Here is a 57,671-nt window from a genome sequence, read left to right on the forward strand (position 1 = left end):
CAAAAAACGAAAGGATAATTATTTTAAATTAATTATCCTTTCGTTCTTTATTGTTTCTTCATTACATTTGTCTCCGTCTCTTAATCATACTTTATTTTTTCGATTATGCCTGAACAGTAGATGCTTTTTGCAATCGAAGAACAATGCCTGTAATAATTAGGACTATACATGCTGGGATTAGCCAGCCAAGACCTTCATTATATAACGGCAAAACTGTTTCGTAGAACGAAACAATGGGAATCATCCAGTTAAAGTAAGGAATACCTAATGATTCACAGAGCGATTTTAGTCCATCAATGCTACTGATTAAAAATGTTACTGCAATTACCGAAATGTAGACAGATCTTCCATGGTAAAACAAAGGTGACAAGAATGCTAATAACATTAAGACGATCGCTAATGGATATAGGAACATCAGTACAGGTATGGAATAAGTAATAATATTAGTAAGACCAAAATTAGCTATTACAAAAGTTATCACTGCAAAGAATACAACAAACTTTTTATAGCTTATCCTTGGAAATAATGAATGAAAATATTCTGAACAAGCAGTTGTTAACCCAATGCTTGTCGTTAAACAAGCTAATGTAATAACAAGCGCTAATAGAATCAATCCAAATGTTCCAAAATAATGTGTTGATGCACTACTCAATACAGGTCCACCATTATCAAATATTCCGTATATCTCTGTACTTGTAGCTCCTAAATAAGCAATTCCAACATATATCGCTCCTAATAAAACAATAGCAACAGAACCAGACCTGGCCGTAGCTCTCAATATTTCTCGTTTAGATGTAATTCCCAATGAACGAATAGCCTTAATCACGATAATTCCAAACACCAAGGAAGCAAGTGCATCCATTGTATTATAGCCCTCCAAAAATCCATTCAAAAAGGCACCATCTGCATATGCCTCCTGAGGAGTCTGTAAAGAACCCATTGGTTTGAAAATAACCATAGCAAGTAAAATCACAAGTAGTACCACAATGCCTGGCGCTAAAATCTTACCAACATAATCGACGATTTTTGCAGGATAAAGCGAAAAAAATAGGGTTATTGCAAAGAAAACGAGTGTAAAAATCATTAAACCACCTTGCTGGAATCCCTCGCTGATAAATGGTGAAATGCCAACATCAAATGCTACCGTTCCAGTTCTTGGTGCTGCAAAAAATGGTCCTATCGTTAGATATAATAGTGCGGTAAACATAACACCATAGATAGGATGAATTCTACCGGCCAAATCCTGAAGATTTTTGCTACCAGAAAAGCTCATAGCTAATATACCTAATAATGGTAAACCTACTCCAGTTATTAAAAACCCGATGACCGCTTGCCAAACATTAGCTCCAGCAAGTTGTCCAAGCTGAGCAGGAAATATTAAATTACCAGCTCCAAAGAATAATGCAAATAACATTACACCTATGGCGGCATAGTTTGAAAATGATAATTTTTCCCTCATATATATGTCCTCTCCTATATATGTCCTCTCCTAGAAGCAAATTTTAATGTAAATGCCTTCCATCTATATGCAATATATCAATGGTGTTAATCATACTATTTTTTTCTCTAACATGCAATATATTACCTGGAATTTTTTCATAATTTAGATATATAATGTACTCAAAGATTGAAATTGCTTGACTACATCGTATTTTGTAATCTTCGCAGTAGTAGCGTTTAACTTTTCACCATACTCTCGCACTAGCATTTTTAAATCTATGCTGGTTCAGATAGCCAAAACATAGCAATCTTAGAACAAAAGAACAAACGCCGGATTAGAAGCGTAGCGACTGGAGCGAGTCAACCGAGATAAAGGAATCACGGTGAGTTTGCTTGTAGATGATGACTTAGATTAGGGCGATTCGTGAAGTCGCCTGTTTCTGGGCGCTGGATCTGGACGCGGCTTAGACACGCCCATATTTACCCACATGGGCTAATTTTCTAATTTCCTAGACTATAAAAAAAGAGAGCGATGTTTTCGCTCTCCACGCTTAACGATCAGCTAATTGCTGTTCGGCAAACTCTCTATATAAGGCATGTTGCTCCATAAGCTCCTGATGATTACCTATGCCAGTTATTTTTCCTTTTTCAATGAATACAATTTTATCTGCATCAACAATTGTTGATAAGCGATGGGCAATAACAAAAGTCGTACGTCCCTTCATTAATCGCGTTAAAGCCTGTTGAACAATTCTTTCAGATTGGCTATCAAGACTTGCAGTAGCCTCATCCATCATTAATATCTTTGGATCTCTTAAAAAGGCACGGGCAATATTAATTCGTTGCCTCTGTCCACCTGATAGTTTTATTCCTCGTTCTCCTACTTTTGTATCTAACTGCTCGGGAAAATCAGCAATAAACTGATCTGCGTAAGCCATCGCAGTAACCGCCCAGAGCTGTCCATCCGATATATCTGATGCATTACTTAGGCCATAGGTTAAATTTTCTCTAATCGTTCCAGCCATCATTGCACTTTCCTGTGAGACATATCCGATCTGGCTACGCCAAGCTTCTAAGGATAAGTCCTGAATCGATGTATTACCAATTATTATTTCTCCTTCAGATGGCTGATAAAATCGTTCCAATAGCCCAAATAAAGTTGTCTTTCCTCCTCCACTAGGACCCGCAAAAGCTATCATTTCTCCAGGCTTTGCGGTGAAAGATATATTCTCTAACACCTGCTCGTTGTCATCATAGGCAAAGGTAACATTGTTTACATGAATCGTTTCATGTGTAATCTGCTTGTCAATCCCATTTTGACCAGCTTCTACCGATAGATCTAATATATCTATAATCCGTTCTGTCGCACCTTTTGCTTTTTGCAATTGAGTAAAGAACATAGCGAATGTCGTAATAGGCATTATAATTTGAAATAAATATAATAAAAACGCTACCAGCGACCCCGTTGACATCGTTCCATTTGCTACTCTTATCCCACCATAACCGATAATAATGACAACTACAGCCATAATAATTAAGTACATTAATGGACCAATTAGGGCAAATATTTTTGATTCTCTTAAGCCATATGAAAATAATTTGCCGATTCCCTGCACGCCTTTTTGTTCTTCAAAGGATTCAGCAGTAGACGACTTCATTAAGCGAATCTCACTTAGAGTTTGTTGGATATTTCCTGTAAACATTGCTGTTTCATCTTGTAGACTACGGGAAATCTTCGCCATTTTACTGCCCAAAGGCATCATAAGTAAGATGGTAATTGGAACAGCAATTAACATCATGAGTGTCATTTTCCAATCCATAATTAGTAGAATAGCAACTGCACCAATAATAGATATCAATCCACTAATAAATTGTGGAAAATGCTGTGAAATCAAATCTTTTACTATACCTGTATCATTAACAACGCGACTTACCGATTCTCCACTATTCGTCTTATCAAAATAGCTAACTGGCATCCGAATCAGCTTCATCCACATTTGTTCCCTTAGACGAGCAACAATTCGCTGTCCTACTGCTGTAAGTAAATACGTTGATATGCCATCAATGACTGCTTGTAAAATAAATACAAGCCCAATAGCCACAATCAATAGCATACTCATTGATTCGATAGAGAACCCATCCACTAGTTCTCTAGTTAGCAAAGGAATACTCAATCCGACAAGTGTAGTAATTATACTTCCGATTAAGCCTATTGTAAGTGCAAGTCTTGGAATATTCGTAGATATAATTAAAGATATAAATGGCTTTATCCCGTTTCGCTGTTTACCCATTACCTTGACCCCTATCATAAATACATTCCATATATTCTTTTATTATAAAGGAAAACAGGAATTAATACACCGTCCACCCACGAATAAAGTGAAACTTCTGCGTGGAATGTATCGCTGCTTAGGCATTCCTTATCCGGCTGGAACAACACGAGTCCGAAGATCCCTTGGTAACGTATGTTTCTTTACTAAGTTAGCTGAGGCAATGGACGCGGAAAAAAGTATATGTTCATGTTTCTGCGATAATACTCCTATTGATACTTCGCTTTCCGTGGAGAAGGCTTCGGCAACGATACATCACACAACGTATCCACATTTTTTTTATCTTTCGGCTTTTAATTAACCCTCTATATCCCGTTTCTGATAGCCTATAAAACCAATGGTGGTGCATGCAAAAGCTATTACCGTCAATATGAAAATGGCCATTATATTCATGTCCTCTACTGGTATTTGTGGTACATGACCAAATGGGGAAAGGTTGCTCATCCAATCGGGAAATTGCATTAAATTACCTAAATAAACTACAATAAACGAATAAATTAAGTAACCCCATATCCAACTACTCCCATTAGGGAACAGTCCAATAAGCAATACTGTAAAACCAATCATTACCCACATGGCAGGTAGATAGACCATTGCTGCACGATAAACAACTCCTAAATCGATTCCTCCATCAATGGAGGCTGTTGCTAAAGACCATAGTCCAATTGCCGCTAATGAAAGCATCCCAAATGAAACAAGCATCGCTATCACCCATGAACTACCTATTAAACGAGTACGCGAAATAGCCCGACTTAATAAATGCTCCGTGCGCCCCTTCTTCTCTTCCCCCATTAACTTTAGTATTGCCATTAACGTTGGAATGGTACTCATCATAGCAAGGACACTCATCAGCATGGTAATAAACTGTTCCGTAAGCGAAAATCCCTCCACTGGGGTTAACATTTGCTTCATCATTTCCACATCCTCAAAGAACGTATCTAAATCCCCCAGAACAGAACCATATGATGCTCCAATTACAAACATACCAATTGCCCATGCGATTAAGCCAGTACGTTGAAGTCGAAATATTAATCCGAATGGACTTTGTAAAAAGAAGGATGCACGCCTCTTTCCTGGTTTAGCAGGAAGAAAACCAGAGTCTAAGTCCCTTATCGCATTTAAATAAAGTGCCAATATACATAGTATAAACGATACACCAACTGTCAATAGAATGGGCCACCAATAATTATTAACATAAACCTGTGTACCTAAAATCCACCCTAACGGTGAGACCCATGATAATGCTTCACTACTAACGTCACCAATAGCACGTAGCATATAGGAAGTTCCTAATACGAAAAAAGAAAAACCAATTACACCACGAGAGTTTTCGGACAGTTGTGCAAAAACTGCTGTTATGGCTGTGAAAAAGAAACCAGCTGCTCCTAAGCCAGCTCCATATAACAAAGACCCTGCTAAGTCCATACTTTCTATTCCCAATGATGCTAGACCAAAGCCAATAATAAGCGCTAGTAAAAAATTCGTCATAAAAACTACACTAAGTGTGGCAAGCAAATTAGATAACCGTCCAGTCGGAAGGGAACGGACCATCTCTATGCGGCCTTCTTCCTCATCTGCTCGAGTATGTCGTGCTACCAAAAGAATGCTCATAATTGCTACTGTTATCGCTGTAAATAAAAGCATCTGATGTGCCATCATAGCTCCAAATGTATAATCTTCTAACCCATATCCTTTTCCCACCATGGCTGTCATTGCTGGATTTAACATTGTTTCAGCTATTGCTTGACGATCTGCCTTTGTTGCGTATAGATCAGTAAAAGAAATGGCAATCATCAACGTTACAGTTACTAATGAAAGCATCCAGACAGAGATACGCAACCGATCACGACGGAGGAGAAAGCGTAACAGTCTTCCTGTATTTTTTGTGAATTGGCCAGCCATTACACCGCACCTCCTGCTCCTATATTCGATTTACCTTCATAATGTCTCATAAATAAATCTTCTAATGTCGGTGGAGCACTTTCTAATTTTACAATGCCAAATTGACTAATATAACGAATAACGGCATCCAACTCCTCCGTATCAACTTGAAAGGATATTTCACTCCCTTGCTCTTCAATGGCATGAACACCCTTTACTTCATCAAGGGAAGCAATGGACTGTTTGGTAGCAACTAACAAATTGGTACGTGTTAAATGGCGCATTTCACTTAGTGAGCCAGATTCTATAATTTCTCCTTGTCGAATAATACCAACACGATCACAAAGCCTTTCCACCTCAGATAAAATATGGCTAGAAAGCAGAACACTCTTCCCTGCATGCTTTTCTTCTAATATACAAGATTGAAATACCTGTTCCATTAATGGATCAAGCCCCGATGTCGGCTCATCTAAAATATATAAGTCTGCATCAGAAGAAAATGCGGCAACCAAAGCAACCTTTTGCCTATTCCCTTTTGAATACGTACGACATTTTTTAGTTGGGTCCAATTCAAACCGCTTAATTAGTTCTTCTCTACGATTTTTATTATTGCCACCGCGAAGTTTAACAAACAGATCAATAACCTCTCCACCCGTTAAGTTTGGCCACAAGTTCACATCACCTGGAACATAAGCAATTCGCTTATGGATTTCTACAGCCTCTGACCATGCATCCTTCCCAAAAATCTGTACGTTGCCTTTCGTTGCCTTTAATATTCCTAATAATATGCGAATCGTTGTTGACTTCCCAGCTCCATTCGGCCCAATAAATCCGTAGACTTCTCCTTCATTAACTTCTATATTTACACCATCTAGCGCCATAAACTTACCAAATTTCTTTGTTAAATTCGATGTTTTCAATACAGGCATTCTTCTTCCTCCCTTACCCTTCTCTCGAATTATGAAATATTTTAACTTATATATTTCATAATATATATTTAAAACCTCTTTTGCAATAACTTATGAAATATATTTATTGTTTTATTACATATTTTTTATTAAACTTAAAATGAGGTGAGATTAGTTGGACGGTTTTAAACGAAGACGGGAGTTAAAAAAATCACATATTTTAGAGGCGGCCTTAAGTTTATTTATGGATTTCGGTGTACAAAAAGTCGCTATTAAGGAAATAGCTACAAAAGCAAATGTATCTCAGGTAACGATTTATAATTATTTTGGCAGCAAGGATAACCTTGTCCAAGAAGTAATTAAACATTATATAAATAAAGCATGGTGGGAATTTGAAGAATTATTTAACAGCGATTTACCTTTCCATGAAAAAATAAAGGGGATTATTTTTGCGAAAAAGGAAACAGCCCAGCATATACATTCTAATTTCTATGACGTCATTATGAAAGAATATGCAGCTGGAACTAGTTATGTTGAAGAGTTGTATCAAAAAAAGGCACTGCCTAAAATGATGGCTTTATTTGATGAAGGAAGGCGTGACGGATTTATCGATCCTAACCTATCAAATGAGTCACTTCTAATGTATTTACAAATATTTAAAGAAGCTATGCAGCGTGAGGATATCTATAAACAAATACTGCCGATGACCGAGGATATTGTAAAAATCTTGTTTTATGGAATTGTTGGAAAAGGGGAATCTTGATTTTTTTGAGATGCAGCCAGAGCTAAGGCAGCCCTGTGCACTAAATAGATTATACTCACATATAAAGTGAAACTTCAATCAGTGGGGGTTTTGTTTATCCCCCCAAATATTCACTTTATTACTTGAAGTGTGGGACTTACTGTCAGTTATATGCGGGAGAACTAGAAAGAAAAAGATGTTTGAAACGTATAGAATAAAAAGGATGGTCCGTCTACTCTTACGGAAAAAGTGACGGATCCTTTTCTAAATTTCAGTAATAATTCTTGAGAAACGTTTTTTGACAACCTGAAGGAAATCCATTCTTTCCTACTACCTCCAATAATATTCTTAAAAAGAGAAGGTTTACGAAGTCCCATACTGCAGCTTAAATCCCTCAACGAAATATGAAATTACTTTCATTATTTCATCCAACGAACCCTCGTGCTCTGGCATTTGAGCAATCCATAATGCAGATTCATTTAATGCACCTGATAAAGAGTGGGTCATCGCTTCCACTGAAACTGGCTTGAAGCAATTACTTCTTTGCATAAGGTCAAGTTGTTCATGTAACAATCGCATCGAGCTTTGTCTATCCATCGATCGCCAAACTTCCCAACCTACAACTGCCGGACCATCAATGAGTAATATTCGTTTATTTTGAAGTTCAACAGCAGCTGTTACAAATGCTTTACACCCTAATAATAGTTGCTCCCACAAATCATCACTTTTTCTAGCATCTCGTTCGATTTGATCAGCAACCTCTTTTTGTACTGTAATTAATACTGCTTCAAACAGACCTTGCTTATTTTTAAAGTGATGATATAAAGCACCACGAGTTAGATTTGCTTCCTTTGCAATTTCCTCTAAAGAAGCACCTTCATATCCATGCTTAGTAAAGTGTTTTCTCCCAACTTCGATCAAGTTGTGTATTGTGTTCATTGCTTCTTCTTTATTTCTTCTCATTCGTTATTTACTCCCATCCTTCTCCGTTCAATCTGTATTTTCTCTTTCTCAACAAGCATGATAGCCTGTTGATCATTTTGTTTTCTTAATAAAACGTAATCCATGTTATAAAAACCACTTAAAATGAGCTTTATTTCTACCTTTTCTTCTTGAGCTTGAAGCCAATCCATACCATCTATTTTTCTTTTGTTAAATCATTAATATTTGCCACAGACTTTCTAACATATAAAGAAGGATCGTTAATCAGAAGTTCCAATAAACATAAATTATTCAATGGATTACCAATATTGGTTTCAATTTAATGGTTGAAGTGAGGGTCTTACTACCAGTTATATGCGGGATAAATAACTGTTCTTCAAATAATGGGGAGTACGGTTTGATCAAATCAGTCAGACGCTTGGCTAAATCACTGGAAAATGAATATTTTAAAGCAATTGTATGAACATCCTTTCACTCTTCATTCCATATCTGTTGCTTATACAGTTTCGTCTCTTCTGCAGAAGGAGGAATGACTGTTATTACATCAATTAATATACCATTTGGGTCTTCTGTAATAAAATGTCTTTGCCCAAATTCTTCGTCACGGAGTTCCTGTATCAATGGAAGTTTTAACTCAGTAATAAGCCTGTCATAAATAATATCTACATCCACTACCTCAAAATTTAAAATTATTCCCTGTACAGATTTTCGATATTCCTCTGGAATTGTTGTGTGGGTAGCATTTAATATGGCTAATTCATACGTTAGTGAATTCGAAACCCGTTTTAAACTAGTATACCAATCTGCTTCGTACACCACCTCAAAATTAAAATAGTTTTGGTAATAGGTGGAACTTATCTCCACTTGATCTGTCATGATAACTGGATAAAAACTCGATACCCGCATAAACATCCTCCTATATCATTTTTTTACATCTTAACATACATACAGTATGTATGTAAACGAGAAATAAAGTGAACCTTCAAAATTAATAAAATACTATTTTTATCCCAATCGGAAGAAAATATAGTACATACTATATGTTAGTAACAGGTCTAACGTATTAATAAACGACGTGCTTTACCTCCGTATCGTTTATCTGATCTAGGTTCTCCTATACCAAGTAAATTTCTCAAATATACTGGATAACATTAAAAGAACGAAAAATTGATGATATCCGTTTTTTTCATTATACTTAGTGGAAATGAAAGGAGATTACAAAATGGAACAAATAAAGCTTAAATCTGACGTTTTTTCTATTTTGAAGGATAAAATTCAACTCATACAAAAGAATGAACGTGCTATATATTTAGTTGGACCAATTCAACTACCTGTAAATCTAGATGGAGAGACAACTGTATTCCAGTGGTATTGCTGGCTAAATTATGATCAAATTACAGAGGACTATGAAGAAATCATTAAAAAATTAGCTTCCTCTAATTTGGCTGACTTCCAACAATCCAGTGTTTTAGTATATGGGGATTTCGCTAATGCTGAAAATGCCTTAATTCGTATGCATTCCATCTGTCATACTGGCGATATTTTTGGAAGCAAACGCTGTGATTGTGGCTTTCAATTAAAGGAATCCATGAAGCGAATTAAAGAAAATGGTGCAGGCGCACTATTCTACTTATCGAACCATGAAGGAAGAGGAATTGGCTTATTTAGTAAAGCAATGGCTTACCTCCTTCAAGAAAACGGCTATGATACCGTTGAAGCCAATGAAGCTCTTGGTTTTGTTAATGACTCTAGAGATTATGATGACGCTATTCTAGTCTTGAAAAAATTACGTAACAAATCAGTTACCTTAATTACAAATAACCCGAAAAAGCTTGAAGCGTTAGAAAAAGCTGGGCTACCAGTCTCAGGGAGAACCCCATTATGGGGTGATGTTTCTGAATACAACCGTAAATACTTACAAACGAAAGTGACAAAGTCAGGGCATTTGCAAGCAGAGGGGAATTGCTTCAATGACTAATCATGAATTTTATATGGATATTGCATTAAACAACGCCCGAGCTACGAAAGGACAAACGGACCCAAACCCTCTAGTGGGGTCCGTCATTGTTAATCATAATCGAATAGTTGGCCTAGGCACGCATTTGCAAGCTGGGGAGCCACATGCGGAAATTCATGCATTGCGAATGGCTGGAGAGCAGGCAAGGGGTGGAACGATTTATGTTACACTTGAACCATGCTCACACCATGGTCGAACAGGTCCTTGTGCCGAAGCAATTGTACAAGCAGGGATTAAAAAGGTTGTTATTGCAACCCTAGATCCAAATCCAATTGTTTCTGGAAATGGAGTTTCTATTTTAAAAAAAGCAGGTATCGAAGTGGAAATCGGTATTCGTGAAGCAGAAGCAATTAAAATGAACGAAGTATTTAATACGTATATTGTACAAAAGAGACCTTTTATTACTTTGAAAACTGGAATCACTTTAGATGGAAAAGTTGCTAGTCATACGCTTAGCAGTAAATGGATTACATCTGAAGAAGCCAGGAAGGATGTTCATCAACTACGAACCGAACATATGGCGATTCTTACAGGAATAAATACCGTATTAAAGGATAATCCCGCGCTAACAGCAAGGATTCCAAATGGTCGTAACCCTCTAAGAATTGTTATGGATTCTTCCTTGAGAATTCCTTTAGATTATCAGATTGTTCAGGATAAGCAGGCAAACACTTGGATTTTTACAACCAAAAATCATGATAGACATAAGCGAAAAGAATTAGAAGGATTTGGTGTTACTGTTATTAACACAGGCGATTCAACCGTTGTTGATCCAGGGAAAGTCATAACATATCTAGGGGAACATGGTATATCATCATTACTAATTGAAGCTGGAGGAGTAATCAATGCCTCCTTTATTGAAAATAGATTGGTAGATAAAACGATTATTTATATGGCTCCAAAATTAATCGGTGGAAAACATGCTCCAACTTTTCTTGAAGGGACTGGCATAGATAAGATGGAACATGCAATTGAACTGAAGGATATAGAAATAACACAGATTGGTAAAGACTTTAAATGGACGGGATATCCTGCCTACAGGGATATGAGGGATGTATAATGAACTTTGGATTTGATATTGATGATACGTTACTTAATTTACGAGAACATGCCTTTAACTTGTATAGAGAGAAATTAAATAAACATGTACCTATTAAGGAATTCTATCGTTTAACCAGGGTAGAAATTCACGAACCTTTTGGACTTACAGATAAAGAAGGAAAAGAATTGTGGAGAAGCTCGTTAGAATCTATTTATTATACGGATTGTCCTATCTTTCCAGGAGCATTAGAAACAGTAAAATGGCTTAAGCGTGAGGGACATGATATATATTATATTACCGCCCGTCCTTCTCAACATGGCGAACGAACAAAAAAATGGTTAAGCGAACGTGATTTCCCTATCGATGATGGTAACTTTTATTATGGAATGAAGGATCATGAAAAAATAACCATCATTAACGAATTAAATCTCGATTACTACGTAGATGACAAGCCAACTGTCCTTAAGACATTGTTAGATAGTGACACAACGCTTCTATTAAAAGATCAGTCCTATAATAGGAATTTTACAGAGGCTATTCGACTATATGATTGGTACGAATTGAAGGAGTTATTGGATACACTACCGTAAATTTATACGAGGTACACTCACTGTCGCTATAACGCTTTTTTACATTGATCGTGATGAAAAAAAATGATAAAATTCATTTAGAAGATTGATCAATAATTAATTATACATTTCGATTACGATATAGCAAACATCGAACTTGTCAGTAAAGAAAGGAGTATGCATATTATGAAGAAAAGATCACTTGAATTTTTATCTTTAGGATATGGATACTCTACTGCTGTTTTTTTCTAAGATACATTTCCTAGGGTGGAGTGTGTCTAAATGCCTTTTAGAGAAAACTGCAGATACTAATAAACATGACGAGGTCGATAAAAATGAAAAATAAAATAACTAGAAAAAACCCAGCAAACATGCCGGAACCAGTCGGTAATTACACTCATATAACCAAAATACCTAGGAACTCGGAACTTTATGTAAGCTCCGGACAGGTCGGAGTAGATCAGAATGGTTCATTCCCAGAAAGTTTGAACGCACAGATTAACAATACATTTCATAACATTAAAACATTACTAGAATCTGAACAGCTAGAAGCAAATAATATTATAAAAGTAAATGTTTGGGCAACTGAAAAAATTGATTGGGATTACCTGTATTCCGAATGGGGAGAATTATTCGGTAACAATTACCCTGCAATGACTATCGGGTACATTACAGAATTAGGTTTGCCAGAAATAAAAATAGAACTAGAAATTTGGGCAGCTAAAGTATAAAAATAACGACACACTTCATTCTTGCGAACCCCCTTTTGAAGAATTATCTCAAAAGAGGGTTCCTTTTATATTAAACTATAAAGGATCATCTCATTAATCATTATTACAAAAGGGTGATCCGAAACTAGTACGAGATACTGCTATAACAAATTCCTCTCTAATTCTTTCATTTCATAGAAGTATCCACGCTTATCCATTAGCTCCGTAAAGGTTCCTTTTTCTACTACTCGTCCTTGATCCATCACAATGATTTGATCCATACGTTCCATACCAGTTAAACGATGACTGATCAAAACAACTGTATCATCTGCTGCTTGTTGAAAAAGGTGGTTATATACAATCTGCTCTGTTACAGCATCAAGTGAAGAAGTAGGTTCATCCAACAACCAAAAACATCCCCTTTTAAGCATTGCTCTTGCAATTGCTAATCGTTGTTTCTCTCCGCCAGATAAATTTTCTCCTTTTTCAAATACATGACTATCTAAATCAAAATGATCTAATTGAACTTTCTTAAGCATGGCATGCATCTCATTCTCTGTTACTCCATCATTCGCTAATTGCAGATTATCTCTAATCGTACCATAAAAGAAATGATTTTCTTGGAGAACGACACTTGCAGCCTCCCAGATACTCTCCTGTTGGATCTGGTCGAAATTCGTATTATTCATGGATAGTTTACCTGTATCTGTCGTGACCAACTTTAATAGTAGCTGTAGTATGGTTGATTTTCCGGAACCACTTGGACCAACTATTGCTGTTTTGGAACCAGCTGAAAGCTGCAAATCTACTTCATGTACAGCTGGTCGCCCTTCATTTAAAAACGTATAGGATACACCTTTCATGTTGATAGTAGGTGCAGTTACGATTTGCTGAAATAAACTTGATTCCACCATTTTTTTATCCTTTTTCTCAACTATAGAAAATAATCGATTCGCTGCTCGTCTACTATCATTAAAATGAATCGGAAATACAGCCATGGGTGATACATCTTCAAATACAGTAATAGAAAGCATAACCAACATAGCTAATAACACACCATCTAACTGTCCTTGCCCAATCAAATAGGCGCCAACAGCCAAAACGCTCCACGTTACCAGTAATGAAACAAAATTATTAATTGACTGATTATACAAGGTGTTAATCCCCTCATGCTCCTGTTCCATGATATAAGTATTAGATGTCTCTAAAAGTTGATTTCGCTTATTATCCATTTGCTGATAAATTTTCAAATCACGAAATCCATACAGAAACTCGGTTACTTCTGTTGATAACTTTGCTCGCTCATCTCGTACTTGGCTGTTGATTGTTTGTTGACGTATAGCAAAAATAGCAGGTATTACAACTGCTGTGAGTAATAGTCCAATGAACAGAATAATGGCTATATGGATAGAGTAAAAGCATGTAAAGAAAATTGTGCTAAGAAACACGAGCCCTAAAACAATTGGTGGGTAGACCACACGCAGGAAGAAATTTTGTAGACTCTCTACATCCCCAACAATTCTTGCCAAAAGATCCCCACTACGATACTTATTAAATATACCCGGTGCTAATGGCTCTAATTTTTGATAAAAAGTCATTCTCAAATTACTAAGCATCGTAAATGTACCCCGATGGGAAACAAACCGTTCTCCATATCTACTGAACGCTCGAATAAAACTAAGCAATTTTACAGAAGCAATCAGAATCATTAACGTATAAAACGGCGGCTGTAATGCTGCTTTTGAAATTAAATATCCGCTAGCCGAGAACAGTAATACCGTAGCTAGACCAGCAATAAACCCTAAAAAAATGGAAAGGAGAATATCTCTTTTTTCCTTCATCATAAGCCTGGTCACAATTACTAGATCTCTCATTCAGCCTTCCCTCCCCGTTGTACAGATACCATTGTTCGGTATCCGGGAACCGTTTGTACTAATTGTTCATGTGTTCCTTCTGCAATAAGCATTCCATCATCAAGAAACAGGATCTTATCCGCATCTTTAATCGTGTGCAATCGATGAGCTACTGTAATAATCGTGGCGGTTCTCGCAAGCTTTTCAATGGAAGACTGCAAGATTCGTTCTGTCTTTAAATCTAATCCAACGGTCGGTTCATCAAATAGTACAATAGATGGTTGCTTTAAAAAGGCTCTTGCTAAGGCTAGACGTTGCTTTTCTCCCCCAGACAAGCCTCTTCCACCTTCTCCTACTACTGTGTCATAGCCATGCTCAAATGAAGCGATTGTATCCGAAATACCTGCCTGTTCTGCTGCTTCTTCTATTTCTTGTTTTGTTGGTTGTTGATGGTTACTTCCAATAGCAATATTATCTGTAATTGTCCCCGAAAAAATATATGGATCCTGTGAAATATAGCTAAGTCTATGAAACCAGTCTTCCTCTTTATATTTAGTTAAAGGCACACCATCAATAGCTATACCACCTCCGTGCGTTGGGATAATACCTGCAATCATATGCAAGAGCGTCGTCTTTCCAGATCCTGTTTTACCAACAATCGCATTCTTGGTTATTGGTGAAAAGCTTGTATTAATTTGTCTTAATGCAAATTGATCTTCTCCATATTGAAAGCCCGCATTTATTAATTCCAGTTTTACTGGGATATCTGTTTTCGGAATCGGCTTATCTCCCCAGTGAACAGCTGGTCCATCCACTAACTCTTCTTCAATTTTTCTTATAGCTCCCATACTGCTTCTTCCATTATGGAAAGCCGTTCCTAGCTCACGTAGTGCTGTGAAAAATTCAGGAGCTAGTACGAGCACGTAAAATGCCGTAAAAAAAGATATTCCATCAAAAATAATTAGTTGCAGCGCAACTTCCAATGCGATGATCCCGATTGCCAACATAGAAATCAGCTCTAACATAAAAGATGATGCAAAGGCTACTTTTAAAATATCCATCGTAGCATCCCGAAACCCTAAACTGCTTTGTTGAATAGCTTCTTTTTGCTGCTTAGCTTTGCCAAATAATTTTAGAGTAACAAGACCTTGAAGCGTGTCTAAAAACCGACCTGAAAATACAGCCAATTTCTCCATTTGTTCTTCTGACTTTTTCTTTGTTTGCATCCCAATTATAACCATGAATAATGGGATAAATGGGAATGTAATAAGCATAATTAAACCAGTATTTACATGCTGGGTAAATACAACTATTAATATCATAACTGGAATAATTGAAGAGCGAATCACTTGAGGGATATATTGACTAAAATAGCTATCTATCTCATCAGTGGCGTCCATGGTGACACTAACCTTTTGACCTGCCTGCCCCTTAAGTGAAGCCTGAACAGGGTTTTCTGTATAATTCGCAAGCAATATATATCGAAAATATCTTTTTGCATTTGCTCCCAGTCGAACACCGACCCTACCGCTCAGGTAAGTAAACATAGTCCTTACGAAGAGAATGATGAGTAATCCTCCCAATAATGGGAGGATTTCTCGAAAGGTTAGATCATCCAGAAAGACACCATCGATTATGCTGACGAGTAGATAAGCTTGTCCAATAATTGCTCCACCCGTTATGAAAGCAAACACCAATAAATAGATCATGCTAAATTTTTTGCTATTTAAAAATTCTTTTACATCGCGCATTATTTAGCTCCTGTTCAACAGAATCTTTTGTAGCTCCTCATTTCTTTCCCTTCACATAATCTGCATTAAATAAGAATAAGCGCATGAGTAAAATTAGCGAAGGAATTAGCAAAAATAAGCCTAAGATAAATACGACAATCAATGCAATCCCTGTTGCTTCATGCGTCGCATTTTCGTAAATCGTAATATAAGGATCCAAAATATATGGAAGATGACTAGCACCATATCCAAAAAAGGCAAAGAAGAATTGCAGCATCACACTTATAAATGCTAATCCATAACGTTTTCCTTCATAAATTAACCACATGGCAATCATAAAGAACCCAACGGATAGACCGAACATCCACCACAAATCAAACATATTCTGATAATGACGTTCATTATGCTGACCTAAAGCAATAAATGTAGTCAGCGCAGCAATAATGGTCGGTGTAGCCCAGAATAATGCGTATTTACGAACAAGCTTTAACGCTGCCTGGTCGTTCGCCCTTGCTGCATAAAATGTTAGAAACGCTGCGCTAATAAATAGCACGGATACAATAGCAAGAAATACAACGCTCCATGAATAAGGACTTGTAAATAATGCAAGATAGTCTAAAGAAACAACACCATTCTCTTCTAAAATAAAACCACCTTCAGACATCGTTAGAGCAGTAGATAATGATGCCGGAATTAATAAACCCGTTGCTCCATATAAGAACATATACACATTGCTTTTTTTAGATCCGTAATTTTCAAAGGCATAAAAGGAGCCACGTATGGCTAGCAATATTATAGCAATACTTCCTGGAACTAACAGTGAAGTTCCATAATAGTAAGCCGAGTCAGGGAAGAACCCGACGATGCCCACAAAGAAAAAAACAAAGAATACATTGGTTACTTCCCAGACAGGGGACAGATATCTTGAAATCAATTGGTTGATAATATGATCTTTTTTTGTGATTTTTGCGTAATACGCAAAAAAGCCAGCGCCAAAATCGACAGATGCAACAATAAGATAACCATATAAAAAGATCCACAATACGGTAATCCCAATTATTTCATAACTCATGTGTTATCACCCTTTTCTATCGTCGGGTATTTCTTCTCTAGTTCTTCTTCAGCCGGATTATTTTTAAAAAGCTTCCTTAATACAATAACACCTAGTACTCCTAATACGATATATAATCCAAGAAATAGTAGAAACATCAAACCTACATATGGAGATGTCGTTGCCGCATCCTCTACTAACATATAACCCCGTAATATCCACGGCTGTCTGCCTTCTTCTGCAAATATCCAACCGAATTCAATAGCGAGCATCGCTAATGGTCCACTAGCTACGAGTAGCCATAGCATCCATTTATTATGTTCATTCCACCGTTTAATTTTCCACGATAAAATATATAGTAAGGACACTCCTAATAAGAAGAATCCGATTACCACCATAAAGTCAAACATATAGTGAATCCATAAAGGTGGACGTTCCTCTTCAGGGAATTCTTCAAGTCCGGTTACCTCACTCTGAAAATCCCCATAAGCTAGGAAACTTAAAAGCCCAGGGAAACGAAGTACACCAGCAGGTGTATTCTCATCACCTAACCAACCAAACAGGACAAGATCTGCTCCTTCCTCTGTTTCAAAATGCCATTCTGCAGCTGCCAATTTTTCGGGCTGATGCTCTGCCAAAAATTTTGCGGACACATCTCCAGCAATTGCTGTCAAAATTGAAAAGAGAAAGGTTAATGTAACCGTTAATTTTAGTGCTTTTTTATGATATTCTGTTCTTTTCTTCCGTAGCATACTGAATGCAGCGATTGCTGCAAGAATTGCAGCCACTGTCAAATAAGCAGAAGTTAAAACATGAAATACCTTTGAAGGCATAGCAGGATTAAACATAGCATCGATTGGATTTATGGCCGCAAAACCACCTGCTCCTGTCGTAAAGCCTTCAGGTGTATTCATAAATGCATTTACTGAAGTAATAAATACAGCAGAAAGTGCACCTCCAATTACAATTGGAAGAGAAAACCACCAGTGGGTCATCGGATTTTTAAATCGATCCCACGTATAAAGGTATATTCCTAAAAAGATGGCTTCAAAGAAAAATGCAAATACTTCCATAAAAAGCGGTAAGCTAATAACATTTCCAGCTACTTGCATAAATTGCGGCCAAAGCAATGATAGCTGGAGTCCTATAGCTGTACCTGTTACAACACCAATTGCTACAGGAATAACGAATCCGCGTGTCCAGCGCCGTGCTAGCATTGAATAGTGTGGATCATTCTTTTTAATTCCAATAAATTCAGCAATAGATATCATTAATGGTACTCCGACACCAAGAGTAGCGAAGATAATGTGAAATACGAGTGTTAGTGAAGTTAAAAGTCGACTCACTAGCACCGGATCCATATCCATCATAATTCGGTTTTTCCTCCTTTATTCATGCAAGCTCTCAACTTGCTCAGTACTGATCAAGCGAATATCTATTCATACACATCCTTATCCTTAGACTGATTTAAGCATGTTATTGTTATCCACTTTACTGCTAGTATAAACTATACTTATATAGAAAAAAGATGATTACCATGACAAAACATTGACAAACCAAAGACAAAATTATGTCTGTCTACATTTAGATAATTCCCTATTGTAGACAAATTACACCTCAAACTGAGATTTTTCATTGCAAAAATGATGAAAAACCCCTACACACAAGTTAAATGTATGCAGGGAATCAATAGTTCATAGCTTATTTTAACTCCTCTTTATCTAAGCGCTGAAAGAATTTTTCATTATGAAGTACTTGTGAATTGGTTGGATTATATTTTTTTGTTATGACATGATTATGATAGGCATCTTTTTTATTCCCTAATTGCCAGTTACAATAGCACATCTGTAAATGAGGATACCAAGTGGAAAATGCTGTATTTGTAAATCCGCTATCATTTTCAGGTTCTAATGTAAGTGCCAAAGCATACCAAATATTTGCCTTTTTGAATAATCCGTTTTCTTTAAAATGGTCCCCTACCCTACATGAAACCTCAGGGCGCGGCAAGTCAAATTTTAATGTTTGTAATAAAGCCTCCAATTCTTTATCTGACTCCTGTTTCGCTTTAAAACAGTCAGCCATATAGATGCATGCACGTATTTCATCCTCCACCCATCCTTGCTTTGTATTTAAGAAGCGCTGATAGTACGTAATTGCCTCATCTATTCGCCCGTGATCCTTTAGCTCATTAGCATAGTAAAACATATCCCTTGGAGTAAACGCTTTGCCCTTTTCCAATTGCCTTTCATAAATTTTTAAATTGCGATCCCCCTTGTTCGAAGTATTATTCTTCTCATATTTCCGGTGAGTTACAGCTATTTGTGAAGGAATAATATTTCCGCCTACCTGTAAATACTCATGGACTACTCCAAACCATTTAAATTGATTACTTCTTTTTACAAGCCGATTTCTTCGATATTTAAAAGTAGGATTTCCTTGTTCATCAAATGCAGTGTGATAATACATGGAAACTGCATCTATGCCATCATGGAGCTCTTTTTTTAGTTCTTTTAACTTTTCCATATCCTCAGGAAGCAAAATATCATCTGCATCTAACCACATGATAAAATCCTTCGTTGCATAGCTAAAGGCTTTATTCCGTGCAGCTGAGAAGTCTTCGATCCATTCAAAATCATAGACTTTGCTTGTATAGCTGGAAGCTATCGCTTTAGTATTATCCTTTGATCCAGTATCTAGAATAATTATTTCGTCACAGACCGATTCCACACTTCTTAAGCATTGTTCTAATATTTCTTCTTCATCCTTTACTATCATGCATAAACTAATTGTTTTCATTCATTTCACCACCTTATCTAGCTACCATTACTATATGATTTATATCCATGCAATTGTTCATAACGCTCCTACAGCATCTAATACTTTCATTCTCAGAATTTCTGTTATATTCTATAAGAAGAACGAAGAATCTTAAGTTTGGGGCGATATAAATGACAATGAAAAAAACCTTAACTCTTGCTGGCTCTGATTCTAGCGGTGGTGCTGGAATTCAGGCGGATCTGAAGACATTCCAAGAGCATGATGTTTACGGTATGACAGCACTTACCTCAATCGTGACAATGAATCCTGATGGTTGGAGCCACCATGTTTCACCCATTGATGTTAATATTGTAGAAAAGCAATTGGATACCATTCTATCCGTTGGCGTTGATGCTATGAAAACGGGTATGCTAGGTTCTGTTGATATTATTGAATTAGGTGCAAGAAAGATTGAAGAATATCAACTGCGTAATTATGTTCTTGATCCTGTGATGGTATGTAAGGGAGATGACGAGGTCCTTCAGCCAGAGAACACGGACGCAATGCGCGAACTTTTACTACCACATGCAATTGTCACAACACCAAATTTATTTGAAGCAGGACAACTTGCACAAACAGGACCGATTAAAACAGTTGATGGTATGAAAGAGGCTGCTGTAAAAATCCATGAACTAGGTGCTAAAAATGTCATTATTAAAGGTGGAAAAGCATTTGATTACGAAAAAGCGTTAGACCTTTTTTATGATGGAAACTCCTTTACACTTTTGGAAAAGGATAAGATTAATACAACTTATAATCATGGTGCTGGTTGCACATTTGCTGCTGCTATTACAGCAAATTTGGCTAAAGGAAAATCCGTTGAAGATGCTGTCAGAGATGCAAAGGACTTTGTAACAGCAGCAATTACTTCTGGATGGAAATTGAATGCATATGTAGGACCGGTTATGCATGGAGCCTATAATAAATAATGTAATAAAAATGCCATGGAGCTACTAGTCTCCATGGCATTTCTTGTATTCCATTAAGTCTATAGCGTAATTAAAGTCATCCATGCCAACAGACAATTTGGAATAAACTATAACTGACTATTAAATAGATTGAGCATAATCAAGGCTACGCTCCCTGAAATTTTTAGTTACTTTCTATATCTATAGCTATATCGATCGATTCATCTTCCACGTTAATTGTTTTCATGGTGTCTTTTTTTCCAAATTCCATTGACTTTACCAATAAATTTCTTTCCATAATTCCCCGAAATTGACATACTTTTATACTAATTACCGGAAGTACGATCCACCTCAAAATCCTCCACCCACTCCATTTGAATGATTACTATTATACGGTTCGTATCGTCATCCTTTTATATACATAAAAAAACCCGCCCCTAGATAGGGACGAGTTTCCACCCGTGTTACCACCCTGATTCCAGATAATGTATATGCAATACAATTATCTAGCACTCATCAACGTACTATCATACGCGCCCCTTTTAACGGCGGGTCCCCGGGAAAACTTAAATGAATATTCAGCCTTCCTTCTCAGAGAGGATATTCAGCATAATGGGAACATTGGCTTGCAGCAAATCACCAACTCTCTAAAGATCCACATTTATACCTACTCATTCTCGTCAACGAATGTAACCGTTTGTTTATAATATGCTTAGCATAAAGTAAAGCGTTCCTAATGTCAAACATATTTACGGTTTCATACAACTGGTTCCATACTTGGAATAAAATGAAACTTCCATCCTTGGGGATTTTTGTTTATCCCCCACGGTTTGGTAGTACCACAAGGGTATGACCTAAAGGCTTTTGAATCAATCGGACATTTACTGGCAGCCTATCCCTCGCTTACCAATAATTGTTTCACTTTATTGCTTGAAGCTGGAATCTTACGGCCGCTTATATGTGGAATAAATCTAACTATCGTATGCTTAACCTGAATGCATATGTAAAAACCTTATTGCTCTACTTATCACAGTTGGTACAACGGATACATGATTCTCATCCGTCAATTCATAAAATACCGTTGTTAATCCTTTTGATCTTAGCTCTTCCAGTCGAATAGCGAGATCACGTGCATCATTTACCATATGATCTTTTTCTAATTCACCAACAGCAAGAAACACCCGCTTTTCACTTATATCGGTATTAGCGGCCCAGTTCTTTACTAGCTCCAATATGACGCGATTTCCCCACCATATTGAAGGACTTGTTATCATAAAGGTTTGAAATGCAGACGTTCCTGAAAATAAAACATACAATGCAAATAATCCTCCCAAAGAATGACCAAATAATGTTTGTTTCTGTCGATCAATGGAAACGTGTTGCTCTATACATGGCTGTAATTCCTGCGTAATAAAATGAAAGAACTCCTCTGCTCCACCATTTTCAGACCATGCACTACCATCAGGCTTGGGTGGTAAATTTTCCACAGAAGTAGGTGGCGTAAAATCGTACACTCTAAATTCAGATGCAAAAGCGGCATCAACCGGATAACCAATGCCTACAATAACAGCCGGAATCACTTTTGTTTTTTCTGATCGAGCAGATTGTACTTTCACCGTCTCATGAAATGTATGAAAAAAAGCATTCCCATCCAAAACATAGATAATTGGATAACCAGATTCCGGAGCTGGCTGTTTTGGTATAGAGATGTAAATATCGTATCGCCTACCGTACCTCGAAGTCATCGACCATTTCTCTGCTCCAGATGTAATTACAGGCGATGTTTTATATTCTTTCAACCTATTTCCCCCTTACATTTATTTATGCTTGTATACTATCATATCCAAAACATACTGGGGAATTATCGTATGGGTCTATCATTACTCTTGCATCAATTTCAAAGACTTCCTTTAATACTTCGTTTGTAATGATATCTGAAGGACTTCCAACAGAAATAACTTCACCAGACTTCATTGCCACAATCTCATTTGAAAACCTAGCAGCATGATTAATATCATGTAATACCATTACAATTGTACAACCATGCTCTTTATTAAGCCGTTGTACAATCTGTAGGACTTCCAATTGGTGAGCTAAATCAAGGTACGTTGTCGGTTCATCTAGTAATAGTACTTCCGTTTCCTGAGCTAGTGCCATCGCCAACCAAACCTTCTGCCTTTGACCACCTGATAGATTACCTATTTTACGGTCACGGAAGGATGTAGTGGAGGTAATATCCATTGCCCATTCAATAACCTTACGATCTTCCTTTGTTAATTTATTGACATTTTTCCGATGTGGATAACGTCCATATGTGATAAGCTCTTCCACCTTCAGTTCACCAGGGGCAGTAGGATTTTGCGAAAGCATAGCTAGATGTTTGGCAATTTTCTTTGTTGGTATATGATTAAGTTCTTTGCCTTGTAAGAATACTTTTCCATTACGCTGCTTTAAAATTCTTCCCATTGTTTTTAATAAGGTTGATTTCCCACAGCCATTTGGTCCAATAATTGTCGTGATTTCACCAGTCTTCACCTGTAAATGAAGATCTCTGAACACCGTATGTCTTTCATAACCAGTCTCCAATGCCTCCGCCTGCAAAATACTCATTTGCCTTCCCCTCCCTATGTTTTCGTTTTTACTAATAAATATAGAAAATACGGTACACCGATAATCGATATCACGATACCAACAGGCAACTCTGCTGGGGCAAAAACCGTTTTTGCTATAAAATCTGATACGATGACAAGTAGTACACCAAGTAATCCACATATAGGAATCACATATCTATGCTGTAGTCCAACGAGTCTTCTTGCTATATGTGGAGCCATAAGCCCTACAAAACCTATACTTCCAGATACAGAAACACAAGCGCTGACAAGAGCAACACTACTTATTAGAAGTAGTATTTTCTCTTTCTCTACGGAAACACCTAAGCTTTTTAAATTTGATTCTTCTAATTGAAATAAATCTAATAAATAAGCCTTTTTATAGATGATTGGGATAAATAAAATAATCCAAGGAATCATAGATAGAATATAAATCCAATTAGCGTTGTATATTGTTCCAGAAATCCATACCGTTGCCATCTCAAAGTCAGATGCTTTCATTTTTAACGAAATATAAAGGGAAAATGCTCCAAAACCTGATCCAATAGCTATTCCCGTAAGCAGAAGACGTTGGGAATCTAATTTTCCATTTTTCCAAGCGAAGAGAAAGATAATCGTAGCCGCTATAAGACCACCAATTAACCCAAAGAGTGGCTGCATCATAATAGCTAACAATCCCGTATCCGTTATCTTATCTTTAAAGAAAAACATAAACAATACAATCGCCGCTCCAGCACCGGCATTTATACCAAGTATCCCTGGGTCAGCTAAACCATTTCTAGTAATCCCTTGAATAACTGCACCAGCTATACCGAGTCCAAACCCAACTAAACCAGCAATAACAATTCGTGGTAGTCGAAAATCAAAAATAACTAAATCATAATCTTCTGTAGGGTTAATACGTAAAATGGTTCGAAAAACATTTGATACCGTAATATCAAACGATCCATTTGTAATGCTTATGTAAATCGCCACTAATATCGAAACTGAAATAAGCAATAATGTTGTAATATATCGACGTCTATCTGCTTTATGCATGCTTCTCTCCTCCCCTACTACGAATTAAATAAAGGAAGAAAGGGATTCCAATAAAAGCAGTGATAACACCAATTGGCGTTTCAAACGGATAATTGATAAATCTACTTAACACATCACATAACGCCAAGAATCCGCCGCCAATTACGCCAGCACAAGGAATGATCCAGCGATAATCTATACCAACTAAGAATCTAGTGATATGAGGAATGATTAGACCTACAAAACCTATCTTTCCAACTAGTGCTACGGCGGTACCTGTCAGCATAACAACAGCTATAACAGTCATCGCTTTAACAAGCTTCGTTCGTTGTCCCAAGTTAACAGATACGTCTTCACCTAATGACAAGATAGTAATTGATTTTGCTAAAAATATAATGATCAAGATTCCTACTATGCCAAAAGGAATTGCGATTTTTAACATGGATGGATCAATCTGATGAAGTCGTGCATTATACCAAAAGCTCACATTTTGCGACACTTGAAAATAGGTGGAAATGGCCGATGATATACTGCTTAAAAACGTACCAATAACGGTGCCAATAATAGCTAATCTCACAGGTGACAACCCATTCCGTAAAAGTGAACCAAAGCCAAATACAATTCCTGCTCCTAATAAGGAACCAAGCATAGAATAAAGGATCATTTGTAACGATGACATACCTGGCATCCACACCATACAAATAGTGATTACAAAAGCTGATCCATCGGTAACTCCCATAATGGAAGGGGATGCAAGATAGTTTCTTGTCATCCCCTGCATAACCGCTCCCGATATCGCTAGAAAGGCACCTACTATTAATGCACCAAGAGCTCTAGGTATACGTGACGCTATGATTATTGCATGATCGACATTTTCTGGATCATAGTTAATAATTGCATCCCAAACGGTAGTTAAAGCAATCGATTTTGTCCCCAAAACCACTGATAAACAAGTAATAAGTATAATCCAAAGGGGTGCAGTCATTAATATAACTACGTGCACTTTATTTGTTTTTCCCATAACTTCCAACGCACCTTATGCTTTATTCGACTAAATCTACTATATAGCTTCTTCATAGACTGACCAGTATTTTCTTCTCAGTAAATAATAAGAAAATAGGATCAGGGTTACTTTCTGCTAATTAGATTATTACCCACACTATATAATTGAGAATGATTATTAATTTCATTTAAAATGATATGGGATTAACCCCCTTTTGTCAACTGATTTTTAATAAATATGACTCCATTCCATATTAATGGACAACATAATGAGAAATAAAAAAAACGGAGCAAAATTTGCTCATTCCTTATCACTAAATGCTCAGATTTACGCTTCCTCTAGTAGCTATTATGGAATAATAGCTACTGCTTGACCACCACTCCGGCTGCCCACTTCCCTTTCCGTGGGGTTTGTCCTTCAGCTAACTTTTTTAGCAAAACCCGCTCAAAAAAGTGGATCTTCAGGTCAAACATTTCCCACAGGAGTTGAAGTGGCCGGCCTTCGCTATTATCAGGCTCTACAACGCTAGCATGAAGTAACACAGCTGCTTTTATACTCACAGATAGCGATTTTCACTTTACCCATTGTAAAAAAAGTCAACCTATTTCTTATGACAAGAATTGTTGCACCTTCTCATAGCGGATACTAATTACGTAGACTCCTGCGGGAATTGCGCGAGCCGAAAATCCACTTTGCAACGTGTTCTTCTTTGCAAAGTTAGTTGAGGCCGTTCCCGCCGAAAGCGAAGTAATTAGTCGGAGCATTGCCAATATACATCTAACATTCAAAATAACTACTTGGCTTAACGCAGTCATTGCACTGATTTTATACTTTCTTAACTTATAAAAAAGGATGAAGGTTTATACCCTTTCATCCGCAGTCCGTTGAGATACTTTTCCCGTTCTTTTTATTCAAGGAGCGAAAAGCAATATAGAATCTTCACCTTCCGCGAAGCAACACGTCAGCTTAACGTCTTTGCATATGTACTGAACGATTCTCCTTTTTCCAAATTGCAAATATACGTGTACAGGCTTTTAAGTAATACATCATTTTACCTGTATATAAAATAATATTCGTAGAATGATAGATCGCAAGCGTTTTACAAATTGCCTTTCCCCCTACTGTAAAAGCAGCGATAATACTTGTTAATACAACAGATATAATAATAAACCATATGGAACCTTCGGAAGTTTGAACCAGTTTAGCCAGTTGGAATACGACAGCCGTAGAAGCTGCCCCACTAACGATTCCTGAAATATCACCGACAACATCATTAAAAAGACTTGAAAATAAAGGGGCTTTCTTTGCAATAAATGCTGCTTCCTTTGCTCCCTTGACTTTCTTAGCAGCCATAGCATGAAAATGATTCTCTTGTGAAGTTGCTGCAGCTAAGCCAATCGTATCGCCAATAATTCCTATCATAATAAAGACAAACACAATGAGTAGACTAAGAAATAATCCTGAACCTTCTTGAAATAATGTTGAAATCAACGCAAACAAAAAAGCCATTCCAAATGTTAAAAAGCTAATATTACTACTCCATTGCAGTGATTCACGCATAAGCCTGAACATCTCAAATTTGCTCCTTTTTCTAATAAATTGCGGCAAAGGGGGCGCTCTTCCGGCTACCACCCCGGAAGAGCAATTTGAAATACCTGAACTACCAATCATTAATTTGTCTCTAAGACAAATTAATTAACCTAAGAAACAAATATTTTATACAACTAATAATGTTGCATATATGAAACTTATACTATTTTCAGAAAAAAAGCAAGCGTTTTAGCTCCTTTATTAAGAAAAAATCTTTCCACCTCTTTAAATAGAAACTTCAATTAGTGAATTTTGTTTACCCCCCACTAATTGGTAGTACCACAAGGATATGACCTAAAAGCCCTAGAACCAACCGGACATATAACTGGCAGTTACTGCCAGTTATATGTGGGGAAAATTTCGTATTCCTCGGATTGCAGTTCGGAGTATCTTCATTTTTTATCTTTTAGACTAAGGCAACAACTCTTATCCATTGGCCACTACATACGTATCCGTTTTAGCTTCATGGATAAACAAACACGGCTCAGCCGCTGTTACCATAACTAGCTCATGCATCGCACGTGTACAGGCTGTGTAAAATACTGTTCGGTCTGATTCCGTATAGTGATTCGTTGATGCATCTGGGATAATAACCGCATCAAATTCAATCCCCTTCGCTAGATAAACAGGTATAATAAGTATTCCTTTCTTAAAGGAATATGTCTCCTCATCCACTCGAGTAACAGAAATAGATGGGCTGAGTAAGTTATAGATAGCCACACATTCATTTTTTGTTTTACAAATAAAAGCAATCGTTTCGTACCCAATTTTTAAAAGTTCATTTACTGAGGTAAGTAGGACCTCTTTTTCTGTCTTGTTAAGATACAGCAGCTTAGGTTTATTTCCTTGCCTTTCAAATGGTTCAATTACTTCTTTTCCTGGAGCAAAACACGTTGTAAATTCAACAATCTGCTTGGTAGAACGATAACTTTTTGTTAATGTTATCCGTTCAGTATTATCCTCGCCCATTGCTTGTAGCGGATTATCCCTTGATGTATGGACATTAATTGCTTGATTGATATCCCCTAATAAAGTCATCCTCGTATAAGGGAACATATGCTTTATATAAGCAAATTGAAACTCGGAAAGGTCCTGTGCTTCATCCACGAATAAATGGCGAACAGCACGGTCTGTCTCATCACCAAGGAGTTGACTTTTGAAGTAAGCGTATGGAGCAGCATCCTCCCAAGTCAAAAAGTTTTTTGATAAATTACTTGCCGTTTGGGAGGAAAATGACGTCCAGTCTTCTGGTAGCTCATCTGACTCCCAGCACGTGTAGAACCTCTTATAAGTAGCTAAAACGTTTACGAAGGCTAACTGTTTTATTTGCCTTTTTAATGAATCGAACATCTTGGCTACTACAACCTTCCTTAATATTAACTCTTCATCAACTGCACTATCCCCATCCTGCTCCTGAGCTTCATAATACGCTTTCACATATGCAGCTTTATCTAGCAGTCCTATTTTCTCTTCAACCCAATCTTTATTCAGTTCTTCTTTTTGAAATTGATAAAGCTCTTTCAATAGCCACTTAACGGTTAACTCTATTCGATTTGGCAAGGATATATTTGGATCCATCGTATAGAAATATTCCTTCACCTTCTCCTTCGGTATTAAAATACGTTTACGAAATGAAATATTTTTAAATTGTACTCCTTCCGCATGAAGGTCAGCTATATATGCGTCAAGTAGATGCTTATATGCTATTGTTGATTTATATTTAATATTGTTTAATCGAAAATGACGGTTAGCATCTTCTTGATAAGTGAGCAAATATTCCATTTGTGCAAAAGGAGATTCAATACTCATTGCCTCCCCAACCTTATCTTGTAAATAATCAAAAAAAGTTAATTGCTTCACATTAGTCTCTCCTAGTTCAGGAAGCACATTATTTATATAGCTCGTAAATAGTGGATTAGGTGAAAATAAAACCACATTCTCAGGGGTTAATTCACTACGATAACGATACATTAAGTATGCAATACGCTGTAGCGCTGCTGATGTTTTACCACTTCCAGCTACTCCCTGTACAAGTAAAAGCTTGCTCTTTTCATTGCGAATAATTTTATTTTGTTCTTTCTGTATAGTAGCAACTATACTTTTCATTGTAGAGCTAGCATTATTTCCCAACGCCTCCTGAAGCAGCTGATCTCCAATAGTCAATCCGGTATCGAACATTCCCTTTATTTCACCATTTCGTATAATAAATTGCCTTTTTAATGATATATTCCCCATCACCATACCATCCAACGTTTGATAGGCAGCTTTACCTAAGGTGTAATCATAATATAGGCTTGATATGGGTGCGCGCCAATCATAGATTAAGAAATCTTTCTCCTCTCTGTCCATAAGAGAGGAAATACCAATATATAGCTGTTCTGCTGTCTTTTCATCATCTTCTTTAAAGTCAATTCTTCCAAAATATGGGCTATTTTTTAATTGTTTTAGCGTTTGAAGTTCTTTAGCCATGCTTCCATGAATTTTTTCCTTTTGAGCTAATAGCTCAGCTTGTTGTTTGATGCTAGCTTCTGTTTCAATTACATCATCTGGTTCATCCAAGTTAACTGTCACATCGTCCCAAAATGTTTTACGAAGGTCGATAACACTATCTTTCAATTCCGAAGTCTTTGAAAGTAGTTTTTCTTCCTTTTTATAAATTTCTTCCATCACCTTTTCTACTCTTTGTTGCTCAACCACCCAATCACCATGTTTCGAACTCATTTAACCAACCCCATTCAACTATTTTACTCATTTGTGTTGACTTCACAAAAAATAATTGATATAATATAATTGGATAAAAATATTGTATAAATTATTTTTTTGCATAGCCTGTTAAGCATATCATGTTCTATTCATAGATGCAACAGGTGTTTTTGAATTACGTATTTCCCCATATTATCCTATTCATTGTAATACTACATAGATAGTATTCTTTTTTTTATTTTTTTAAACTATCCGTATCCTTTTATGCCGTTTTTTCGTTAATACATGTGAAAGGGGAGATTGAAAAAGGAGTGTTTTCCATGGATAACGATTTTCAACAAGCTTGGAATAAGTGTGTAGCTTCTATTTGGAAGGCTTGTTTGCACTTCACACAGAACACCCATGATGCAGAAGATCTCATGCAAACAACTTGGGTAAAATCCTATGTGAATTGGAAGAAACATCAACCTACATCACTAAAAAAAGCTTATTTTTCTACAATTGCCAGAAACACATGGATTGATGAGCTACGTAAAAAAAAGCTACCAATAATCCCATACGAGGATTACGAAAAACAAATTGCCGATTCGACAAGTGATATACTTTCGCAAAATCTTGTGCATCTATTAAATCAGTTAGTATCCAAATTGACTATAAACCAACAAATCTTTTTCTTACTCGCAGATGTTTGTAAATGCAGCCTCAAAGAAATTGCTCAATTGACAAATGTAAGCATTGGAGCCGTTAAGGCAAATCTTTTTCGAGCACGACAAAAAGTAAAGGATGAGGTTCGAAAAAGTTTAGATTTTGATTCACCAATAGATGAAGATCAGGTGCTACGTATCCAATTATACACCTATGCATTACAAAACGATGATGTTCAACTACTAGCAAACTTACTGACAGATAATGCTTCTGTTCGCGCCTTATATGCTCAACGACAACATACACCAAATACCATGGAAAGTAAAATGGCTGCTTAACATATTTCTGAATAAGGAACAGCCTTTACCTCATTCAATTACTCCTCTTAAACGATAAAGGCAGGTGTTAACGTATGAACGTACCAATTCCTTATGTTGTAGAACAATCAGATCACGGAGAACGGAGCTATGATATTTATTCACGGTTATTAAAAGATCGTATTGTATTTATCGGTTCTGAAATTGATGATACACTCGCTAACGCAGTAACTGCACAATTACTATTTTTAGCATCTCAAGATCCAAAAAAAGATATTTCAATGTACATTAACAGCCCAGGCGGTTCTGTATCAGCCGGTTTTTCGATTTTAGATACGATGAACCATATTAAACCTGATGTTCAAACTATTTGTACAGGTATGGCAGCATCTTTTGGCGCCGTGCTACTTATAGGAGGAACAAAAGGGAAAAGAATTGCACTCCCTCACTCAGAGGTTATGATACACCAACCGCACGGTGGGATGAAGGGCCAAGCCAGTGATATGAATATCTATGCTAATCGCATTATTAAGCAACGGCGAGAAATCAATCAATTAATTGCCGATCGTTCCGGCCAGCCATATGAAAAAATAGCACAAGATACAGAACGTGATTTCTTCATGAGCGCTAAGGAAGCAAAAGAATACGGTATTGTCGATACTATATTAGGAGCTTAATTTGGAAAACACTTTTCGATGGGGAACACATTCCTATGAAACGGTATTACGGATCATTATATATTAACATTACTCAAAAGGGTGCGAGTGAACGAAGCTCCAAACGATATGAATCGGAAGATACGAAGTTATTTCCAGAAAGTCGTTCGAACCTTTATCGTTCATTTTTTTGAAATGGTGATGATTCTCATCCTATGGAAAACACGTTAATAACGTAGAGGCATAAGGGGTGACTCCTGCGAAAATACAACACGAGTCATCCCTCTGCTATTTCCTTTTACGATGAAAGAATAACATGATTACTAGGCTTTATATATACTAGTTTTTTTATCCCTCAGCTTGGGAGGAACCTTAAGCCGCTTTATTACATTTATGCTTTTAATAATTTCGCATTAATTGCTACGATTATAGTACTTAAACTCATTAGCACTGCACCAACCGCTGGACTAAGAACAATTCCAATCGGCGCGAGCACGCCAGCAGCTAGCGGAATAGAAAATATATTATAACCTGTTGCCCACCATAGATTTTGCACCATTTTTCGGTACGTTTTCCGTGATAAATCCATTAGTTCTACCACATCATTTGGATTACTTTTTACAAGAACAACATCAGCAGTCTCCATAGCTACGTCTGTTCCTGCACCAATTGCAATTCCTAAATCCGCAGTTGCTAATGCAGGTGCATCGTTGACACCATCTCCAGTCATAGCAACTTTCCAACCCTTTTCCTTAATTTTTTTCACTTGATTCGCTTTATCATCTGGCAATACTTCAGCATAAACCTCTTCTATTCCTAATTGTTTAGCAACCCAATCTGCCACCTTCTGATTATCTCCAGTTAGCATAATAGAATGAATACCCTGTTTCTTCAACGATCTAACCGCCTCTTTTGCTGTATCCCTTACCATATCAGCAAGCGCAATCATACCGATTAATTCCTCTTCAACCAGCACAAATACTACGGTCTTACCTTCTTCCGACATTTTACTAAACAGCTTCCGATCAAATGTTAGATAATTATCAAGTACATATTTGGGACTGACAACGTTAATCGTTTTGCCATCTACTTTTCCCTGAATCCCTTTGCCAGTAATCGATTCAAAATCATTTACCTTGTTTAATGAGATAGCTTTATCTTTGGCTGCTCCAATAATTCCGGCTGCAATTGGATGCTCTGAATTCTGCTCAACACTCGCAGCATAAGCAAGTACCTCATCTTTTTGATACCCTTTATCTGCAATAATATCTGTAACGCCAAATTCTCCCTTGGTTAACGTACCAGTCTTATCAAAGACAACCGCATTTAAATTCCTTGCACCTTCAAAGTTAGCTTGATTACGAATGAGTAGCCCCTTTTTTGCAGAGATGGATGTTGAAACTGCAACGACTAAAGGTGCAGCTAGCCCTAAAGCATGTGGACAAGTAATAACCATAACCGTAACCATTCGCTCAATGGCTATATCATAAGAGTACCCAAGCAGCAGCCAAATAACTAATGTAGCTAACCCTGCAAATAAGGCAAGATAAAATAACCATTTGGCAGCTCGATTAGTGAGATCCTGCGTTTTCGATTTTGATTCCTGCGCTTCTTTCACCATCGTAACAACTTGAGATAAAAATGACGCTTCTCCCGTCTTCTCCACTTGAATAGTTAGCGACCCTTCTTTATTTACAGAACCACCTATTACTTCGTCACCTTTTACTTTTTCAACGGGTACTGACTCACCAGTAAGCATGGATTCATCTACTGCAGATTTTCCATCAAGGATGGTACCGTCTACGGGTATCTTTTCTCCAGGCTTAACAAGTACACGATCACGACTTGCCAATTCAGACAATGGTACATCTTCTATTTCATCATTTTCATCTAGTTTATGTGCTTCATTAGGCATTAACTTGACTAATTGCTCAAGAGCATTGGACGCGCCCATCACCGAACGCATTTCTACCCAATGACCAAGTAGCATGATATCAATTAATGTTGCTAACTCCCAAAAGAAGTCTTTACCTTCCCAACCAAAGACCGTTAGAGAGCTATACCCGTAAGCAACTAAAATGGCTAAGCCAATAAGCATCATCATTCCAGGATTACGATCTTTTAATTCACGGATGCCACCTGTGATAAACGGCCAACCGCCATAGAAGAAAATAACTGTTGCTAGCGCAAATAGAATATATTGATCAGATGGAAATCGCCAATTCACACCAATAAATCCCTGAATCATTGGAGATAACACTAGAATTGGAATAGTGATAATCAATGATATAAAAAATCGTTTCTTAAAATCATTTACCATGTCACCGTGGTCATGATGACCGTGATGGCTGTGCTCTTCATGATGATGCTTGTGCATGTGCTTATCTTGATTGCTTTCTCGATCTACATGTGTATGATGATGCTCATGATTATGGTGTTGATGTTTTTGTTTCATAAAATACCCTCCTCACTCTTATCATTTGCTTAGTTATTATTTCCAATACAAATATACTATACCCCCCTATAGTAATTGTAAAACCATAAAAATAATCCCGCTAAAAAAGCGGGATAACCATGTTTCAAATTATCTTTTGTTACTGCTTGGCATGGAACGGAGTAATACCCCAGTTATCAAGGTATTCCTGTAATCGTTGTATATCCTGATAGGAATGAACGAGACCAATATGACCATCCGGACGAAGCAAATACATCGCTTCTTTCTGTAATCCTTTTTGCTCCGCAATTGAATCAAAACTAAAAGTATGAAGAGGTAATCCACGCTTCTTACAAAAATTCAATAATTGAGCAGAAGCTGACCCGTATACGTGAACCTGCCAATCCATGGTTTGTAATGTTTGATAGTTATCTCCAGTAAATGGAAGCCGTTGTCCTGACTCTACTCCCATATACTTGCCACTACTTAGTGGACTTTGAGTGTATTCAATTTGCGTTTGTGAAATAATTTTAAATAGCTGCTCTTTAATACGCATGGAATGATCTACAAGGGGTATAAGCCTTGGGACAATTTGTTTTCGTAATAATCGATTGATAAAACTGCCAGAAACCACACTTGTAAAAGCACGATCCGTGGTATTTACCAAGCGTTCGGCAAAAGCCCTCCGCTCTACTTCATACGAATGAAGTAACTCTTCCTTCGCCTTTCCGTGTACGACAGAAGCAAGCTTCCAGCCGAGATTAACCGCATCGCCAATTCCAGTATTCATTCCCTGACCACCAGCAGGAGAGTGAATATGTGCAGCATCACCGACAAGAAATGCTCTACCCTTAGTAAAATGACTAGCGACCCTATGATGAACGTTATATGTAGAAAACCAATTAACCTGTTTTATGTCCAACTGATAAGCCTCTTCCATGAAGGATACTAGCTTATCAACATCGTCACGACTATTAACAAGCTGTTTTGGAAATATACCAATCGCCCTCGTTGTATTCTTACTACGAACAGGTAAAAGTACAACAAATTCCTCTCCTCTAAAACAAAGCGATATTCGTTGCGAGTCTATCGGTCTACCTGTAGCTTTAATATCCATGACGTAAAATAGCTGTTCGTAAGTTCCCCCAGGAAAATCTGCGTTGATTTGATGCCGAACTGCACTTCCAGCACCGTCACAACCACAGATATAAGCAAATTCTTCTTCCAAAGCATGACCAGCCTGAAGCATTTTTGCTTTTACACATTTTTGATCTTCTTGAAAAGAAAGAAGCTCTGTGTTCCAGTCGACAGTTATACCAAATTCGTTTAGTTTTTCAAGAAGTAGTTTTTCATGCTCATCCTGCGGAAAACTGTATGGAGATGTAAATGGGCTTAACCCTGTTCCTAAACTACCAACATGCATACGAGCTCTTTTTTTCCCATCCACATGTAGCTGCATTTCCTTTATTTTAATACTTTCATTAATGATTGCACCGGAAATGCCAAGCTGATTGTAAAACTCTAACGTTCTAGGCATCACGGCCATTGCCCTAGAAGAAGTACCTGGTCCATCTGCTTTGTCAATAATTTTAATTGGAACCCCAAACTTAGTCATACTTAAAGCCAATACAAGTCCTGTTGGACCCGCACCGACAATCAAAACAGGATTCATCTTCGTCTTCCTCCCTTAAAATAGCACCTTATAATCTAGTCATACCTTCACATCCATGTCACCTTGTACCGCTAATAATCAATATAGCTAACGATACATTGAAACTTCAATCAGTGGGGGTTTTGCTGTCCTCAACTGCTTGTTCGTACCACAAGGGTATGACCTAAAGCCTTTGAACCAATCGGACATTTACTGGTAGTCGATCCCCCACTTATCCATATTGGTTTCACTTTATTGCTTGAAGTGGGGCTTACTGCCAATTATATGTGGGATAACCGTCTACATGCTTTAAATCAGGAAGCTCCCATATCGACTCATAACCCTTCCTAAACTTAATGCAGAAGAATTATCTAGAACGTATTCCAATCCAATAAAGTCTAAATCTCTTGGTGCAATAGGCATAAGCCTCTGTACGAATTAAACCTGTTATACCATTCTTAACAGCTAAAAATTGCATTGGAACAAAAATTGCTGATACTAATAAATTTTTGCCAATCTTTTTCCAAGACCTTGTAGCACAGCAGGAGGTCGTTCAACAAACGATTCAAGCGTTTTCCCTTCCAGCTTCTCTACGACTACGAATTCTCTATTAAACGATTTCCCCTTATGAACAACCCTTGGTCAGGAAGTTAGATTATTTAATGTATTATTTATACGTTCTAAGGAAAATACGTTTCTTGGATCAATCCCAAATATTCTTTTACATTTCCACCCAAAATCATTACTCTGCTCATCTACCATTCTCGTAATACGTACAACCACTGCCTGACGCTTCGTTTGCACAAACGAAACATCACTTGCCTGATCTTCGTAGCTAGGCGTTAATTTAGTAATATATTGAATTGGCTCATGAAATAAGTATTGTAAGTACATCAATTTTCCTTTCTATACAATCCTATTTCGATAGCTGTACTAATTTTTCCTGCTTTGATGCAGAGACATGATTTTAACTACCTACTCTACTATCGCTTGTTTTGTAGGATTACGACTAAATTCAAATAGGGTTTTAACTTGATCTACGGTATTTCGACCGACAGAAAGAACTGGCAGCTGATCCTCTGCGAAAAAGTCTATCCCTTTCGTTTCAATACCAGTACTCTCCTCTCCACCAACAATTTCACAACGAATAAATAGTTTATAATAGTGATAGGGTTGTGGCGGATGAGAGTGCTTATTCATATCTAACAACGCAAGCAATTTTGTTGGCACGACATGATACCCTGATTCTTCCCATATTTCCTTCACAATGTTCTCATTAGGTGATAACCCCACTTCGCAAAAGCCTCCAGGCAGTGACCATTTATCATCCATTTTTTCTCTAACCATTAATATTTTTTCTTCTTTAAATACTGCACCCCTCACATCAAGTTTAGGTGTTTGATATCCTTTTTCATATGCAAATAAGTTCGATAATTGCTGCATCTCTATTTCCGAATAACTCTCTATTATTTCTTTACTTATTTGCTGTAGCTCTTCATAGCGCTCTCGATCATATATATCCTTCGTGAAAGTTAAACCAGCTTGGGATATAGATTGTAATCTTCTTGCCCAATCTAACCATTGGTAACTCATCGGAACCTCTCTCCTCTATTCATCCATTTCCTTTTCTACAGTTTATCAAAATAACAAATCCTTGAAAGGAATTTGTTTATTATATAAGAAGTTGGGCAACGTAAGTGTTAGTGATGAAATAACATGATGAACTTAGCTAGAGAATTTACTGCGATCCATTCTCTAATTTCATCTTTAGGAGGTAAAAATAATGGGGCATGAACAGCATCAGGAGCTTATTCGCGCATTACATGAATGCATGACAGCATGCAATCATTGCTATGACGCCTGCTTGCAGGAGGAAGATATCAAAATGATGACCAACTGTATACGTTTAGATCGAGAATGCGCAGATATTTGCAGCTATCTGGAGCAAGCAATCTGCAGAGGGACACCATTTTCTGCTGCGTTAACCTCTGTCTGTGCAGAAATTTGCGAAGCCTGTGGAAACGAATGCAAAAAGCATGCACACGATCATTGTCAGAGATGTGCAGATGCATGCTTTGCATGTGCGGATGCTTGTAAATCAGCTTAAAGAAGAATGCTAATTTAAAGACAAGAGGCTGGGACAAAACACAACTTCTTTACTCAAAATACGAATTAATCAATAGGAGTATTATCGCTGCACCGTGAAAATATACGCGCTTTCCGCGGCACGGCCTCAGCTAACTTGGTAAAGAAAAACACGTTACCAAGTGGATCTTCGGACACGTGCTTATATCAGGTGCTAAATGAATGATTCTAATCAAAAAACGGACGATAATTAATTCTTTTGTCTCAGTCTCCTACTTCGCTCATTTATCACTTCAAAGTTATATGCTTAGTCCAACTCCTATTTACATCTACTTAATCTTGAACCACCCATTTATAACCTACCCCCCAAACAGTCTGCAAATAGTCATCTATGGAAAACCCAGCCTGTCTTATTTTTTCACGCATATTGCGCACATGAGAATCAACGGTCCTTCCTTCCGTATCGGAATGATAACCCCAAATTAATTCAATAAATTGCTCCCGTGTAAATACCTTATTAGGGTGTTTCATTAAGTGACCAATCATAAAAAATTCTTTGGGCGTCAGCTTAATCACCTGATTACCATAGCTTAATTCAAACCGTTCCTCTTCCCAGCGTAGACCATCAACCTCTATTACATTTTTTGGTACTGTACGACGTAATAACGCTTCTATTCTAGCTAATAACTCCTGTGCATTAAAGGGCTTTGTTACATAATCATCAGCTCCTAAACGAAGCCCTCTAACAATATCCTCTTGCTGATCTCGTGCAGTTATCATGATAATCGGTATATCAGAAAATTTTCTGATAGATTGGCAAAGCTCCCAACCATCTACCTCAGGCATCATGATGTCCAACAGAATAATATCAAAATTTTCTTTTTCTAAATGCTCTAGTGCCTTTGTAGCATCTTGCGCCTTTGTACAGATATATTTGTGTGGCTTCAAGTACAACGCTAATAAATCCAACATCCTTTGTTCATCATCTATTAAAAGTACATTCTTCAATAACCTCACCCTTTGGTACTTTAATGATTACCTTTGTTCCAACGTCTTGTTCACTGTATATTTGGATGATACCATCATGAGCCTCAACAATTTCTTTGGCAATGGCAAGACCTAATCCACTACCACCATTTTTTCGAGAACGGGATTTTTCAACACGATATAAGCGATCAAACACATAAGGCAAATCCGTTTTCGGTATGCCTTCACCTTGATCACGAACGATAATCTCAATATACCTATCACTGTCCTTTACTTCTAGTTTAATTTCCCCACCTTTTACCGAATACTTGTTGGCATTATCTAAAATATTTAATAGAACTTGCTGAAAGCGATTTGGATCTATGTAGCATGAAATATGATTGGGACAACGTACAAACAGCGCGACATCTTTTTTCTCTAGCACAGGTGTTATGAAGTCGACAATAGATGTTACAAGCTGCTTTAAAAAGACTTTCTCACGCCTTATAGGAAAAGAATGTTGATCCATTTTCGCTAATTCAAATAAATGTTTGATTAAAATAGATAGGTTTTCCGTCTCTTCACGAATAATACTAATATATTCTTTTAAATCTGCATCTGTTAACGCCTGACTATAAACTATATCCGCATACCCTTTCATATACGTTAGTGGTGTCCGTAATTCATGAGAGATGCTTGCTAGGAATTCATTTCTTTCATTCTTCAACCGGTCTAAATCATTGGATAAGCTTGTGATCGCCTGTGCTAATTCACCCAGTTCATCCCTTCTTTCTGTATGTAATCCAATAAAATGATTCCCTTCACTTAGCTGTTCTGTAGCACGCTTTATTTTCATCAATGGCAGTGTAATAAATCGAGAAAGAATAAAAATGGTAATAATCGTTAAAACCACCGTAATGATACCAATAAATAAAAATTGATTACTTAAATGATCTAAGACCCGCTTGACTTGATTGGTATGAGCGAACATAAAAACATGCCCGCGATGCTCTTTATTTATCGTGATGGGACTATCCGTAGCAATAAACTGTCTATCCTTCCATCTGTCTTCAATGACAACACCTTCTGAAGGTATGGAATCATAGTTCGTACGCTCAATAACCTCTGTCATTTCCGACTGAACTGGATCTGAATGAACTAGAATCTTTCCTGCTTCATCAGTAATGATAACGACAAACTCAGATGCAGATTCCATTAACCCAACGTGTTCAAGCGTTGTTGCCTCAAAGTTGTCCTCTAACACTTCACTATGTGTATTACCTCGTGCAAGTAAATTATTGATTATTTCTTCAATACGCTCACTGGCTAAATTCATGTAGAGAATAAAATAGAGCAAGCCTTCTATTATTAAAATAACGAAAAAGAAAAGCATACCTATTTTTAGAGAAAGCTTATTAACCATATTAACCGCCTTTCAAAATCGGTAATAGCTGTATCTGTAATACAGTCTCTGTATACTTATTATAATCTATAAATTTTTTCATTATATTACCTCCCCCATATATTAAACACTTCTATTCAGTGTATTAAAAAATTATTGATTTTCTGTGCAGACGAGCTATGCAGCTAATATTTTACATTTTTTGTATATAATATGTCATATAAACTGCAAAAAATCTGCAAATTTACTGGGTAAATTAATAGAGACATATCACTAACAAGAAGGGGGTAGTCTCATGAACAAGCGGAAATGGGGATTGGCAATTGGTATATTTATTGTAGCAATGACACTATCAGCATGTGGAAGTACACAGGAAAATAACGATAGTCCTACTGAAAACGCGGATCCAGAAACGGAATCCGGATTAAGTGATCACGATCAAATGGAACATTCTAGCTCTGAATACGTACCAAAAGGCTTACAAACAGCAAAAAACCCAACATATGAGGTTGGCAGCAAAGCAATAATTGAAACAGATCATATGGAAGGAATGAAAGGTGCTGAAGCAACCATTTCTGGTGCATATGATACTACTGTATATACCATCACCTATACCCCGACTAATGGCGGAAAAAAAGTAGAGAACCATAAATGGGTGATACATGAGGAGCTAATGAACCCTGGAGCTAAGCGGCTGGAATCTGGATCAGAAGTAAAAGTAGAAGCTTCTCATATGAAAGGAATGGATGGAGCTACTGCCACCATCGATTCAGCTAAAGATACAACTGTATACATGGTTGATTATATATCTAACACAAGTGGTGAAGAAGTTAAAAACCATAAATGGGTAACTGAGGATGAGCTTTCTCCCGCCAACTAAAGAATCACGTACCTATTAAATAAAATTACCATATGTAAAATAAGATTCAGCAGATAAACAGCTGAATCTTATTTGTTATATTGTTATTAGTTAAACCAAGCCTTATCCAATTGTTGATAATAATCATCCAGTTCCTTCTTTAACCGATAATAGATGATTCTTTCCGAGATATTCAAGACTTCTTCATTACCGTTTGCTTTATCGACTTTAAGCTGATATGGCGTAATTTCTCTTAATAACCGGATAAATCGATAATAATCTGTTGTATCAAAAACGAACTTCATTTGTTTCTCCATTACCATACTCCTTATTTATCAACCAATTCTTTCTTCTATAGTAAAAGGAACATATGGAACTGTTGTGTAATTCATATGGAATTTATGTGGAGATTCTAAAATTTCATTTCTTTAAACTAACTAATTGCATCCTTATCTAGCTTATAAAATTGTCTTTTTGAGGATTTTAAAACAACAGAGCAAATTATTAACCCAAGTACTAATAAAACGATAGATCCAGTTATCATCACTGGTCGAATTGCAATTAACTCTGCTATCAAACCAAAAGCTCCTGTCAAAAAAATAATAAAAAAAGCTTCTACTATACTAAATATACTACTAAATCTACCCATTAAATCAACTGGTACATTATTTTGATAAAAGGTCATGAAACCTGTGTTAGCAAAAGATAGTGCAAACATGATGACGAAAAAACCTATAGCAGCCATACCATAATTAGTTGAAAAAGCAAAGATAAGATAACCGATGGCAGTGACCAAAACTCCTAAACCTATTAAATAATAATTTTTCACCCAGTTCGCTATTACACTATTCACGATTGAACCAATAATAAATCCGACACCAGCTATACTTACAAGTAAACCATATTCACTCTCACTAAAAGACAACGCATCTGTCGCCAAAGCAGCTTCTAATGAGTCAATAGCAGTCATCAAAACAGTAACCCCACTAAACAGCAAATAAACAGTAACAATGTACATCGATGTCTTACTAAAAGTCACAACTGTTTTCCAATCTGATTTAATCATTTGCCATGATACACTAGCTACCTCTGGGTTATTTTTCGCATCAACATTAGGTAATATTAATAAGATTACTGCTGATAGTAGAAGAAAAACACCATTTAAATGAATAGCTAAAAAAGGTGAACCCAGCAGAAATAGCAATCCAGCTATCGACGGTCCAAGTAAAAATCCACAAGACGAGGTAAAATTTCTTAATGCATTAAAGCGTTGTCGATTCTTTTTAGGAATTAACTTCGTAAAGTAAACCATTGATGTATGACCGAAAATAGAATCTGCAATATTAATGACAAAAACGATTCCATACATAATCCAGAGCTTGGATATAAAGGGAAGTATTAAAATCAATATCCCTCTACATATATCTAAATTAATCATTAGCTTCCGTTTGTTCAGACGATCAATATAACTACCCGCCCAAAAACTTGAAAAAATAGAAGCAATCGGTTTTAGCATATATAGAATTGAAACGGCCAATGGTGAACCTGTCCATTCAAGCACAATTAAATTAAGTGCAATTAAATATATCCAGCCACCAAGATTCGATATACCTATACCTAACAATAGTAATAAAGGATTCCTCCATTCACGCAACGCAACCACCATTTTGAATCCCCCCAGTTTTATTTAAAACAAAAAAAGTGGCAGTGCCTCCGCTAGCTTAAAACTTTAAAGAACTTCTAAAATACAGGCACTGTAACTAAACTCTGATGTAAATAAAAAATCTCACCTCCCAAGACAGTCATCTTGGGGGCGAGATTTGGAATCCAAAATCGCGGTGCCACCCCATTTTATTCCTGTGTCGCCACAGAAATCTTATCAAGTACGGCAGCTAAACAACATAGCATGCTTATACCCTATCCCTATAACGGGAGATCCCGTCACACGATCCTTTCCTATAATAAAAAAATAGGAAATTCCCATGCGCAGCTCGGAGCCTTGTTTCAATGGACTCGATACTCCTTCGTTTTCAGCTAAGCGAAAGGTCTCTGTATAAGCTCTTATCCATCTACTCTTCTCATCATTGCCTTTATATAAAATATTTCTATTATCTTACTGAATTATAGAGGCTTTGTAAATACTTCACGTTAAGAAAATGAATGACTTACAAATTCCTGTCCTTTCATTTTCCTTTCACAAAAAGTGAGTAGCGTTCTCTTCAATTCAAGAAAAACCTTGGTTACTAAATAGCTAAAAGGATTTTCTAACTCTCATAATAAGCTTAGCCGGTAAACACATCTTCTGCTGGGTAACGAATGGATGATTTCTTTCTTTGTCTAGCGAATACAAATGCCAGCGTTAATGGTCCGATTCGACCAATAAACATCATTATGATAATGACACATTTTCCAAATGATGTTAAATCACCTGTCAACCCCATCGACAAACCTACCGTACCAAAAGCGGAAATGACTTCAAATACAATTACTAGGAACGGTGCTTTCTCCGTAATGCTTAATATAAAAACAGCGACAAAGATTACTAATATACTAATAATCATTATCGATAAAGCACGTAAAATAACATGTGGCTTAATGGTTCGATCAAAAGCCGTTGTCTCATTCTTTCCTCTTAAGTAGGACAACGTTGCTAAAATCATTACGATAAAGGTGGTTACCTTAATACCACTGCCTGTTGAACCACTACCAGCTCCAATAAACATGAGCATCATTAACACTAAAATAGATGGTACAGTCATTTCAGCAATATCCAGTGAATTAAAACCTGCCGTTCTTGGAGTAACTGCTTGAAAATAAGATCCCCATAGCTTATCCATTAACGGTAGATTACCAATTGTAGCTGGGTTGGAATACTCTAACACAAATAAAGTAAATAATGCTACGATATTGATGATCAATGTTCCAACAATCATTAGCTTCGAATGTAAGGATAATTTCTGAAAACCCTTCTTATCCCATATATCCACTAGCACCGTAAATCCAAGTCCTCCTGTGATAAATAGTCCTGTTATAACAACATTAATCATAGGGTCCCCCACAAATGAAGAAAGACTATCAGACCATAAAGAAAAACCTGCATTATTAAAGGCGGATATGCTATGAAAAAGGCTTTGATGTAAACCTTGCTCCCAGCCGAATTCTGGAACCCAACGAATCGTTAGCAAGAGAAAGGCGATAGCCTCAATAGAGATAGAAAATATAAATAATAGCTTCACTAATCGAAGTAGTCCTCCTAGCGATGTTTCATTTAAGCTTAATGATTCCTGTGTTAGCTTTCGTTGATGAAGTCCGACTTTTTTTCGAAGCATCATTAATATTAAAACAGAAAATGTCATTAATCCTAAGCCACCAATTTGCATGAGCGTCATAATAACCAGCTCTCCAAAAATGGTAAAAGCATTTCCGGTATCCACAACGACTAAACCTGTCACAGTAATAGCTGATGTAGCAGTAAACAAGGCATCTAACCAGGATATCGGAACTTCAGTTGCTATTGGCGTTTTTAAAAGTACCGTGCCAATGATGATAAATACCAAGAATCCCAACGCCAGAATTTGCGGTGGACTTAAATGAATAATACTACCTCGCAGCGGATGTAACGAAATGATTTTCCTCATCTTCTACATACCTCTATTTTCAAATCGTTTAATATCATTCTTATGTCCCATTACAACCAATATATCATCTTGATATATGAAATCGTTTGGTAGTGGTGATATATTTACTTCATCTCTTCGCTTTACTGCTAAAATTGTGCAGCCATATTTTTTCCTGACATCAAGCTGTACAAGTGTATTATTACTAATTTTTTTAGTAGCTACTAATTCCACAATACTATATTCCTTCGACAGTTCAATATAATCAATTATTTTTTCAGAATCAAGTTGGTGAGCAATCCGCATGGCCATCTCTTTTTCAGGCTGTATAATACGGTCTGCTCCAATCTTTTCTAATACTTTAAAATGTTGTATATTTTGCGCTTTAACCCACACCTGCTTAATACCCATTTCCTTCAATAACAATGTACATAAAATGCTTGGTTGAATATGCTCGCCTATGGCTACAATCGCAAAATCAAAATTTCGAAGACCAAGTGATTTTAACATTCTTTCATCTGTTGCGTTAGCCACTGCAGCATGAGAAGAAAATTCCTTAAGCGAATCGACAATAGACTCATTTGCATCAATAGCTAATACCTCATGTCCTAATTGATATAATTCTTTGCATACGTTGCTGCCAAATCTCCCTAGACCAATGACTGCAAATTGTTTCCTTTTCAACATTCATCCTTCTTTCTCTATATCCTTTATGTAAAACCCATTCGCTGTCACCTCAAAAGGATGTTCAAAGCTTGATTAAATCAGTTTGTTACTTCATAAGTGCTGAAGAAGCACAAAGCATATACAACATAGATTCTATTTATCATCGCTGTTTGAACATACAATACGTTATCAACGAAAAAAAGACCATTACAAACAGAATGGTCTAAAGGATGACCCTTGGACCTTTCTCCCCAGATTTAACAAAACGCTTACGAGGTTAGCTGTCGGATTAGGGACTGAGAGTATCCCTTCTTAACTAGTAAGATTCACCCCAAGACAGGAATTTATCCTATCAAAAATGGTTCCCCCGCTCAAAGGATTCAGCGAATAAAAGGCATTAGGATATATTAATTTTCCACCTAATATAAATCATAATAGATATGTTATAATCTACGCCGATTATAAGGTGTTGTCAATAGAATTTTTGAATGTCATCGCAATAAAAATTACCGATCATTTAAACTTGAACAACTCAAGAAATCATATAGATGGATTTATTATTTTGCATTCATTAACCGTAATGAATTTAACACAACAATAAGCGTCGCTCCCATATCCGCAAATATCGCAATCCACAGAGTCAACCAGCCTGGAATAACTAAAAGCAATGCAACTAATTTTAAAACGAAAGCGAAGATTATATTTTGTTTAATTATCTTCAACGTTTTTTTGCTTAACGCCATTGTATAGGGAAGCTTATCTAAATCATCCGACATCAACGCAATATCTGCTGTTTCCAATGCTGTATCTGTTCCTGCCCCGCCCATAGCAATACCGATATTAGCTGCTGCTAATGCGGGAGCGTCATTAACACCATCACCTACCATTGCAACACTTCCATATTGCTCACGAACCTGCTTAATCGCTACTAGTTTATCTTGAGGCATAAGTTCTGCTTTTGTCTCTGTTATACCAATTTGTTGAGCAATAGCTTTTCCGGTAGCTTGATTATCACCTGTTAGCATTACCGTACACTTGCCTAATTGAACAAGTCTTTCAATGATGGAAGGACTGTCTTTTCGTATTTGGTCGGCAACAGCGATTAATCCTTCAATCCTCGCTGGTGTTCCAAGTAGCATAACTGTTTTTCCTTCTGATTGGAGTTGTTGGATTTTTTGTTCTGTCTCAACTACTGGTAGCTTTATCATATCTTTAAATAAAGCTGGACTACCTATTATATATTGCTTACCTTGGACTACTGCTCTTGCCCCTTTTCCAGTAAACGATCGAAAATCAGTTGCATCCCATGTTTCTACCCTTTCTTCCTTCGCCTTACGTATAATCGCTGAAGCAAGCGGATGCTGCGAATATGATTCAATCGCCGCTGCAAATGCAAGCACATCACCATCAGTCATGGCTCCAATTGATACTACTTCTGTTACGACAGGTTTCCCTTCTGTAAGTGTACCAGTCTTATCAAAAGCAATTACTTGGAGTTTACCGGCCTCTTCTAGATGAATACCGCCTTTTATTAAAACACCTTTACGGGCTGCATTACCGATTGCTGTTACAATTGCTACTGGTGTTGATATAACTAATGCACATGGACAACCTACAACAAGGACTGCTAAACCACTGTATATCCATTCTGACCATACCCCTCCAAATAATAATGGAGGTACAATAGCAATTAGCAATGCAATAATAAGAATTACTGGAGTGTAATACCTCGCAAATCGGTCAACAAACTGTTGGGACGGAGCACGCTCTGCTTGTGCCTCCTCCACCAAATGAATAATCTTGGCAATTGTTGTATCTTCTGCAAATTTTGTTACGCGAATTTCCAGCGACCCTTCTTCATTTAACGTACCTGCGAATACTTCCTCTCCAACTGATTTATATACGGGTATCGATTCACCCGTTATAGCAGCTTGATTAATGGATGATTCTCCCGATACTACTTCCCCATCCATAGCAATCTTTTGTCCTGGTTTAATAACCATAATATCACCAATCTGCACATCCTCAACATCTATTTCAATCAAGGAGCCTCCACGTTTAATAGTAGCACGGTTAGGAGCAATATCCATTAGTGATTGAATGGATTTCCTTGCTTTATCCATTGAATATCCTTCTAGCGCTTCACTTAAAGCGAAAAGAAAGACAACAACGGCACCTTCTGCCCACTCCCCAATTATGGCTGCACCAATAATAGCGACTGTCATTAATGTCTTCATATCAAATTGCAGCTTGACAAGATTTTTAAATCCAATTATGAATAAATGATAACCACCGGTTAAAATCGCTACAGCGAACATTCCAACAGTTAAAGGGTTGTTTTCTCCTAGCTGGAAGAACAGTGTATATCCGATAATTGTAAAAAGCAGAGAAAGCATAGAGGCTATATTGTCACGTTTTTTCCAGAACGGCCGTTTGGGTTTCGTTCGTTGTCGCTCTGGGTATAATTTAATCCCATCGAACGCCCCTGCTTTTTCTAATTGCGCAATAGAAGCTGCTCCTTGTACCGTAATTTTGGATGCACCAAAATTAAGCTGCACATCATCTACACTATCAATAGCACGAATATTCTTTTCGAACTTTGCGGCACAATTCGTGCAGGATAAGCCTTCTAAACGATAGACCTGTTTATTCTCCACTTCCAACACCTTCTTTTGCATGCACAATAGCAATTGTTACTAATTGATGAATATGTTCATCCTCCAACGAATAAAAAACCAACTTTCCTTCTTTCCGATATTTTGCTAATCCCATATTCCGTAATAGCCTTAAATGATGAGAGGCTGTTGCCTTAGTACAGCCTATGATATGAGCAACATCACAAACACATAATTCTTTTTCTAGTGTAAGTGCATACGCAATTTTTAAACGTGTTGCATCAGCAAGTGCTTTAAAAATCTGCTCCACGCCTTCTACTTTATTTATTTTTGGCTGCATTCGATTTACCTTATCCTCATCAAAACAAAACGTTTCACATGTATCATTAGTGGAATTTACACGTTTTTCCGTAACCATTAAGAACACCTCATTCAAATAATCATTTGATTGTTTGACTATAGTGTATGGAAACAATACCTGTTTTGTCAATTATACTTTTTAACAATTTTTCATAAAGTATTTGACAACTTTGTGAACAAGGTGAATAATATAAGTATAAGGAGGATGAGCGAGATGGAAATAAATGAAAAAATGCTAAATGCCGTTAAGTACGTAGGGGCAACTGTATTATTCATTGGAATTGCACTATTTGCATATGGATTTTTCGTAAGCGGATACAGTGTGGTTACCGGCATTGGCATTGGCACAATCATGGGGGCAGTGTTTATCTTTCTAATGGGTATATTCTTCGTAGCAACAGAAGAAGTAATAAAGAAACGAACAAAGAAGATCGAGATTAGTAAATCCTACCATAAATAAAAGGAGTGTCTATCATGACACTCCTTTTATAGTTATAACTGATTTTTTAGGCACCTGATCTACCCTAATATGCTCAGGTATCAATAGCCGTTATTCTTATACATAACCCCAAATCATTGCCAATAGCGTACCAAATACCGTAAGTACAGCAATGATAATACCGTAGTACACACTTGTATAAATCGCACCTTTATCTTCAGATTCACCAGCGTGCATAAATACGACTAATTGCAATGCTGCTTGGGCAAATGCGGTAATAAGCAGGATCGTCAACCCAAGAGCAAATGACATATCCAAGATATATACTAACAGCGCGACGCTAGTCAAAATCAACGAGAAAACAAAGCCCATCACATGCTTAATCGGGAATAATTCTTTCATTTACATCATTCCTTTCAAATAAACGAAGCTGAATATAAAAATCCAAACAACGTCTAGGAAATGCCAGTAAAGAGAGAAAATAAATGATTTATTAGCTGTTTCTGGAGTCAGTCCTCGTTTAATCACTTGAATCATTATCATAATTCCCCAAAACAACCCAAATGTTACGTGCGCGCCGTGTGTACCTAATGTCGTTAATAAAATAGATGTGAATGCACTAGTCTGTATACCAGCACCTTCATGGACATAATGAATAAACTCATACACTTCAAAGCTCAAGAAAGCAGCACCAAGTACTAATGTAATGATGAAAAATGTCATCATTGCTTTCTGTCTACCGAGACGCATAGCATGAACACCTAAACCAATTGTAAAACTACTAGTTAATAATAGAAGCGTTTCTGCAAGAACTGGGGAGATTTCAAATATCTCGGCACCTGTTGGTCCAGCTCCTGTACGACCTTCCAACGTAAAATAGGAAGCAAATAGTGTTCCAAACAACATGATTTCTGCTCCAATAAATATCCAGAAACCTAATATATTCATACGTCCTTGCTCTGTACTATATTCAAGCGGTTGCGTGTTATCCTTATTCATTTCTAGCACCCCGCAATTCCGATTCAGTTCTTTCAATTTCCGCAACGGAAATATGATGCCCATGATCTTTCTCAAATGAGCGATGAAGCATACATGCAAATATACCAATCAATGAAACTACCGCTGTAATCCACATGCTAAATACAAAGGCAAATCCAAAGATGAAGAAAAACACACTCATAACAAATGGTACACCACTATTATTAGGCATATGAATTTCTTTATATCCACCTTTAAATAATGTATGACCATTTTTCTTGGAATCCCAGAATGCCTGACTAGAATTTACTTGTGGTGTAATGGCAAAGTTGTACTCAGGTACTGGATTATGTGTTGCCCATTCTAATGAACGTGCATTCCATGGATCATCGCCAATATCTCTTGATGCATAACGTGTACTATAGTAAATATTGTATACAATGAGGATAAACCCAACTGCAAGACCTAAAGCTCCAATGAATGAGAGCATATTCCAAAATCCGAAGCCAGTAGATTCAGAGTACGTGTACATACGACGAGCTTGCCCATCTAATCCAGAAATAAACATTGGGAAGAAGGCAAGGCAAGTTCCGCCAGCAATAAAACCAAACGCCCATCTACCAATTCGTTCATTTAACATAAACCCAAACATCTTCGGCCACCAGTACGTAAGACCAGCAATCATCGCAAAGACAACACCAGGTATAATTACTAAGTGGAAGTGTGCTACTAAAAACATCGTATTATGATATTGATAATCAGCAGCTGACATTCCAAGCATTACACCGGTCACACCACCTATGGTAAAGATCGGAATAAACCCTAACGAATACAACATAGGTACAGTAAACTGAATTTTTCCTTTCCACATGGTTAACAACCAGTTAAAGATCTTAATTCCAGTCGGGATCGCAATAGCCATAGTAGTAATGGAGAAGATACTATTAACCATTGCTCCTTGACCCATTGTAAAGAAATGGTGTACCCATACGACAAAGGAAAGTAAGGAAATAATGACCATGGAAGCGACCATGGAATTGTAACCATATAAATTCCTTCGAGAGAAAGTAGAGATTACCTCACTATAAATACCGAAAGCTGGCAGAATCAAAATATAAACCTCTGGATGTCCCCAAACCCAAAACAGGTTAGCCCAGAGCATATCCATTCCGCCATCTGTCGTTGTAAAGAAATTCGTTGCAAACAAACGATCCATAGTTCCCATCGCTAATGCAACGGTAAGAACTGGGAAGGCAAATACAATAATGACGTTTGTAATTAACCCTGACCATGTAAACATCGGCATTTTCATAAGCGTCATACCAGGTGCACGCATTTTAAGGATCGTCACAATAAAGTTAATACCTGTTATTAACGTACCAAGCCCGGATATTTGCAGAGCTAGCATGTAATAATTTGTCCCGACAGACGGACTTAGCTCATCTCCAGCAAGTGGAAAATAAGACGTCCAACCTGAGCTTGGTGATCCACCAATGACAAAGGAAAGGTTAAATAACATTGCACCCATAAAGTACAGCCAAAAACTAACTGCATTTAATCGAGGAAAAGCAACATCCCTTGCACCAATCTGTAACGGTATAACAAAGTTCATTAATGCAATGATAAATGCCATTGCCATAAAGATAATCATAACGATGCCATGTGTGGTGAATATTTCATTATAATGCTGCGCGTCCAGCAGTGCGTTCTCTGGAACAGCTGTCTGTGCTCGCATCATTAATGCATCTACCCCACCTCTAAATAGCATTAGCAAGGCGGATATTAAATACATAATTCCAATTTTTTTATGGTCAACGGTTGTAATCCATTCCCGCCATAGATACCCCCATTTTTTAAAATAGGTAAGACCAACTACGATTGCTATTGAAGTGAGGACAATAGCAACCATAGCAGCATATATCGCAGGACTTGGATGTGGGATCATAAAACGTTCAAAAAAGTCCATTTTTCTTACTCCTTTCCGGATAACCCGATGTACTAAATCTTAATGATGATCTTCTGTGTGCTCATTTGTCTCATCTGCATGACCGGAATCCGAATTGTGTTGTTCATGTTCATCCTGCTCTACACTAGAATCACCTTCATGTTCACTATGATCATCTTCCGAGGTAGAACCATGATTATGTCCACCATGATGACCTTCTGGCGGAGGCATAAATTCTAGGTGAGTTCCAGTAAATGTTAATTGACCCAGGTGCCCTGGCTCCAGCAATTCATCAAATTTATCTTCAGTAAGTGGGTCTGCAGTTTGTTTAACTTCATCAACCCATTCATCAAATTCTTTTTGAGGCATTGCTTCTACACTAAATGTATTCTCAGCGAATCCTTCACCACTAAAGTTTGCATTTCTACCCATATATTCACCTGGTACATCTGCACCTAAATGAAGGGTAGTAATCATATCAGACATAGCATATTTTTGACCACCAAGTTGTGGTATCCAAAAACTAGTTATCGGCCCATATGAATAGAGTCTAAATTCAAGCGGTCTATCTGTTGGTACATATAGATAATTTACTGTTTCAATGTCCTGTTCAGGATAACTAAAATGCCATTTCCAATCGGATGAAGATGCATATACAACTAAAGGTTCATCATTCTCGTATCCTTCTGGAGTTGCTTCCACTTTGTAGTTACTCTGGACGGAGATAATGGATAAAACAATTACAATTAGTACTGGAATCCCTACTATTAGTGATTCAACAATAATATTTCCTTTAATATACGGTGGTTCATATGAATCTGGTTGTTTAGATGCACGATATTTAAATAGTATATATACTAGCATTGCAAATACTACAATTACGATCACAGCCATAATTGCTATTGATATCCAAATGACATTGGCTTGTGTTTGCGCCTGTGGCCCTTTTGGATCCAAAACTAACAATGGCTCACAACCTGTTAGCACCGCTAATAATGTGAATAGCGATGCTAGTATCGCCCATTTAATCTTCATAAAGAGATACCCTCCCCTGCATGTTGTTGATATGAAATGTATTGAAATATTTTTGTTACATACTTCACAAAATCCATTCATCTATCTTAATACCATATACGGTGAAAAACAATAGAATGTGCTGGTTGTCAGAAAATGTTCACGGAGTTTGGTACAAAAAAATGAACATTAATTGAATAAAATATGTCAATACGTAAAAGGAAATATTAAGTTACCTTCTCTTTCCTAGCTAAGCTAGCATGGAACTATATAGAGATACGGTATATAATAAAGCAAAATCGAATCATGAAGTTGTCCTATCTGCGAATTATTCCTTAGAGAGGGAAATAACATGCGAAATTATTATCCTTTACAACCACCAATCTTTGAAAAGAGCCTAGGAAACCCAAACTATCAATATCAAGAATATTTACCTAGTAAGCTTTTATCTGATTATGTTGTATGTTACTGGTCTGTCCATTACCATCCGTTAGATACCTATCCATTACATCGAATTGTTCCAGACGGCTGTATCGATATTATATTCGACCTTCAATCAACTTCCTTAGCAAAGGGCTCCTTTGCTGTCGGCTTAATGACCACATTTGAAACAATGAAACTCAGGCAAAAACAAAACCTGTTAGGAATTCGTTTTTATGCAGATACGGCACGCCGATTTATTATGTATCCTCCCGCCGAATTAATGGATACCCAAGTACTTCTTGAGGATATATGGGGGCAGGAGGCTTCGCTTTTGCAGGAAGATTTGCTATTGTCGAAAAACCTTCCAGAGAAAATTAACAAAATTGAAATGAAGTTAGTAAAGCTTTTATCAAAAAATACACATCGCACAGATTTATTACTAGAAACAAGTATGCAATACTTGTTTACAAATCTGGGTATCTTCCCCATACGCACACTAGCAGAAAAGACCCATTTTAGTGAAAGAACGATTAGAAGGGTCTTCAAGAAGGAATTAGGTGTCAGTCCTAAAGCATTTTCTAATATTATTCGATTTCAAAGTTCATTAAAAGAACTACATGATAATCCCTCATCGTTATCTAACATAGCAGCAAATTATGGTTATTACGATCAATCGCATTATATTCATCAATTCAAACGTCATTACGGCCAGTCACCGAAGCAGATTCTATTAAAATAAAGGAAGACTTCAATCCTTGGGGATTTTATTTATTCCCCAAGGATTGGTAGTACCACAAGGGTATGCCCTAAAGGCTCTAGAACCAATCGGACATTTACTGGCAATTGATTCCACACTTAGCCTTATTGGTTTCACTTTATTCCCTGAAGTAGGGGGCTTACTGCCAGTTATATGCGGGGTAAAACTTAGATTCGATTGTCCGTTTTTTACAATAACGTACATTCATTCTTATGCTATTATGTGTTTACCACAATATAAAGGAGTGAACACGATGACAAAAAAAATGGATATAAGTTCTTTCAAGCTCGCTCAACATTTCATGAAAAATCATGCAAGACCACTTGAACGAGCACTTTATGAATACGAGTTTGAAGCTACTAATTATAAAAAAGCACTCCAAGAATTAATTGCTTTTCAAAATCCAGATGGAGGTTTTGGTCATGGACTGGAACCAGATCTTCGCTGTAATGAATCCTCTGCATTAGCAACGACATATGCACTTGGAATACTTGGGGAATTACCTGCATTCGAGGAAAAAAAGAATGTTGTTTGCCAAGCACTTGACTACTTTATCACTTCTTATCAAGATGATCATACGGGATGGGATATAATTCCAGTCGAGGCAGAGCGATCCCCACGTGCAATCTGGTGGCAATATGGTGTATTCTCCGACAATTGGGGTAATCCAAATGCAGATATTGTAGGTTTCTTCATACAATATCGGGACCTAGTAACTTACGAAAAACTTGATATGCTCATTGATTATGCAATTCAGCATTTATTAGAGACCTGTGATTTAGCAGAGATGCATGAACTTTTCTGTTACCTTCGCTTATACGAACAGCTTAAGCTAAATACGAAGAAACGTACAAAAATCGAGGATAGGCTACAGCGCTTTATTAATAATTGTGTCATTGCAGATCCTGCAAAGAGAGAAGGATATGTGGCAGGACCATTACAAATTATTGATTCGCCCAAATCAACACATTATCGTAAATTCGCCAATATACTTCCAATGGAACTAGATCATCTAATAGGTCAACAGGCAACCGATGGCGCATGGGCACCTAACTGGGAATGGCACCAATATGAAAACGATTGGCCCATAGCAGAAAAAGAATGGAAAGGCATACTCACATTACAAGCATTACGAATATTAAGGAATTTTAAGTATCTTCCTATATAATTTGTTCTGGAGGTAGGAAATATGAAACCATCTATAACTGTTCTTACATTGGGCGTAGATGATCTAGAACGCTCACTTCAATTCTATCGGGACGGCCTTGGACTACCTACAGAAGGCATTGTTGGTAGTGAGTTTGAGCATGGGGCAGTTGCTTTTTTTGAATTGCAGGCAGGAATAAAGCTCGCTATCTGGAAACGAACGGATATTGCACACGAAGCCAAGATAGAACTAGGTGAACCGAGTTCAACAGAATGTACAATTGGACATAATACTAAAAGTCGTGAAGAGGTTGATGAAGTTATGGAACAAGCTAAAAATGCAGGTGCTATCATAACAGACCCTGCTCACGATACATTTTGGGGTGGTTATTCTGGTCACTTTCAAGATCCTGATGGGCACCTTTGGGAAATTGTTTGGAATCCAGCATGGGAATTGGAATATAACCGATATGAGTAAATTTATGGCAGAGCTAAGAGCTGTCCAATGACAGCTCTATACCTAAACATGAAATTATTCCTTTCCGTGTGCATTCTTAAATTTCAGTGGCATCATTAGGCAATTTCTTTACATGTTGTAGAAATTCGAGCACTTGTTGTGCTTCTTGACGAGGATATGTAAAATCATATACGTTTGCCACCAGCTGTGATGTTTTTTCAAACAACTCACACATCACAAACAATGCTCGCCAGCATGAATCATTGTTCCCTTCAGGATATGTTTGTAATAACTGATACCACGTATCTTCCTGCAAGTATCGCTTTAAATATTTACCGTTTTTTCCAACACTTATCTTAAAGTTTGTTTCTATTCCGACATGCCACTCTAACATTTTACGTAGCATCGATCGAACAAGATTCATATGATCCATCGCATAAAGCATTTCGCAACGCCATAACCCTTTTGCCACATAAGTTGTTACCCACCAAAATTCGTTGCAACAGTCAGCGAAGAATGCAGCTGTTGGTGGCTTTACCCAATAATCCTGATCGGTTGGAAATGGTAGTTCTGAGATACGATTATCTTTATCTAACACTATCTTCGTTAACGAATCTTCATTTAGATAAATTTCCATCTCCTCAATGGGTACTAATGTAAGATCAATTCGATTACCATCGGTAAATAACATTAAATAGGAAAATCGATTTCCCAATTCTGGAGGAAACAGCTTCATATCTTCAGGTGTTTGCATAATTATCCGTTCACCAAACACATCAATCCAACCTGTGTCTTTCATAAAAGATTGTATGTCATTTACTAAAAAAGCAATATCATAATCCATAAATGGATCGACTGGTGCATTCGCATTTGTACGCGAACCATTCATTCCTACAGCACGTATACGATTATCCGCTTTAGCAACAGCTAATACTAGATTCATTATTTGATCCACAGAACGCAACTTATCTCCTCCATTCTAAAATACTTTAAGTATAACATCTTTCGTTTAAATAGTTAGAAAATATGGAAAAAAGAAGTTTAGTAGTGGTATAATAGTCTCAGTTTAATTTTTTGGATTCTATCACTCGGAGGTACATAATATGATCGAAAAAGTAAACAGAGCAAAAGAAATACTAAACCAAGTTATTATCGGACAAGAAAAAGTCGTTCATCTTATCTTTGTTTCATTATTGGCAAAGGGACACATCTTGCTGGAGAGTACGCCTGGTTCTGGTAAAACAAAACTTGCTAAGTCCTTTTCCAAAATAAGTAATGTGGATTTCAAGCGTGTTCAATTTACCCCAGATGTTTTGCCTAGCGACATTACTGGTATCCAATTCTTTAATCCAAAGTCACAGTCATTTGAAATGAGGATTGGCCCCATCCAGACTAATGTATTACTAGTGGATGAAATTAATCGTGCCACTCCTCGTACGCAATCAAGTCTATTGGAAGTCATGGAAGAACAACAAACAACCATTGAGGGAGAAACCATTCATATAAATTCTCCTTTTCTCGTAATTGCAACACAGAATCCAATTGAATCGAATCAAGGTACTTTCCCGTTACCCGAGGCCCAATTAGATCGTTTTTTAATGAAGATTCCTTTACAATACCCAACAGCAGATCAGGAGAAAAGCATTTTGTCTACAAATCAGTTGAATGACCCAATTGACAATATTCAACCGTTGTTACAAGCAGAAGAAATAATTAAGATGCAACGGGAAATTATGCACGTAGAAGTATCAGATGTCGTGAAGGATTACTTATTAGAGATTATTCAGGAAACGAGAACCCACCCTGATAGTATACTAGGTGCAAGCACACGTGGAGCACTAGCCTTTATGCGAGCAGCCCAAGCACATGCTTATTTACAAGCTCGAAATTTTGTTAATCCTCAGGATATAAAAGAGTTGGCACCATATATACTTTCACATCGAATGATGCTTACACTAGAAGGATCGATTAAAAAATCTAGCCAAGATGTTCTGTACGAAATCTTAGGACAGGTTAAAGTACCTGTGGAATTGGAGTCTCACTAATTATGCAATGGCAAATAAACACTACTGATAACAAAGTGAAAATACGAGGACTGTTAATTATTTTAACTCTCATACTGGTTATCCTAAGTGTTTGGATAAAACAGCCTTTTATCTTCATGTTCGCTGGAATGATCTTATTGCTTATCTTTCTCGGATTGATCTATGATAGGAATATTGCAAAGGGACTTATCATAGAGAATCCTAAAAGAACACTCCGCTTAACAGAGGGAGAAGAAGCCACTATTGAAATTGTACTAAAAAACAAGTCTTTCCTTCCCTATTTTAACGGTACATTCGAGATGCAAACAAACCAAAAGGTAGCTGGAACAAAC

The 57,671-nt window shown here is 37.1% G+C and carries 53 protein-coding genes, 1 riboswitch and 1 other annotated feature (1 of these 55 running past the window's edge); of the genes, 16 read left to right on the forward strand and 37 right to left on the reverse strand.

Going from position 1 to position 57,671, the window contains the following annotated elements; all coding sequences use genetic code 11:
• Positions 1 to 103: 103 nt before the first annotated feature.
• The 4 genes from brnQ to JUJ52_RS06015 form a co-directional block, all read right to left on the reverse strand.
• Positions 104 to 1,459, reverse strand: a complete 1,356-nt coding sequence (gene brnQ, locus JUJ52_RS06000; RefSeq protein ID WP_026680318.1) for a branched-chain amino acid transport system II carrier protein — start codon at positions 1,457 to 1,459, stop codon at positions 104 to 106.
• Between the two features lie 532 nt (positions 1,460 to 1,991).
• Positions 1,992 to 3,731, reverse strand: coding sequence for an ABC transporter ATP-binding protein (locus JUJ52_RS06005; RefSeq protein ID WP_205389469.1), 1,740 nt, complete (start codon positions 3,729 to 3,731; stop codon positions 1,992 to 1,994).
• A gap of 336 nt (positions 3,732 to 4,067) precedes the next feature.
• Positions 4,068 to 5,672 carry an ABC transporter permease gene (locus JUJ52_RS06010; protein WP_026680316.1) on the reverse strand — a complete coding sequence of 535 codons (1,605 nt, stop codon included), beginning with the start codon at positions 5,670 to 5,672 and terminating at the stop codon, positions 4,068 to 4,070.
• The gene (locus JUJ52_RS06015; protein WP_026680315.1) at positions 5,672 to 6,580 is read right to left on the reverse strand and encodes an ABC transporter ATP-binding protein; all 909 of its coding nucleotides are present in this window, start codon (positions 6,578 to 6,580) and stop codon (positions 5,672 to 5,674) included. Before JUJ52_RS06015 ends, JUJ52_RS06010 begins: the two co-directional genes overlap by 1 nt.
• A 154-nt stretch (positions 6,581 to 6,734) precedes the next feature.
• Between JUJ52_RS06015 and JUJ52_RS06020 the strand changes: the two genes are divergently transcribed.
• Positions 6,735 to 7,322: a TetR/AcrR family transcriptional regulator gene (locus tag JUJ52_RS06020; protein WP_026680314.1), complete on the forward strand. Its 588-nt coding sequence runs from the start codon at positions 6,735 to 6,737 to the stop codon at positions 7,320 to 7,322.
• 342 nt (positions 7,323 to 7,664) lie between these two features.
• Here the strand turns inward: JUJ52_RS06020 and JUJ52_RS06025 are convergent, their stop codons facing one another.
• The 3 genes from JUJ52_RS06025 to JUJ52_RS06035 all read right to left on the reverse strand — a co-directional run bounded on the left by JUJ52_RS06025 (position 7,665) and on the right by JUJ52_RS06035 (position 9,149).
• The gene (locus JUJ52_RS06025; protein WP_026680313.1) at positions 7,665 to 8,264 is read right to left on the reverse strand and encodes a TetR/AcrR family transcriptional regulator; all 600 of its coding nucleotides are present in this window, start codon (positions 8,262 to 8,264) and stop codon (positions 7,665 to 7,667) included.
• Complete coding sequence (locus tag JUJ52_RS06030) at positions 8,261 to 8,434, reverse strand: hypothetical protein (protein WP_161629263.1); 174 nt, start codon at positions 8,432 to 8,434, stop codon at positions 8,261 to 8,263. The genes JUJ52_RS06025 and JUJ52_RS06030 overlap by 4 nt, the downstream gene beginning before the upstream one ends.
• 280 nt (positions 8,435 to 8,714) lie before the next feature.
• A complete protein-coding gene (locus tag JUJ52_RS06035; protein WP_121604392.1) occupies positions 8,715 to 9,149 on the reverse strand; it encodes a VOC family protein in 435 nt (144 codons plus the stop codon).
• A gap of 316 nt (positions 9,150 to 9,465) precedes the next feature.
• Here JUJ52_RS06035 and JUJ52_RS06040 point away from each other — a divergent pair, with 316 nt between their 5' ends.
• The 4 genes from JUJ52_RS06040 (at position 9,466) to JUJ52_RS06055 (ending at position 12,602) form a co-directional block, all read left to right on the forward strand.
• A complete protein-coding gene (locus JUJ52_RS06040; protein ID WP_026680311.1) occupies positions 9,466 to 10,221 on the forward strand; it encodes a GTP cyclohydrolase II in 756 nt (251 codons plus the stop codon).
• On the forward strand, positions 10,214 to 11,320 hold the full coding sequence (ribD, locus tag JUJ52_RS06045) for a bifunctional diaminohydroxyphosphoribosylaminopyrimidine deaminase/5-amino-6-(5-phosphoribosylamino)uracil reductase RibD (RefSeq protein ID WP_121604391.1): 1,107 nt from the start codon (positions 10,214 to 10,216) through the stop codon (positions 11,318 to 11,320). The genes JUJ52_RS06040 and ribD overlap by 8 nt, the downstream gene beginning before the upstream one ends.
• Positions 11,320 to 11,892: a 5' nucleotidase, NT5C type gene (locus JUJ52_RS06050; RefSeq protein ID WP_026680309.1), complete on the forward strand. Its 573-nt coding sequence runs from the start codon at positions 11,320 to 11,322 to the stop codon at positions 11,890 to 11,892. Before ribD ends, JUJ52_RS06050 begins: the two co-directional genes overlap by 1 nt.
• Positions 11,893 to 12,206: 314 nt before the next feature.
• Positions 12,207 to 12,602 carry a RidA family protein gene (locus JUJ52_RS06055; RefSeq protein WP_026680308.1) on the forward strand — a complete coding sequence of 132 codons (396 nt, stop codon included), beginning with the start codon at positions 12,207 to 12,209 and terminating at the stop codon, positions 12,600 to 12,602.
• Positions 12,603 to 12,742: 140 nt separating this feature from the next.
• Here the strand turns inward: JUJ52_RS06055 and cydC are convergent, their stop codons facing one another.
• The 5 genes from cydC to JUJ52_RS06080 all read right to left on the reverse strand — a co-directional run bounded on the left by cydC (position 12,743) and on the right by JUJ52_RS06080 (position 20,011).
• Positions 12,743 to 14,455 (reverse strand): thiol reductant ABC exporter subunit CydC, encoded by a 1,713-nt coding sequence (gene cydC, locus JUJ52_RS06060; RefSeq protein WP_121604390.1) that lies wholly within the window; start codon positions 14,453 to 14,455, stop codon positions 12,743 to 12,745.
• Complete coding sequence (cydD, locus tag JUJ52_RS06065) at positions 14,452 to 16,185, reverse strand: thiol reductant ABC exporter subunit CydD (protein ID WP_205389468.1); 1,734 nt, start codon at positions 16,183 to 16,185, stop codon at positions 14,452 to 14,454. The genes cydC and cydD overlap by 4 nt, the downstream gene beginning before the upstream one ends.
• Before the next feature lie 37 nt (positions 16,186 to 16,222).
• The gene (locus JUJ52_RS06070) at positions 16,223 to 17,236 is read right to left on the reverse strand and encodes a cytochrome d ubiquinol oxidase subunit II (protein ID WP_026680306.1); all 1,014 of its coding nucleotides are present in this window, start codon (positions 17,234 to 17,236) and stop codon (positions 16,223 to 16,225) included.
• Entirely contained in the window at positions 17,233 to 18,585 is a 1,353-nt protein-coding gene (locus JUJ52_RS06075) for a cytochrome ubiquinol oxidase subunit I (protein ID WP_034678641.1), read from the reverse strand. The genes JUJ52_RS06070 and JUJ52_RS06075 overlap by 4 nt, the downstream gene beginning before the upstream one ends.
• 331 nt (positions 18,586 to 18,916) lie before the next feature.
• Positions 18,917 to 20,011, reverse strand: coding sequence for a glycosyltransferase family 2 protein (locus JUJ52_RS06080; protein WP_121604389.1), 1,095 nt, complete (start codon positions 20,009 to 20,011; stop codon positions 18,917 to 18,919).
• Between the two features lie 152 nt (positions 20,012 to 20,163).
• Between JUJ52_RS06080 and pdxK the strand changes: the two genes are divergently transcribed.
• Positions 20,164 to 20,961, forward strand: a complete 798-nt coding sequence (gene pdxK, locus JUJ52_RS06085; RefSeq protein WP_026680303.1) for a pyridoxine/pyridoxal/pyridoxamine kinase — start codon at positions 20,164 to 20,166, stop codon at positions 20,959 to 20,961.
• A gap of 163 nt (positions 20,962 to 21,124) precedes the next feature.
• Here the strand turns inward: pdxK and JUJ52_RS06090 are convergent, their stop codons facing one another.
• From JUJ52_RS06090 to helD, 8 genes are all read right to left on the reverse strand, one after another.
• A complete protein-coding gene (locus JUJ52_RS06090) occupies positions 21,125 to 21,295 on the reverse strand; it encodes a hypothetical protein (RefSeq protein ID WP_166530409.1) in 171 nt (56 codons plus the stop codon).
• A gap of 85 nt (positions 21,296 to 21,380) precedes the next feature.
• Positions 21,381 to 21,633, reverse strand: a binding site (T-box leader).
• 293 nt (positions 21,634 to 21,926) lie between these two features.
• Positions 21,927 to 22,685 carry an alpha/beta hydrolase gene (locus JUJ52_RS06095; RefSeq protein ID WP_051388267.1) on the reverse strand — a complete coding sequence of 253 codons (759 nt, stop codon included), beginning with the start codon at positions 22,683 to 22,685 and terminating at the stop codon, positions 21,927 to 21,929.
• A 76-nt stretch (positions 22,686 to 22,761) separates the two neighbouring features.
• Positions 22,762 to 23,550, reverse strand: a complete 789-nt coding sequence (locus JUJ52_RS06100; protein ID WP_026680300.1) for an ABC transporter ATP-binding protein — start codon at positions 23,548 to 23,550, stop codon at positions 22,762 to 22,764.
• A gap of 14 nt (positions 23,551 to 23,564) precedes the next feature.
• Complete coding sequence (locus JUJ52_RS06105) at positions 23,565 to 24,587, reverse strand: FecCD family ABC transporter permease (RefSeq protein ID WP_026680299.1); 1,023 nt, start codon at positions 24,585 to 24,587, stop codon at positions 23,565 to 23,567.
• Positions 24,580 to 25,587, reverse strand: a complete 1,008-nt coding sequence (locus JUJ52_RS06110; protein ID WP_205389465.1) for a FecCD family ABC transporter permease — start codon at positions 25,585 to 25,587, stop codon at positions 24,580 to 24,582. Before JUJ52_RS06110 ends, JUJ52_RS06105 begins: the two co-directional genes overlap by 8 nt.
• A gap of 344 nt (positions 25,588 to 25,931) precedes the next feature.
• A complete protein-coding gene (locus JUJ52_RS06115) occupies positions 25,932 to 26,129 on the reverse strand; it encodes a hypothetical protein (RefSeq protein WP_121603754.1) in 198 nt (65 codons plus the stop codon).
• 406 nt (positions 26,130 to 26,535) lie between these two features.
• A complete protein-coding gene (locus JUJ52_RS06120; RefSeq protein ID WP_205389464.1) occupies positions 26,536 to 27,141 on the reverse strand; it encodes a hypothetical protein in 606 nt (201 codons plus the stop codon).
• Positions 27,142 to 27,585: 444 nt separating this feature from the next.
• Positions 27,586 to 29,880, reverse strand: a complete 2,295-nt coding sequence (gene helD / locus JUJ52_RS06125; RefSeq protein ID WP_121604385.1) for an RNA polymerase recycling motor HelD — start codon at positions 29,878 to 29,880, stop codon at positions 27,586 to 27,588.
• 302 nt (positions 29,881 to 30,182) lie between these two features.
• On the opposite strand from helD, the gene JUJ52_RS06130 reads away from it, so the two are divergent.
• A complete protein-coding gene (locus tag JUJ52_RS06130; protein WP_026683058.1) occupies positions 30,183 to 30,845 on the forward strand; it encodes an RNA polymerase sigma factor in 663 nt (220 codons plus the stop codon).
• A gap of 74 nt (positions 30,846 to 30,919) precedes the next feature.
• Positions 30,920 to 31,501, forward strand: coding sequence for an ATP-dependent Clp protease proteolytic subunit (locus tag JUJ52_RS06135; RefSeq protein ID WP_026683057.1), 582 nt, complete (start codon positions 30,920 to 30,922; stop codon positions 31,499 to 31,501).
• 370 nt (positions 31,502 to 31,871) lie between these two features.
• Here JUJ52_RS06135 and JUJ52_RS06140 read toward each other — a convergent pair whose 3' ends face one another.
• The 4 genes from JUJ52_RS06140 to JUJ52_RS06155 all read right to left on the reverse strand — a co-directional run bounded on the left by JUJ52_RS06140 (position 31,872) and on the right by JUJ52_RS06155 (position 37,158).
• Complete coding sequence (locus tag JUJ52_RS06140; protein WP_162986348.1) at positions 31,872 to 33,935, reverse strand: heavy metal translocating P-type ATPase; 2,064 nt, start codon at positions 33,933 to 33,935, stop codon at positions 31,872 to 31,874.
• Positions 33,936 to 34,074: 139 nt separating this feature from the next.
• On the reverse strand, positions 34,075 to 35,586 hold the full coding sequence (locus JUJ52_RS06145) for an FAD-dependent monooxygenase (RefSeq protein ID WP_205389463.1): 1,512 nt from the start codon (positions 35,584 to 35,586) through the stop codon (positions 34,075 to 34,077).
• Positions 35,587 to 36,207: 621 nt separating this feature from the next.
• On the reverse strand, positions 36,208 to 36,459 hold the full coding sequence (locus JUJ52_RS06150) for a hypothetical protein (RefSeq protein WP_026683054.1): 252 nt from the start codon (positions 36,457 to 36,459) through the stop codon (positions 36,208 to 36,210).
• An 81-nt stretch (positions 36,460 to 36,540) separates the two neighbouring features.
• A complete protein-coding gene (locus JUJ52_RS06155) occupies positions 36,541 to 37,158 on the reverse strand; it encodes an NUDIX hydrolase (RefSeq protein ID WP_166529835.1) in 618 nt (205 codons plus the stop codon).
• Positions 37,159 to 37,348: 190 nt separating this feature from the next.
• Between JUJ52_RS06155 and JUJ52_RS06160 the strand changes: the two genes are divergently transcribed.
• Positions 37,349 to 37,672 carry a four-helix bundle copper-binding protein gene (locus JUJ52_RS06160; RefSeq protein WP_026680076.1) on the forward strand — a complete coding sequence of 108 codons (324 nt, stop codon included), beginning with the start codon at positions 37,349 to 37,351 and terminating at the stop codon, positions 37,670 to 37,672.
• Positions 37,673 to 37,983: 311 nt separating this feature from the next.
• On the opposite strand, the gene JUJ52_RS06165 is transcribed toward JUJ52_RS06160, so the two are convergent.
• Both JUJ52_RS06165 and JUJ52_RS06170 read right to left on the reverse strand, forming a co-directional pair.
• Positions 37,984 to 38,658, reverse strand: a complete 675-nt coding sequence (locus JUJ52_RS06165; RefSeq protein WP_026680075.1) for a response regulator transcription factor — start codon at positions 38,656 to 38,658, stop codon at positions 37,984 to 37,986.
• Positions 38,633 to 40,039, reverse strand: a complete 1,407-nt coding sequence (locus JUJ52_RS06170) for a sensor histidine kinase (RefSeq protein ID WP_205389461.1) — start codon at positions 40,037 to 40,039, stop codon at positions 38,633 to 38,635. The genes JUJ52_RS06165 and JUJ52_RS06170 overlap by 26 nt, the downstream gene beginning before the upstream one ends.
• Positions 40,040 to 40,313: 274 nt before the next feature.
• Here JUJ52_RS06170 and JUJ52_RS06175 point away from each other — a divergent pair, with 274 nt between their 5' ends.
• A complete protein-coding gene (locus JUJ52_RS06175) occupies positions 40,314 to 40,898 on the forward strand; it encodes a YdhK family protein (RefSeq protein ID WP_205389460.1) in 585 nt (194 codons plus the stop codon).
• An 86-nt stretch (positions 40,899 to 40,984) separates the two neighbouring features.
• Here the strand turns inward: JUJ52_RS06175 and JUJ52_RS06180 are convergent, their stop codons facing one another.
• From JUJ52_RS06180 to JUJ52_RS06205, 6 genes are all read right to left on the reverse strand, one after another.
• Positions 40,985 to 41,194, reverse strand: a complete 210-nt coding sequence (locus JUJ52_RS06180; protein ID WP_026680072.1) for a hypothetical protein — start codon at positions 41,192 to 41,194, stop codon at positions 40,985 to 40,987.
• A gap of 116 nt (positions 41,195 to 41,310) precedes the next feature.
• Positions 41,311 to 42,543, reverse strand: coding sequence for an MFS transporter (locus tag JUJ52_RS06185; protein WP_205389459.1), 1,233 nt, complete (start codon positions 42,541 to 42,543; stop codon positions 41,311 to 41,313).
• Positions 42,544 to 43,159: 616 nt separating this feature from the next.
• Positions 43,160 to 44,515: a TrkH family potassium uptake protein gene (locus JUJ52_RS06190; RefSeq protein WP_205389458.1), complete on the reverse strand. Its 1,356-nt coding sequence runs from the start codon at positions 44,513 to 44,515 to the stop codon at positions 43,160 to 43,162.
• Positions 44,516 to 44,518: 3 nt separating this feature from the next.
• Positions 44,519 to 45,178 (reverse strand): potassium channel family protein, encoded by a 660-nt coding sequence (locus tag JUJ52_RS06195; RefSeq protein ID WP_374488139.1) that lies wholly within the window; start codon positions 45,176 to 45,178, stop codon positions 44,519 to 44,521.
• Positions 45,179 to 45,411: 233 nt separating this feature from the next.
• Positions 45,412 to 45,556: riboswitch (cyclic di-AMP (ydaO/yuaA leader) on the reverse strand.
• Between the two features lie 161 nt (positions 45,557 to 45,717).
• Positions 45,718 to 47,838 (reverse strand): heavy metal translocating P-type ATPase, encoded by a 2,121-nt coding sequence (locus tag JUJ52_RS06200; RefSeq protein ID WP_034678530.1) that lies wholly within the window; start codon positions 47,836 to 47,838, stop codon positions 45,718 to 45,720.
• The gene (locus JUJ52_RS06205) at positions 47,807 to 48,193 is read right to left on the reverse strand and encodes an ArsR/SmtB family transcription factor (protein WP_026680067.1); all 387 of its coding nucleotides are present in this window, start codon (positions 48,191 to 48,193) and stop codon (positions 47,807 to 47,809) included. The genes JUJ52_RS06200 and JUJ52_RS06205 overlap by 32 nt, the downstream gene beginning before the upstream one ends.
• Positions 48,194 to 48,349: 156 nt before the next feature.
• Between JUJ52_RS06205 and JUJ52_RS06210 the strand changes: the two genes are divergently transcribed.
• Complete coding sequence (locus JUJ52_RS06210; protein WP_026680066.1) at positions 48,350 to 48,595, forward strand: hypothetical protein; 246 nt, start codon at positions 48,350 to 48,352, stop codon at positions 48,593 to 48,595.
• Between the two features lie 96 nt (positions 48,596 to 48,691).
• Here JUJ52_RS06210 and qoxD read toward each other — a convergent pair whose 3' ends face one another.
• From qoxD to qoxA, 4 genes are read right to left on the reverse strand one after another with little or no spacing between them, the layout of a single operon-like run.
• Positions 48,692 to 48,976: a cytochrome aa3 quinol oxidase subunit IV gene (gene qoxD, locus JUJ52_RS06215; RefSeq protein WP_026680065.1), complete on the reverse strand. Its 285-nt coding sequence runs from the start codon at positions 48,974 to 48,976 to the stop codon at positions 48,692 to 48,694.
• Entirely contained in the window at positions 48,977 to 49,573 is a 597-nt protein-coding gene (qoxC, locus tag JUJ52_RS06220) for a cytochrome aa3 quinol oxidase subunit III (RefSeq protein WP_026680064.1), read from the reverse strand.
• Positions 49,566 to 51,518 (reverse strand): cytochrome aa3 quinol oxidase subunit I, encoded by a 1,953-nt coding sequence (qoxB, locus tag JUJ52_RS06225; RefSeq protein WP_026680063.1) that lies wholly within the window; start codon positions 51,516 to 51,518, stop codon positions 49,566 to 49,568. Before qoxB ends, qoxC begins: the two co-directional genes overlap by 8 nt.
• A 39-nt stretch (positions 51,519 to 51,557) precedes the next feature.
• The gene (gene qoxA, locus JUJ52_RS06230) at positions 51,558 to 52,532 is read right to left on the reverse strand and encodes a cytochrome aa3 quinol oxidase subunit II (RefSeq protein ID WP_034678523.1); all 975 of its coding nucleotides are present in this window, start codon (positions 52,530 to 52,532) and stop codon (positions 51,558 to 51,560) included.
• 331 nt (positions 52,533 to 52,863) lie between these two features.
• Here qoxA and JUJ52_RS06235 point away from each other — a divergent pair, with 331 nt between their 5' ends.
• The 3 genes from JUJ52_RS06235 to JUJ52_RS06245 all read left to right on the forward strand — a co-directional run bounded on the left by JUJ52_RS06235 (position 52,864) and on the right by JUJ52_RS06245 (position 55,315).
• Complete coding sequence (locus JUJ52_RS06235) at positions 52,864 to 53,673, forward strand: helix-turn-helix transcriptional regulator (RefSeq protein ID WP_026680062.1); 810 nt, start codon at positions 52,864 to 52,866, stop codon at positions 53,671 to 53,673.
• 271 nt (positions 53,674 to 53,944) lie between these two features.
• Positions 53,945 to 54,859 carry a hypothetical protein gene (locus tag JUJ52_RS06240; RefSeq protein ID WP_121605836.1) on the forward strand — a complete coding sequence of 305 codons (915 nt, stop codon included), beginning with the start codon at positions 53,945 to 53,947 and terminating at the stop codon, positions 54,857 to 54,859.
• Between the two features lie 21 nt (positions 54,860 to 54,880).
• On the forward strand, positions 54,881 to 55,315 hold the full coding sequence (locus JUJ52_RS06245) for a VOC family protein (RefSeq protein ID WP_026680060.1): 435 nt from the start codon (positions 54,881 to 54,883) through the stop codon (positions 55,313 to 55,315).
• Positions 55,316 to 55,391: 76 nt separating this feature from the next.
• On the opposite strand, the gene JUJ52_RS06250 is transcribed toward JUJ52_RS06245, so the two are convergent.
• Positions 55,392 to 56,258, reverse strand: a complete 867-nt coding sequence (locus JUJ52_RS06250; RefSeq protein WP_026680059.1) for an aminoglycoside 6-adenylyltransferase — start codon at positions 56,256 to 56,258, stop codon at positions 55,392 to 55,394.
• Positions 56,259 to 56,397: 139 nt separating this feature from the next.
• Between JUJ52_RS06250 and JUJ52_RS06255 the strand changes: the two genes are divergently transcribed.
• Positions 56,398 to 57,339, forward strand: a complete 942-nt coding sequence (locus JUJ52_RS06255) for an AAA family ATPase (RefSeq protein ID WP_205389457.1) — start codon at positions 56,398 to 56,400, stop codon at positions 57,337 to 57,339.
• A gap of 2 nt (positions 57,340 to 57,341) precedes the next feature.
• On the forward strand, positions 57,342 to 57,671 hold the 5' end (the start) of the coding sequence (locus JUJ52_RS06260; RefSeq protein ID WP_026680057.1) for a DUF58 domain-containing protein. Its footprint extends 870 nt past the window's final position; the window shows 330 of its 1,200 coding nt (coding positions 1-330); its start codon is at positions 57,342 to 57,344; its stop codon lies beyond the right edge, outside the window.

It is taken from the genome of Virgibacillus sp. AGTR, from assembly GCF_016919725.2.
GTDB classification, from domain to species: Bacteria; Bacillota; Bacilli; order Bacillales; family Amphibacillaceae; genus Virgibacillus; species Virgibacillus salarius.

Excerpts from the sequence above, each read along its gene's own strand:
- brnQ (WP_026680318.1), bottom strand. The coding sequence starts at position 1,459 with ATGAGGGAAAAATTATCATTTTCAAACTATGCCGCCATAGGTGTAATG.
- JUJ52_RS06005 (WP_205389469.1), bottom strand. The coding sequence starts at position 3,731 with ATGGGTAAACAGCGAAACGGGATAAAGCCATTTATATCTTTAATTATA.
- JUJ52_RS06010 (WP_026680316.1), bottom strand. The coding sequence starts at position 5,672 with ATGGCTGGCCAATTCACAAAAAATACAGGAAGACTGTTACGCTTTCTC.
- JUJ52_RS06015 (WP_026680315.1), bottom strand. The coding sequence starts at position 6,580 with ATGCCTGTATTGAAAACATCGAATTTAACAAAGAAATTTGGTAAGTTT.
- JUJ52_RS06025 (WP_026680313.1), bottom strand. The coding sequence starts at position 8,264 with ATGAGAAGAAATAAAGAAGAAGCAATGAACACAATACACAACTTGATC.
- JUJ52_RS06030 (WP_161629263.1), bottom strand. The coding sequence starts at position 8,434 with ATGGATTGGCTTCAAGCTCAAGAAGAAAAGGTAGAAATAAAGCTCATT.
- JUJ52_RS06035 (WP_121604392.1), bottom strand. The coding sequence starts at position 9,149 with ATGCGGGTATCGAGTTTTTATCCAGTTATCATGACAGATCAAGTGGAG.
- JUJ52_RS06040 (WP_026680311.1), top strand. The coding sequence starts at position 9,466 with ATGGAACAAATAAAGCTTAAATCTGACGTTTTTTCTATTTTGAAGGAT.
- ribD (WP_121604391.1), top strand. The coding sequence starts at position 10,214 with ATGACTAATCATGAATTTTATATGGATATTGCATTAAACAACGCCCGA.
- JUJ52_RS06050 (WP_026680309.1), top strand. The coding sequence starts at position 11,320 with ATGAACTTTGGATTTGATATTGATGATACGTTACTTAATTTACGAGAA.
- JUJ52_RS06055 (WP_026680308.1), top strand. The coding sequence starts at position 12,207 with ATGAAAAATAAAATAACTAGAAAAAACCCAGCAAACATGCCGGAACCA.
- cydC (WP_121604390.1), bottom strand. The coding sequence starts at position 14,455 with ATGAGAGATCTAGTAATTGTGACCAGGCTTATGATGAAGGAAAAAAGA.
- cydD (WP_205389468.1), bottom strand. The coding sequence starts at position 16,185 with ATGCGCGATGTAAAAGAATTTTTAAATAGCAAAAAATTTAGCATGATC.
- JUJ52_RS06070 (WP_026680306.1), bottom strand. The coding sequence starts at position 17,236 with ATGAGTTATGAAATAATTGGGATTACCGTATTGTGGATCTTTTTATAT.
- JUJ52_RS06075 (WP_034678641.1), bottom strand. The coding sequence starts at position 18,585 with ATGATGGATATGGATCCGGTGCTAGTGAGTCGACTTTTAACTTCACTA.
- JUJ52_RS06080 (WP_121604389.1), bottom strand. The coding sequence starts at position 20,011 with ATGAAAACAATTAGTTTATGCATGATAGTAAAGGATGAAGAAGAAATA.
- pdxK (WP_026680303.1), top strand. The coding sequence starts at position 20,164 with ATGACAATGAAAAAAACCTTAACTCTTGCTGGCTCTGATTCTAGCGGT.
- JUJ52_RS06095 (WP_051388267.1), bottom strand. The coding sequence starts at position 22,685 with ATGACTTCGAGGTACGGTAGGCGATACGATATTTACATCTCTATACCA.
- JUJ52_RS06100 (WP_026680300.1), bottom strand. The coding sequence starts at position 23,550 with ATGAGTATTTTGCAGGCGGAGGCATTGGAGACTGGTTATGAAAGACAT.
- JUJ52_RS06105 (WP_026680299.1), bottom strand. The coding sequence starts at position 24,587 with ATGCATAAAGCAGATAGACGTCGATATATTACAACATTATTGCTTATT.
- JUJ52_RS06110 (WP_205389465.1), bottom strand. The coding sequence starts at position 25,587 with ATGGGAAAAACAAATAAAGTGCACGTAGTTATATTAATGACTGCACCC.
- JUJ52_RS06120 (WP_205389464.1), bottom strand. The coding sequence starts at position 27,141 with ATGTTCAGGCTTATGCGTGAATCACTGCAATGGAGTAGTAATATTAGC.
- helD (WP_121604385.1), bottom strand. The coding sequence starts at position 29,880 with ATGAGTTCGAAACATGGTGATTGGGTGGTTGAGCAACAAAGAGTAGAA.
- JUJ52_RS06130 (WP_026683058.1), top strand. The coding sequence starts at position 30,183 with ATGGATAACGATTTTCAACAAGCTTGGAATAAGTGTGTAGCTTCTATT.
- JUJ52_RS06135 (WP_026683057.1), top strand. The coding sequence starts at position 30,920 with ATGAACGTACCAATTCCTTATGTTGTAGAACAATCAGATCACGGAGAA.
- JUJ52_RS06140 (WP_162986348.1), bottom strand. The coding sequence starts at position 33,935 with ATGAAACAAAAACATCAACACCATAATCATGAGCATCATCATACACAT.
- JUJ52_RS06145 (WP_205389463.1), bottom strand. The coding sequence starts at position 35,586 with ATGAATCCTGTTTTGATTGTCGGTGCGGGTCCAACAGGACTTGTATTG.
- JUJ52_RS06150 (WP_026683054.1), bottom strand. The coding sequence starts at position 36,459 with ATGTACTTACAATACTTATTTCATGAGCCAATTCAATATATTACTAAA.
- JUJ52_RS06155 (WP_166529835.1), bottom strand. The coding sequence starts at position 37,158 with ATGAGTTACCAATGGTTAGATTGGGCAAGAAGATTACAATCTATATCC.
- JUJ52_RS06160 (WP_026680076.1), top strand. The coding sequence starts at position 37,349 with ATGGGGCATGAACAGCATCAGGAGCTTATTCGCGCATTACATGAATGC.
- JUJ52_RS06170 (WP_205389461.1), bottom strand. The coding sequence starts at position 40,039 with ATGGTTAATAAGCTTTCTCTAAAAATAGGTATGCTTTTCTTTTTCGTT.
- JUJ52_RS06175 (WP_205389460.1), top strand. The coding sequence starts at position 40,314 with ATGAACAAGCGGAAATGGGGATTGGCAATTGGTATATTTATTGTAGCA.
- JUJ52_RS06180 (WP_026680072.1), bottom strand. The coding sequence starts at position 41,194 with ATGGAGAAACAAATGAAGTTCGTTTTTGATACAACAGATTATTATCGA.
- JUJ52_RS06185 (WP_205389459.1), bottom strand. The coding sequence starts at position 42,543 with ATGGTGGTTGCGTTGCGTGAATGGAGGAATCCTTTATTACTATTGTTA.
- JUJ52_RS06190 (WP_205389458.1), bottom strand. The coding sequence starts at position 44,515 with ATGAGGAAAATCATTTCGTTACATCCGCTGCGAGGTAGTATTATTCAT.
- JUJ52_RS06200 (WP_034678530.1), bottom strand. The coding sequence starts at position 47,838 with ATGCAAAAGAAGGTGTTGGAAGTGGAGAATAAACAGGTCTATCGTTTA.
- JUJ52_RS06205 (WP_026680067.1), bottom strand. The coding sequence starts at position 48,193 with ATGGTTACGGAAAAACGTGTAAATTCCACTAATGATACATGTGAAACG.
- JUJ52_RS06210 (WP_026680066.1), top strand. The coding sequence starts at position 48,350 with ATGGAAATAAATGAAAAAATGCTAAATGCCGTTAAGTACGTAGGGGCA.
- qoxD (WP_026680065.1), bottom strand. The coding sequence starts at position 48,976 with ATGAAAGAATTATTCCCGATTAAGCATGTGATGGGCTTTGTTTTCTCG.
- qoxC (WP_026680064.1), bottom strand. The coding sequence starts at position 49,573 with ATGAATAAGGATAACACGCAACCGCTTGAATATAGTACAGAGCAAGGA.
- qoxB (WP_026680063.1), bottom strand. The coding sequence starts at position 51,518 with ATGGACTTTTTTGAACGTTTTATGATCCCACATCCAAGTCCTGCGATA.
- qoxA (WP_034678523.1), bottom strand. The coding sequence starts at position 52,532 with ATGAAGATTAAATGGGCGATACTAGCATCGCTATTCACATTATTAGCG.
- JUJ52_RS06235 (WP_026680062.1), top strand. The coding sequence starts at position 52,864 with ATGCGAAATTATTATCCTTTACAACCACCAATCTTTGAAAAGAGCCTA.
- JUJ52_RS06240 (WP_121605836.1), top strand. The coding sequence starts at position 53,945 with ATGACAAAAAAAATGGATATAAGTTCTTTCAAGCTCGCTCAACATTTC.
- JUJ52_RS06245 (WP_026680060.1), top strand. The coding sequence starts at position 54,881 with ATGAAACCATCTATAACTGTTCTTACATTGGGCGTAGATGATCTAGAA.
- JUJ52_RS06255 (WP_205389457.1), top strand. The coding sequence starts at position 56,398 with ATGATCGAAAAAGTAAACAGAGCAAAAGAAATACTAAACCAAGTTATT.